This is a genomic window from Streptomyces sp. P6-2-1, from assembly GCF_050613165.1.
In the GTDB taxonomy this organism is placed as follows: Bacteria; Actinomycetota; Actinomycetes; order Streptomycetales; family Streptomycetaceae; genus Streptomyces.
Genome location: NZ_CP192513.1, coordinates 6,930,359 through 6,988,029, shown reverse-complemented (window position 1 = coordinate 6,988,029; position 57,671 = coordinate 6,930,359). Strand labels below are relative to the sequence as shown.

Below are 57,671 nucleotides of genomic sequence, written 5' to 3'. Positions count from 1 at the left end.
GACGGGGCCGCCCGGGGCGGACGTGCTGCCCGAGCGCTCCCGTTCCCGGACGCGCGCGAGGTGAGCGGCGCGCTCGCGCTCGGCGTCGAGGTCCGGCAGAACGAGGAACGGGCCCGAGCGGACGGTCGTTGACGGCCGAGGTGACGGAGATCCCGGCGCGGGGGCCGGAACTCGCCCTCCTCTACTCGGGGAAGGTCCCCACGATCACCGTGAACACGTCGGGGCGGGTCCGGCTGCTCGCCGCAGAGGTACGTCTCACCCTCCAGCCGGACGCAGGTGCTCCGGTGTCGCTCGCCTGCTCCCCCGCACCGGGCGAGGAGCCCCGGGTGGCGGATGTCGCCGTACCGGAGGTCGCGGCCGTACCCGAGGACACCCCGTCCGCCCCACCCGGCACGGACCCCTCGGGGCCGACGGCGCGGGAGGAAGGTCCCGAGGACGACGTCACCGCGGCGCCCCAGGAGGACGAGCCCGCCGTGTCCTGGCCCGACGAGTGCGACGACATGCCCAGCGGCGAGCTGGACACCAGCGTCTCGGAGCCGCCGCCCCCGTCCCACTTCAATCCCATCCCGCTGGACGGCCTGCCCCTGTGCGCCTACGCCGTCGGCATCAGCACCGTGCGCAAGCAGAACGGTTCGATGGTCATCAACGACCCGGCGGGCAAGCCCGCGCTGATGCGGGTCCGGGGTGTGGTCCGCTCCGATCTCGGCGACTGGGGCCCCGAACCGGGCGCGGAGGGCTTCAACCAGATCTGGTCACTGGCGGAGATCCACCTGCCGGACGCCCGCGCCGGTTTCCTCAGCTTCGGCTACCTCCCCGTGTCGGCGAGCGTGTCCTTCGATACGAGCGACGTCACGGTCCTCACCGGGCAGCCCCACATGAACGATCCCACCAGCGCCTTCGCCCGCATCGTCTTCCAGCAGTCACTGCGCCTCCACAACGTCGTGGTCAACGGCACACCACTGGACGTCGGCCCCTCCTGCCGGACGGCGAGGAGCTTCCGGGTGCTGCTCAACGGCCCAGACAGCAAGGAGGCTGCCGTGCAACTGCCGACCCGCACCACCGACGTCGAGGACTCCCCCAGTCCGTTACCGCGCGAGTTCGCGCGGATCATGTGCCCCGAGATCCCCGGCCTGATCAAGGGGATCGGCGTCGAGGTGACGCGCGCCTACCCCCGAGTACGCCGCGCTGCTCGACGGACCGAACGAGGCGGCGATCCGGCAGGGGGTCGAGAAGAGCCTCAGCGGCTTCGTCGACCGTGTCGCCGACCCGCGGGCCTCCACCGCGAGCCGGGACGAGCTGCTCCGCACGTGCGGCAGGGTCGAGGCCTACGAGGGCCGCGACCTCAACACGCTCCAGAGCGCCTACCGCCTCGGCGCCCGGGTCGCGCTGCGCCGCGCGAAGTCCCTGGGCCGCCGCTTCGGCCTCTCGCCCGAACTGCTCCTGCCCTTCGCCGAGTCGCTCTTCTCGTCCATCGGGGAGCTGGAAGCGCTGTCCCTGGAGGGGTACAGGGAGGCGCGGGCGGGCGCCGGGGGCGAGAGGGTACGAAGACGGCTCCTGCACCTGCTCCTGGCGGGCACCCCGCTCCACCACGCCACCATCAGCGACCTGTGCGAGCAGGCGTGCTGGCAGGTGCCGGACGAGGTCACGATGATCGCGCTGCGCGCCCCCGCTCCCGCTCCCGCTCCCGAGCACACGCAAGCGGGTCTCGCCGCCGACGTCCTCTCCGACCGCGGCGCGCCCCAGCCCCACCTCCTCGTCCCCGGCCCGCTCACCCCGGAGCGGCGCACCATGCTGGAGACCGCCGTACTCGAAGGGCGGCTCGTCATCGGGCTCATGGTGCCCACCGCCCACGCGGCCGACTCGCTGCGCTGGGCCCGCCACGTCCTCCAGCTCGTCGACGAGAGCGTCCTGCCGGAGACCCCGTTCCCGCACACCGCCGACCACCTCATGGCGCTGTGGCTGCTCTCCGGCATCCCGCTCGTCCGCCAGGTCGCCCAGCGCGAACTCTCGCCCCTCGCGAAGGTCTCAGGGACCCGCCGCACCCGGCTCGTGGAGACGCTCCACGCGTGGCTCACCACGCGGGGCACCGCGGACCAGGTGGGCGACTCGCTCGGTGTGCACGCCCGGACGGTGCGCTACCGCCGGCGCAATCCGGAGGCGCACTTCGGGCACCGCCTGGAGGACCCGGGGCACCGCTCCGCGATGGAGGCCGCCGCTCCGCGCACTGAACCTCCACCACGCGGGCGGACCGGCGGCCCGCCCGGCCCGGCACGGCACGCCGGCCACCCCGGCGAGCGGCACGACCGCCCCGTGACAGCCCCGCCGACGTCGCGGAACAGGTGCGGCACCGGCGAGGGAACCCACGTGGTGTCACAGGTACCGGCGGTGGACGCTCCCCTCGCCGCACTCCCCCGTGCGGGCGGCCGTCAGCCCGCTTTCGGCGGCTTCCCCACGTCGAAGGCGAAGAGCGTGTTCTTGGCCGCCGCCACGATCAGCGCGCCGCCCGCCACGGTGACGCGCGGGCTCGCGCCCTGCTCGCCGGTGAGCCCGTCGGCGCGCGGGTTCGTCGTCCACAATTGCGTGCCCTTGGACGGCGAGAGGGCGACCACCCGCCCGGTGGCGGAGCTGAAATACAGCGCGCCTCCTCCGGCGACAGGCCCCGAGGCGCCCTCGACGCCCGTCTGCCGCGCCCACTTCCGCCGTCCCGTCGCGGGGTCGATCGCCGTGACGAGACCGGTCCCGCTGCTCACGTACACGGTGCCGTTCGCGATGCCGGGCGTTCCCTCGTACGGCTTCGCGAACGCGGAGTACGTGACCTCGCGTGTGTCCGGGTCGGCCAGCGTCACGCCCTCGTAACCGGCCTGCGCCGGTCCCTCGCGGTGCTCCCTGAGCAGCACGAGCCTGCCGCCGTCTGCGCCCATCGGCACCACGGGGCCCTTGAGCGCGAGCGGCTTGCCGAGTGCCCCCGAGGCGCGGTCGACCGTGTACAGGGCGGGGTGGCGGATCTCCAGCGCGTCCACCTCCTCCGTGCTCGCGCACAGGGCGAGGAGCCGTGCGCCGAGCGGGACGGGAGCGCACTGCGTCCCGGCGGGGAACGGGCTCGTCCAGGCGAGGTCGCCGCTGTGCGCCTCGCGGGCCTCGAAGCGGGAGCCCGAGGCGTCGACCGTGACGACGGCGGAACCGATGACGGCGGCGTCCAGGGAGCGCCCGGCGACGGCCTGCGACTGGGCGCCCGAGCGCACGGACCACAGGGTGCGGCCGGTGTCGGCGTCGACGGCGACGACCTCGCCGTGCGCGCTGTCCGGCGCGCCGAAGCGGTAGCCGAGCACCGTGTCCTTCGTCGCGCCCACGAGGTGCATCCCCTGCCGGGGGACTCCGGGGCTCTTGACCGTCCACACCCGCGAGCCGTCGGAGGCCTTGAGCCGGGCCGCGACCACTCCGCCGCCCCCGCAGAACACCGCCTCTTCGCGGGCGACGCAGCGCAGTTCGTCGGGGATGTCCGCCTGGCCGCCCTTGACGGTCGTGCGCCACGGAGCGAATCCGTCGGGGAGCGTGCCGCCCGGCGCCGCGACGGTGCGGCCGGTGGTGCCGCCGGCCGGGCCGTCGGCACCGCGCGAGGCGAATACGGCGGCCCCGCCGGCGATCGCCACCACAGCGACCGCCACCGCGAGGGCGGGCCTCCAGTGACGGGGCAGCGACCGGCGGCGGGATATCGCGGCCGCCTCCGCCGCCGGAGCCGCGGGGTTCGGGTCCTGGCGCGGGTCCGCGAGGCCCGCGGCAGGGGTGGGGGGTGTCAGGTCGTGCTCGGTGCGCGCGTCGCGGGTACGGGCCGGGCCCTCGCCCTGCCCGGCGGTCGCGCCGAGGTCGGCGGGCAGGTCCCGCAGCAGGACCAGGAGTTCGTCCGCCGAAGGGCGCCGCTCCGGCTCCTTGTCGAGGCACCGCTCGACGACCGCGCGCAGGGGCTGGGGCACCGCGTCGAGCGTGGGCTCCTCGTGCACCACCTGGTACGCCGTCATGTACGGGCTGTCCGCGTCGAAGGGCCCGTGGCCCGTCACCGAGTAGACGAGCAGGGTCCCGAGCGAGAAGACGTCCGAGCGCGGCCCCACCCCGCGCGGAGCCTGCAACTGCTCGGGGGACATGAACGGTGGCGTCCCGATGATCCGGCCCGTCATGGTCAGCGTCTGCTGGTCCGCGGCCCGCGAGATGCCGAAGTCGATGACGCGCGGGCCCTCGGGCGAGAGCACGACGTTGGAGGGCTTGAGGTCACGGTGGACGACGCCGACCCGGTGGATGTCGCGCAGGGCCTCCGCGAGGCCGATGGCGAGCCGGCGCAGGGCGGCGCCACCGAGCGGGCCCTTCGCCGCGATGTGCTGGCTGAGCGTGTCCCCCTCGATGTAGCTCGTCGCCATCCACGGCTGCTCCGCGTCGGGAGCGGCATCGACCACGGCCGCGGTGAAGGCTCCGCTGACCCGCCGTGCCGCCGCCACTTCCTGCCGGAAGCGGGTGCGGAACTCGTCGTCGGCGGCGAATTGCTGGTGGATCAGCTTGATCGCGACGGGCCGCCCCGAGCCCGTGCGCGCCAGGAAGACGGTCCCCATCCCGCCCGAGCCGAGCCGTGCCTCCAGCACATAGCCGCCGATCTCGGCCGGGTCCCCGACACGCAGCGACACTCTTCCCGCCCTCCAGTCCCCCGTGCACCTTCGCCCCACGGGCCCGCTTGCTCTCCGGACCCAAACTAGCGGCAGGGCGGCGCGGAAAGGCAACGCGGGTGACCGGACCGCCCGCCCACCGGGGCACGACCGCGCAGGGCACCGCGTCCCCCGCCCCTTCGCCCCGCTCCCGCGCTCCCCCGGGTCTGCGCACGAGCCCTTCCTCTGGGGCGCATGTCGGCCGTTCGTCTTCTCGTGCTGGGTGCCGTGCGACGGCACGGGCGGGCCCACGGAGACCAGGTGCGCAACGACCAGGAGCACGGGGCGCCCACGAGTGGTCCCGTGCCAAACCCGGGGCGATCCACCACGCCCTGAAGCGGATGGGGAGGCAGGGGCCGCTGCACGCGCACGTGATCGCCCCGTCCACGGCGGGTGGTCCGCCTGGGACCGGGTACGAGATGACGACGCAGGGCACGGAGGAGTATTTGCGGCTGCCGCGCGAGTCGTTGACCGCGTAGGACCGGAAGCCGGACGTGCGCGCGGCCGCGCCCGTTCTCCTCGTGGACCTGGAGCGTGCCGAGGCCCGGACCTGTTGCGCGAGCGGGCGCGGGTCGTCAGGAGGTGGCGGGAGACGGTCACCGCGCGCTGCCTGCCGCAGGACGAGCGCTGAGGCCGCCGGCCCGCGGACGGCGGGACACACCGACCGACCGGTAGTCAAGTTTGCTCAATGCGGGGAACGGGTCTAGCTTGCGCGGAATCCGCCTGAGCGAGAGGCGGGGCCTGGCACACCCGGGCCTGCCGATCGGGCGTCCCCGATCGGCGGCCCCGGGCCTACGGAGCGGGGGACCCATCGTGTGGATCGCGCGGGAGCACGCCGGACGACTGGCACGGTACGCGGCAGCCTTCGCGCCCGCCGACCCGCCGCGCACCGGAAGGCTGGCCTTCTGGGACCCGGAGGGCGGAGCCCCGCCCCCGCTGCCTGGCGCGGACGGGGCGGATGCCGTACTCGTCACGGCCCGTGGGCGGCGCACGGTCCCGGTGCTGTGGCTGTCCGTCGGCGACGCACTGCCCGTCCTGGCGCTGGCGCGGCGCGCGTACGGGCACGAAGCGGTCCACGACGCTGCCGCCTACTGGGGCGCGGCCACCGCTCTCGCGCTCCACCTGACCGCCCGCGAACGGGTCCTGCCGGGCGTGTCCGACGGCGGGTACGACGCCTGGCGGGTCGGCCCGCTCGACCCGGCGGACATGGTGCGGCTGCGCGAACTCGCCGCCGCCGCGCCGCCGGAGGCTCTCGCCGTACCCGCGCGGGGGGCCGCGCTGCTGCCCCCCGCTGACCGCCTGCTGCGCGCCTTCCTGGACGCCGTCGCCGACACCCTGCCGCGCAGCGCGGCCGCCGAAGTGGCCACAGGGCGGGCCGCGTTCGCCGCGGCGGCGCCCCAGCACGTACCGCACCTGCGCTCCTGGGCGGAGGGGATCGCGGTCGGCCTGGACGCGGGCGTGCGGGTCTCCCTCTCCGTGCGGACGGCCGACGCGGCGGGCGCTCCGGCCGTGCGGCTCGTCCCTCTCGTCTCCGATCTCGCCGACCCGACCGTCGAAGTGCCCGCAGCCGACCTCTTCGACGGCGCCGCGCACCCGCTCGGCCCACTCGCCCGGGCCGATACCGTCCGGGCCGTGCGCCGCGCGGCCTCCGTGTGGGAGCCCCTTGCCCGTTTGCTGCCCGTCCCGCGCCATATGGACCTGAGCGACGAGGAGTTCGGCCAGTTTTTGGGCGGCGCCGGAGCACGGCTGCGGGCGCACGGCGTCCCCGTGCGCTGGCCGGAGGGGACGGGCGGGCGGCTGAGCGCGCGAGCCGTCGTGGGCGCGGACCGCACTCCGCCGACCGACATGCGTGCCTTCCTCGGCGACGAGGGGACCGTGGACCTGCGCTGGCAGCTCTGCCTCGACGGCGAGCCGCTGACCGAGGAGGAGGCGGACGTCGCGGGTGCGGGGCTGCCGGTGGTACGGCTGCGCGGCGGGCAGGTGTTCGTGGCACCCGAACTCGCCCGCAGGGCCAGGGATCGCGTACTGCCGCCGCTCACCGCCGTGGAGGCGCTCGCCGTCGCCCTCACCGGGTACGCGGAGATCGGCGGCACGCAGGTGGCCGTCACCGACGGGCCCTGGCTCGATGCTCTGCGCGCCCTGCTGACAGCCGGTGAGGCGCCCGCCGAGCAGCCCGCCGCGCTCGCGGCGACTTTGCGCGCGTACCAGCTGCGCGGGCTGGACTGGCTGGCGCGGATGACCTCGCTCGGGCTCGGCGGCTGCCTCGCCGATGACATGGGTCTCGGCAAGACGGTCCAGCTCATCGCGCTCCACCTCCACCGCCAGGAGCACGAGGCAAGCCGCGGCCCCACCCTCGTGGTGTGCCCGGCCTCGCTGCTCGGCAACTGGGAACGCGAGATCCGCGGGTTCGCCCCCGGCGCCCCCGTGCGCCGCTTCCACGGGCCCGGCCGCAGCGTCGAGGGCGCGGACGGCGGCTTCGTACTGACCACCTACGGCACGATGCGCCTGGACACCGAGCGGCTCGCCGCGCACCGCTGGGGCATGGTCGTCGCCGACGAGGCCCAGCACATGAAGAACGCCTCGTCCGCCACGGCCAGGGCACTGCGCCTGATCCCCGCGAGTGCGCGGGTCGCGCTCACGGGGACCCCCGTGGAGAACGGGCTCTCCGAGCTGTGGGCACTGCTGGACTGGACCTCGCCGGGACTGCTCGGCACGTACAGCCGCTTCCGCCGCCGCTGGATCGCGCCGATCGAGGCCGAGCGGTCCGCCGCGCGCCCCGGCGAAGGCCCCGGCGCCACCGCCGAACGGCTCGCCGGACTCGTCCGCCCCTTCCTCCTGCGCCGCCGCAAGTCCGACCCTGGGGTGGCCCCCGAACTGCCGCCCAAGACCGAGACGGACCACCCGGTGTCGCTGACGGCCGAGCAGAGCGCCCTCTACGAGGAGCAGGTGCGCGGCGCGCTGGCCGAGATCCGGTCCGCCACGGGGATCGCCCGCAGTGGTCTGGTCCTGCGGCTCCTCACGGGGCTCAAACAGATCTGCAACCACCCGGCGCAGTTCCTGAAGGAGGCGGAGCCGGAGCTGTCGGGGCGCTCCGGCAAGCTGGCGCTCCTCGACGAACTGCTCGGCACGATCCTGGCGGCGGACGGTGCCGTGCTGGTCTTCACCCAGTACGTCGCGATGGCGCGGCTCATCGACCGGCACCTGCGGGACCGGGGCATCGCGGCCCAACTGCTCCACGGGGGAACGCCGGTGCGGCGCCGCGAGGAGATGGTCCGCCGTTTCCAGGACGGCGAGGTGCCGGTGTTCCTGCTGTCGCTGAAGGCGGCGGGCACGGGGCTCAATCTGACCCGGGCCGAGCACGTCGTGCACTACGACCGCTGGTGGAACCCGGCCGTCGAGGCCCAGGCGACCGACCGGGCCCACCGCATCGGGCAGACGCGCCCCGTGCAGGTGCACCGGATGATCGCGGAGGGCACGATCGAGGACAGGATCGCGGCGCTGATGGAGTCCAAGCGGGAACTGGCCGACGCGGTACTCGGCAGCGGCGAGGGGGCGCTGAGCCGGCTGGGGAACGACGAGCTGGCGAGCCTGGTGGCGTTGAGGAGCGTGGGATGAGCGGCGGACACGAGCACCGGGCGCGGGGTTTCGCCGCCTTCCCCGCCCGCAGGGGCGGCCGGGCCCGCGGCAGGTCCCGGTGGAGCCAGGCGTGGGCGGATTCCGTGGCGGACGGCTGGCCGCTCGGGGAGTCCCTGCGGAAGGGACAGGCGGTGGCCCGCTCGGGCCGGCTCGGTCCCCTGACGGTCGGTCCCGGGCACCTCTCCGCCCAGGTGTACGAGGGCACGGAGGAGCCGTACACCGTGACGCTCGCTCTTCCCGAACTGGACGAAGCGCGGTGGGAGGCGCTCTGGGAGCGGACCGCCGACCGGCCCGCCGAGACGGACGCGTTGCTCTCCGGGGAGCTGCCGCCGGGACTCCTGGAGGCGGCGGACGACGTCGGCGCCGGGCTGCTCCCGGGGTACGGCGAGCTGGACGCGGAGTGCGGCTGCGACGTACCCGACGATCCGTGCGCGCACGCGGTCGCGCTCGCGTGGCAGTTCTCGTGGCTGCTCGACGACGACCCGGCGCTGCTGCTCCTGGTACGCGGCCGGGATCTGCCGTCGGCCTCGGACGAGCTGAGGTCGGTCCTCTTCCTGCGCGCCATGAGCGAGAGCGATGCCGCGGAACCGGAGCCCGCGGAGCCGAGCGACGCCGCCGCTCCCGAGGGGACGCCTCCCGCCGAGGCCTACGCACGCCCACGCGTCCTCCTCCCGGCGCTCCCTCCCCCGCCCGAGGCCGCGGAGGACGCCACCGAGACGGCCACCGGCGTCGCCGCGGACCCGCTGGAACGGCTGGTCACGGACGCCTCCGCACGCGCGGCCGGTCTCCTCGCGTACGTCCTGGGGACGGCCGCCGAGCCGCCTCGCCCGCTGAGCCTGTGGCAGGACACCGTACGGATCGCCGCGACGCACCCCGATCCCCGGGTGCCCGCGCGGCTGCGCGCGGCGTGCGAGCGCCCGGACGAGCTGGACAGAGCGGCCGAGGCCTGGCGCTGGGGCGGCGCCGAGGGCCTGAAGGCGCTCGAAGAGCCCTGGCACCCGGGGGAACCCGCGGCCGCCCGGGCGGCCGCGGCGCTCGCGACGGGCTGGGATGACGAGGACCTGCCCGAACCCGTCGTGCGCGACAACCACTGGACGCTGCCCGCGCGGGGCCTGCAACTGCGCTATGGCCGCGACAGGCGCTGGTACCCTTACCGGGACCGGTCCGGCACCTGGTGGCCCGCGGGGCCTCCCGCCCAGGACCCCGCGCAGGTACTGGCCGAACTCCTCGAAGGCTGAGGGGAAGGGCGGCCGGTTTCGCCGCCGGCGCGTCTCGGGCGGGGAACGAGGATGCCCGGTCAGGTGCGCGCCGGGTAGTCGGTGTATCCCTCGGCTCCGCCTCCGTAGAAGGTGTCGGGGTCGGCTTCGTTGAGCGGTGCGCCGGTCCTCCATCGCTCGACCAGGTCGGGGTTGGCCAGCAGCGGACGACCGACGGCGACGAGGTCCGCCAGTCCCTCCGCGACGATTGCCGAGGCGGACGCGAGGGTGGTGGTCCGGGCGAAGCCGTCGTTGGCGATCGTGATCCCGCCGAAGCGGGAGGAGAGTTCGCGGATGAGGGACGCACGCGGATCGGCAAGGTAGGAGAGGTAGGCGATGCCGAGCGGGGCGATGGCGTCGACGAGGGCGCGGTAGGTGCGGGCGGTCTGCTCGGGGTCGTCCTCGATCACACCTTGGATGTCGTGCGAGGGCGAGATCCTGATCCCCACCTTCTCCGGGCCGATCTCCTCCGCCACGGCACGCACGATCCCGGCGGCCAGTCGCGCGCGGTTCTCCGGCGTTCCGCCGTAGTCGTCGGTGCGCCGGTTGGAGCTGGGGGCGAGGAACTGGTGGATCAGGTAGCCGTTGGCCGCGTGCACCTCGACCCCGTCGATTCCGGCGGCCACCGCCCGCTTGGCCGAGTGCACGAACTCCTCGACGACCTGCGGTATCTCGGCCTCGTCCAGCGCGTCCGGCACGGGGTGGGCGCGCATCCCGCCACGGGTGAATATCTCGCCGGGCGCGGCGATCGGGCTGGGTGCCACCAGCCGGGGTGTGTGCTTGTTGTCGGGGTGGCCCACACGGCCGGCGTGCATGAGCTGCGCGAAGAGGTGGCCGCCCCGACGGTGCACGGCGTCGGCGACCGTGCGCCAGCCCCGTACGTGCTCGTCGGTGTACAGCCCTGGCGTGTCGAAATAGCCCTGGCCTGTCGCGCTGGGCTGGACCCCCTCGGACACGAGCAGCCCGGCACCTGCACGCTGGGCGTAGTAGTCGGCGGCGAGTGCGGACGGCACGCCGTCGGGGGTGGCCCTGCTGCGTGTCATGGGCGCCAGCACGACGCGGTGGGTAAGGCTGAGCTTGCCGACCTCGATGGGGTCGAACAGGGTGGACATGTCGTGCTTCTCTTTCGGCGGCGAACGTCGGTCCTGCCGCGGGAGGGTCAGCTTTCGCCGACGGTGGTCAGTTCTGGCCCGGGGCGGCCGGCCCGGACAGGGACACCGGCCGCGGTCCCCTTCATCGCTTCGATGCCCACAGGAAACGGTCAACGTCCTGGCCGAGGAAGTCGGGGTCCACGTAGATGTGCATCCGGGAGATCTTGTCGCCCCTGAACTCGAAGGCGTTGCAGTAGCGGCCTTCCAGCTCCGGACGCTCGTCCGGCCACTCCACGCCGGCGGCGTTGCGGCCGCGTTCCAGGCCCTCGACGATCAACCGGTCGCCTTCGTGCGTGAAGGTCATCGAGTCCAGCGAGTGCCAGAAGGCGACCTGCTCGGACATCAGTCCCGAACCGAGCCGAGCGAAGTCCTCGAGGCCCCGGCCGGTGCCGAACTTCGGGAAGAACACCTGCGCGTCCTCCGTGAACATGTCCGTCGGCGGCTCGCCGGCGTCGACCCGCCGGAAGTACTCCAGCGCGAGCGCGATGTGCTTCTCGCGGGCTGTGGCCTTTTCGTCCGTCATATCGATCTCCTCGTGCGCCGTATCGGCCTCTTGGCATGGTCCATGCCTTCCACGAACGTAACACTATTTTTGGTTGAGCAACCAAAAACTGGTTACTGTGTCCTCGGGCTCACCCGCCCGGCTTCGGCGCAAGACGCAAGCGCGCCGGAGCCCTCGCCGCCCTCGCACAATCCACCGGGAGTCACCATGAGCACCAAGATCGCCCTCATCACGGGCGGAAGCCGCGGCATCGGCCGGGCCACAGCGATCGAGCTGCGCCGCCGCGGCTACCAGGTCGCCGTCACCAGCCGCTCGGCCGAGGCGGCCGAGGCGGCCTTCACCCAGGTGGAGCCGGCGTTGCGCCCCTCGCTCGTCATCCAGGCCGACGTCACCGCGGAGAAGGACAGACAGGCCGTCGCGGACCGCGTCCGCGACCACTACGGCGTCCTGGACCTGCTGATCAACAACGCCGGAGTGTGGCTGGAGTCGGAGAACTCCTCCCTGCAAGAACCGAACCGGACCAGCCGGTTGGAGATGTCCGTCCTCCGCGAGACGTTCGAGACGAACTTTTTCGCACCCGTCGCACTCACTCAGCTGCTGCTGCCACTGCTCAAGAAGTCCGGCGCCGGCCGCGTCCTCAACGTCACCAGCATGCACGCCTCCCTCACCCTGCACGCGACCCCCGGCTCGCCCGTGTACGAGCGGAAGGTGTTCGCCTACGCGGCATCGAAGACCGCGCTGAACGCCTTCACCGTCCCGCTGGCCCACGAGATGGCGGGCAGCGCCGTCACCGTCAACTCGCTCGACCCGGGCTGGGTGCGCACCGACATGGGCGGGCCCGAAGCGACGCTGACGCCCGAGGAAAGCGGCGTCGCCGTCGCAGACGTCGTCGCGCGACTCGCTCCGGGCGTCAACGGCCGCTTCCTCACCCTCGACGCGGACACCGACAACCCGTGGTAGACCGCGCCCGCACCTCCGGGATCACCGCGACCAGGGCGGCGCCGGTCCCGTCCCGTCGCGGCGTCCGCCCCGACCCGAACCCACCCGGCCCGCGAGGCGCGCACGCACCCGCGCCCTCAGGCGTCCTTCCGGCTCGCGACAGGCTCCGCGTAGGCGAGGTTCAGGCCGTCCAGGACGCTGGTCTTGGCGCTCCGGAACGTCGCGTCGTCGAGCCCCGACTTGCGCAGGAACTCGATACCCTGCATGGCGGCCAGCAGCGCGAGCGCGACTCGGTCGGGCGCCACGTCGGACCGGACCTCGCCCGCCGCTTGAGCGGCGGAGACCATCTCGCCGAAGATCCCGAGAATCCTCTCGTACGTGCGCCGTGACGCCTTGTGGACGTCCTTGTCCGTACGGGAGAGCATCGCGGTGGACCCGGACAGGTAACACCCGTCGTCCGACAGGCCGAGGCGCCCGCCGTCGTCGAAGGAGACGGCGGAGAGCAGCCACTCCCACGGGGCGTCGCGCGCGGACCTGCGCCCGGCCTCCAGCCCGGCCAGCTGCTCGGCACAGTACTCGTCCAGAGTCCGCACGAACAGGTCGTGCTTGCTGCCGAACGCTCCGTACAGGCTCTGCGAGGCCACGCCGGTCGCGTCACACAGGTCGGACATGCTGGTGCCTTGGTAGCCGCCGCGCCAGAACCGCGAGCGCGCCGCGAGAAGCACCTCGCGCTCATCGAACTTCCTCGGCCGTGCCATGTTCACACCCCAATCCATTTTTGATTGATCAACCAAGAATGGATACGTCGGTGAGAGTCATTCTTGATTGATCGATCATTAATCGTACCGCGCCCCTCTGGCCGGGCGCAGACGGCCGGCCGCACAGCTCCGCCGGCCGCCCCCGCACACTCCACCCCGCCCCGTCCCCGCCCCAAGGAAAGTCTGGCAACCTCGTGACCACCCCCGCCCCCAGACGCGTCTCGCCGGCCGCCCTGCCCGGTCTGCTCCTCGCCGTCTTCATCGTCCCGATCAGTATCGCCGGTGTCGCCACGGCTCTGCCGGCCATCGCCCACGACCTCGGCTCGGCACCGACCCCGCTGCAATGGGTCGTCAACGGCTTCAACGTGGCCTTCGCTGTCTTCACTCTCGTGTGGGGCGTGGTCTCCGACCGCGTCGGCCACAAGGTCACCCTCGTCATCGGCCTCGTCGGCTCCATCTCGTCGCTGGCGCTCTCGGCCCTCGCCCCGACGCTCCTCACGCTCGACCTCGCGCGCGTCCTCTGCGGCCTCTTCGCCGCGGCCATCGGGACCTCCACCCCGGCGATCATCTCCGGCGCCTACGAAGGCCCCTCGCGCACACGCAACTTCGCACTCTTCGGGACCGCGCTCGGCATCGGGCTCGCCGTCGGCCCCACCATCTCCGGCAGCCTCACGGCCGCCTTCGGGTGGCGCGGCGTCTTCGCCGCCTTCGCCGCACTCATGACCGTCTCCCTGGCCCTCAGCTTCTTCGTGCCCAGGACCGGGCACGAACGCCACCCCGGCACCAAGATCCTCGACCTCGGCATCCTGCGCAACGCCCGCTTCATGTCGGCCGTCCTCATGCCCGTCGTCCAGGCATTCGGCTTCATCACACTCCTGACCTACCTGCCGGTCGCGCTCAGCGCCGTCTACGGACTCGGCGCGGGCCGACTCGCCGTGACGATGATCGCACTCACCGGCCCCACGCTCATCGGGCCCGCCCTCGGAGCACGCCTGGTCGCCAGAGTCCGGAAGATCACCGTGCACGGCATGTTCTACACCTCCATCGCTCTCATGCTCCTCGGCAACACCGGCATGCTGCTGATCGCCGGCCCCGCCCCGCTCTGGACGCTGATCATCCCGATGGTGCTGCTCGGGTTCTCCTTCGGCCTCCCCCTCGGCCTCATCGACGGAGCAGCTCTGAACGCCGTACCCGCCGAGAACTCGGGCTCCGCCTCCGGGCTCCTCCAATTCGCACGCCTCGGCAGCGAAGCGGTCGTCATCGCCGTCTACGCGGCCGTCATCACCGCCCTGATCGCCGCGCGCATCGACGACCCTGCCCTGGCCGACGACGTCGCATCAGGCCGGCCCGGCCATGCCGACGACTACATCCCGGCCTTCGTCACCGGGCAGATCGCCCTCCTCACCGCCGTGCTGATCGGCCTCGCGGCGACCGTCCTCCTCCACCGCGCAGTCCGCCGAGCCGACCGGGCGGCGACGGCCGGAACCACCACAGCGGGCGCACCGTGAGGTGACCGGCGGCCCGAGGAGGGCTGGTCGGCCGCGGCCTCGTGGCGCGCGACGGCATCGCTCCCGGAGCCGCTCCGGAGCCGCCTCGGCCGCCGCCCCCGAAGCCGCGCGCCCCCTCTCCGGGCGTGAAGGCGCCCGGGGCCGCCGATGACAAGCGCTCCCGCTCGCGGTGCGGCGGCTTTCGCCGAGGGGCCGCCGGACCGCGAGCGGGGTCTGTCACCAGGAGGACTTGGTCACTCCCGGCAGGAAGCCCGCGTGCGCCTGCTCGCGGACGCGGACGCGCGAGAGGCCGAACTTGCGCAGGTGGCCCCTGGGGCGGCCGTCCACGCTGTCGCGGTTGCGGACGCGGGTCGCGCTCGCGTCGCGCGGCTGACGGCGCAACTCGCGCAGCGCCGCGGCCTTCTCGGCCTCGCTGGAGCCGGGCCGGCGAAGGATCTCCTTCAGCTCGGCCCTGCGGGCGGCGTGGCGCTCGACGGTCTCGCGGCGCTTGTCGTTCTTGGCGATCTTGCTCTTCTTGGCCATCAGACGCGTTCCCCCCTGGCTCGGATACGGGCGACGGCCGCTTCGATGCCGAGGGCGTCGACCGTCTTGATTCCCTTGGCGCTCAGCACCAGCCGGACGTAGCGGCCCTCGCTGGGCAGCCAGTACCTCTTGCGCTGGATGTTCGGGTCGAAGCGGCGTGAGGTGCGCCGGTGCGAGTGGGACACCCGGTTGCCGAAAACCGGCGCGCTTCCGGTGAGTTGGCAGTGTGCGGACATGGACGTGTCTCTCCTTGCAGGGCACGGGACCCCGTTCGGTAATGAAAATCGTTGTCGTATGCTACCTCTCATGGCACGCAACGAACTCCGCCCGATCATCAAGCTCCGGTCCACCGCAGGAACCGGATACACCTACGTCACGCGCAAGAACCGGCGGAACGACCCCGACCGCCTTGTCCTGCGCAAGTACGACCCGCTCCTCGGCCGGCACGTCGACTTCCGCGAGGAACGCTGACCGCCCCTCACCCCCCGCACGGCGCGGTCTCCTCTCCCCGCGGGCACCCGCGGGGGGCCGCGCCGTACGGCCTTCCTGTCCGGCCCGCGCACGCCCCGCGGGCACACCCGCGAGGGGAAGACGACTTCTGTGTACGGAATATCCCGCCGGGAGAGACGCTCCACGCGGCAGCGGGCCGCGGTGCTCGACGCGCTGCGCGCGGCGGAGGGCTTCGTCTCGGCTCCCGCGCTCCACGGCCTTCTCGCGACCGACGGCGCGGAGGTCGGGCTCACCACGGTCTACCGGACGTTGCGGCTCTTCGAGGAGACCGGCCACGCGGACGTGATGCGCGATGAGTCCGGCGGTCGCCTCTACCGCTGGCGGCCCCCCGGGGAACACCGGCACTACCTCGTCTGCCGTGCGTGCGGCACGAGTCTCGCGGTGAACGCCGACGTGGTCGAGCGGTGGGTGGCCACAGTGATGAAGGAGTCCGGCTATCGCGCGGTGGCCCACACGCTGGAGCTGAGCGGGGTCTGCGACATGTGCGCCGAGGACACCGGCACCGAGGCGGCCCGCTGACCGTACGGACGCCGCCGTGGGTACGCGCTCGGGGCGGCCGGACAGGTGTCCGGCCGCCCCGAGCGTCCTTGTCCTGCTCAGCGGTGGGCCGCCAGGAGCCCGCCCTCCGGTGACGGCCGCGGGCCGCCGGGGCGCGCGCGCCGCCTGCGGACACGCAGGCGGGCGCCGACGCGGCAGCAGACGTAGATCGCGAAGGAGAGCGTGGTGACGTAGGGACTGATGGGGATGCTGCTGCCGAGCGCGAGGAGGATGCCGCCCTCGACGGACACGAGGGCGAAGGCGACGCTCAGGAGCGGCAGCAGGAGCGGCGAACTGGTGAGGCGGGCGGCGGCGGCAGCGGGGGTGACGATCAGGGTCAGGACCAGCAGGGCACCCACCACCTGCACCGACAGGGCGACGGCGAGGCCCAGGACCAGCATGAAGGCCAAGGAGAGGGAACGGACCGGCAGTCCGCGCGCCTCGGCGACCTCGGGGTCGGCGCTGGCGAAGGTGAGGGGCCGCCAGATGGCGGCCAGGGCGAGCAGGACGACGACCGAGGTGCCGAGCAGCCAGGCGGTCTGCGGGGTGTCCACCGCGACGATCTGCCCCGTCAGCAGACCGAACTTGTTCGCGGCGCGCCCTTTGTAGAGGGCGAGGAAGAGGACACCGAGGCCGAGGCCGAACGGCATGAGGATGCCGATCGCCGAGTTCCGGTCCCTGGCCCTGGCGCCCAGGACGCCGATGACCGCGGCCGCGACGAGCGAGCCGAGGAGCGAGCCCACGACGACGTTGACGCCGAACAGGAGCGCCGCCGAGGCACCGGCGAAGGACAGCTCGCTGATGCCGTGCACGGCGAAGGGCAGGTCCCGCATGATGACGAAGACGCCCACGAGCCCGCCGATGAGGCCCAGTGCCGCCCCCACGATAAGCGAGTTGCGCACGAGGCCGAGGAGTTCCCCGTAGTTGTCGTAGGCGAAGAGCTGGTGCCAGACGCCGTCGGCGAGGTTCATCGGCGGACTCCGTTGTGCGGGTGAATGTCCTCGGGGTGGTGGGCCGGTTCCTCGTACGCTCCGGCGACCACGACCCGGCCCCCGACGCGCACGACGTCGATGTGCGAGCCGTACAGGCGCGAGAGCGAGGCCGAGGTGAGCACCTCCTCGGGCGTGCCGGTGCGGTGGGCTCCGGGCGCGAGGTAGAGGACGCGGTCCACGAGGTCGAGGACGGGGTTGATCTCGTGGGTGACGAAGACGATCCCGGTGCCGTGCGAGCGGCGGCGGGTGTCGAGGAGTTCGGTGACGGCCCGCTGGTGGTGCGGGTCGAGCGAGACGAGCGGTTCGTCGCAGAGCAGGAGGCGCGGGTCGGTGGCGAGGGCCTGGGCGACCCGCACCCGCTGGCGTTCCCCGCCGGAGAGTTCACCGAGCGGGGCGTCCGCGTAGGCGGAGGCGCCGACGGAGGCGAGGAGTTCGTCCACCCGCTCGCGGTCCGCACGGCGTCGCGGGCGCGGCCCGAAGCGGTGGCCGTCGACGCCGAAGCGGACGAGGTCGCGGGCGCGGACCGGGGTCTGGGCGGAGAGGCTCGCCTGCTGGGGGATGTAGCCGATGTGCCGGTTGGCACGGTGCGCGGGCCTGCCGAGGACGGTCAGGGTGCCCGCGGACAGCGACTGCCTGCCGAGCAGCGCCCGCAGCAGGCTCGTCTTGCCCGCGCCATTGGGACCGAGCACGGCGAGGAACTCGCCTGGGCGGACGTCGAGTGCGAGGTCCTTCCAGATGGTCCGCCCGCCGTGGGCGACGGCGCCGCCGCGCATGCTGAGCAGCGCGGCGGCAGCGTCTTCCCCGGCCTCGGCGTGACGGGTTCCCCGTGCCGGGGCCGCGGGGGTGCCCGCGGCCCCTTCCTTCGCCTCAGCGGCGCGCCGGGGTTGAGGAATCATGGCGGTACCGCTCACTTGCCGAGCGCGTCGGAGAGGGAGTCGATGGTCGCGCCCATCCACGTCAGGTAGTCCTTGCCCTGGGGCAGGGTCTCCGTGACGGGGACCTCGGGCACCCCGGCGGCCTTGGCCGCGTCCGCGACCTTCCGGGTCTGCGGCCCGGAGGTCTGGGAGTTGTAGACGAGCGCCTTGACCTTCTTGTCCTTGTAGAGCGAGAGGGTCTCCTGAAGCACCTTCGGGGAGACGTCGTCGCCCTCCTCGATGGCCTCGCTGAAGTCCTCGGGGGTCTTGTTCACGAGCCCGGCGGCCTCGGTCAGGTAGAGCGGCACGGGTTCGGTGATGCCGATCGCCTCGCCGCCGTGCGCCTTCTTGATGGCCGCCGCCCTGTCCTCCAGCGGCTTCAGGTCCGCCGTGAACTTCTCGGCGTTGGCCTTGAAGGTGTCCGCGTCGGCGGGGGCGGCCTTGCCGAGAGCGGCGGCGATCCGGTCGGCGAGCTTGGCGACGGTCGGCAGGTCGTACCAGACGTGCTCGTTCAGCTCGCCGCCGGGAGGGGCGGTCTTGCCGGAGACCTTCACCGCGTTGAGCACCTCGGCCGAGGAGTTGCCCGCGGTCTTGAGCATGCGGTCCACGAAGTCGTCGTAGCCGCCGCCGTTCTCGACGACGAGCGCGGCCTTGGAGAGCACGAGCTGGTTGCGGGTGTCGGCCTCGTAGGAGTGCGGGTCCTGGTCCGGGTCGGAGATGAAGGAGGTGACCTCGACCTTGTCGCCGCCGACGCTCTTGACGATGTCGCCGTAGACGTTGGTCGAGGCGGCGACCGCCACGGGGGCCGAGGAGCCGCCCGAAGCGGCGGGCTTGGCGTCGTCCTTGGCGTCCGAGGACGCGCCGGAGTCCGAGGAGTTCCCGCAGGCGGCGACGGCGAGGAGGGAGGCGCCGGATATGAGGACGGCGAGGTGGCGGGAGCGGGGGATGCGCACGGGGGTCTCCAGAGCGGGATACGGGAAAAGGGGTCGATGAGCGGCAGCGGCCGCAGGGGCCGGCAACCGCTCATCACGCTATATGAAAATGAATGTCAGTACGACCACTCCACCGCCACGTAATGACTTTCGTTTCCAAAAATTGACCTCGCCGTCCCCGCGCCTCAGGAGAGGGGAAAGCGCAGGTGGGGCGCCACGCTCAGGAGCTTCTCGCGGGTCTCGTCGAACTCCCGGGCCGGAGTGGAGACGCCCATCACCCCGGCTCCGGCCCGCAGCCACGCCCGGTCCCCGCGCACGAGGACGGCGCGCAGGACGAGCGCCGCGTCGAGGGCGCCGGACGTACAGGACCGGAAGACGGCGCCCCCGTACAGGCCGCGCGGGCCCCGCTCGTGGCGGCCCAGGGCATCGAGCGCCGCGGCCTTCGGCACCCCTGTGGCGGTGATCGCGGGGAAGAGGGCGCCGAAGGCCGTCCACGCGTCGCTGCCGCCTTCGAGCCGGCCGGCGACCCGCGAGGCGAGGTGCTGCACGGAGCCGCGCTCCCGTACCGCCATGAACTCGGTGGCCGCCACGCTCCCCCGCACGCACACCCGCGCCAGCTCCTCGCAGGCGAGCCGGACCGAAAGGGCGTGCTCCTGCACCTCCTTGGGGTCGGCGTACAGCTCGGCGCGCAGCCGCGTGTCCTCGGCCGCTTCGCCGGTACGGGCCCGGGTCCCCGCGAGCGGCTGGGTGGATACCTCCCCCTCGGGGCCGACCTCCACGACCGTCTCCGGGCTGAACCCGGCGGCGCGCCAGCCGCCGAGGTCGAGGAGGAAGGAGCGCGCCGGGGTGTTCGCCGCCCGTCCTGTCACGTACGAGGCACCCAGGTCGGGGAGGCGCGGCAGTGGCACGACGCGCGAGACGACGGCCTTGTCCAGCAGCCCGGCGCGGATGTCGGCACTGGTGGCGGCGACGGAGGCGCGGTAGCCGCCGGGGTCGGCCGCGAGCAGGGCGGCTGCCTCGGGGAGCGGGGCGGTGGCAGGGAACGGGGCGGGCTGCGGGGCGGTGGCGGACCGCGCCTCCGCGCCGAGGACGGTGGCCGCGCGCGCCGCCACCGCCGGGTCCCCCGCGCGCACTTCCGCCTTCCCCGGCCGCAGCGTGATCTCGACGGACGGGACGAGGAAGCTGAGCAGGGGCTCGGTACCGGCCCTGGCGGGGTCGCCGTGCAGGAGGTGGGCGAGTTCGAAGGCCGCCCATCCGTGCACGGTACGGTCCCGGGACGAGGCCGCCCGCAGCGCGGCGAGCGCAGCGCGTACCGCGGCGAGGGGACCCTCGGGCGCGGGAACGTGCCAGGACCGCTCCCCGTGCCGGGCCGTCGCCCCGGTGGCGGTGGCATCGAAGGTCGCCGAACCGGCCGCGAAGTGCCACGTACCGCTCTGCTCGTAGACGACGTGGTGGGCGCCCAGTCCCGCCTCCGCCAGGCGGGCCGCCGCGCGGGCCGGCTCCTCGCTGACGCCGAGAACGGCGCGGTGGGGCGGTTCGGGGAGGGTTGCCGCCCAGGCGGCGAGAGGGGTGGTGGTGCTCATCGGGAGGCTCCGTTGTCGGAGGGGAAGGAAAGGGACGCGGCGGGCACGGGGGGCGCGGAAGCCTGCGCGGGCCTCGTACCGGTGTCCGTGGCGGGCTTCGCCGAGGTCAGGCGCCAGCCGTGGGAACGGGTGCGGCTGCGCCAGAAGCCCGCGTACGTGCCGCCCCGCGCGAGCAGTTCCTCGTGGGTGCCGCGCTCGGCGACGCGGCCCCGCTCCAGGACGAGGATCTGGTCGGCGTCGCGGATGGTGCTGAGGCGGTGCGCGATGACCAGTACCGTCTTGCGCCGGGCGAGGGCCCGGACGGTCGCGACGAGGTGGGCCTCGTTCTCCTGGTCGAGCGAGGCCGTGGCCTCGTCCAGGACGAGGACGGGCGCGTCCCGCAGCAGCGCGCGGGCGATCGCGACGCGCTGCCGCTCGCCGCCGGAGAGCGCGGTGCCCTCCGGCCCGACCCGCGTCGCCCAGCCGTCCGGCAGCCGCGTCAGCACCCGGTCGAGCCCGGACAGGCGCGCGCACTCGCCCAGTTCCTCCGTCCCTGCCCCCGGTTTCCCCGCCCGTACGTTCTCCTCGACGGTTCCGTCGAAGAGGTACGTGTCCTGGAAGACCGGGGAGACGGTGGCGGCGAGGACGTCGGGCGCCATCGCGCGCACGTCCACGCCGCCGATCGTGACGCTGCCGCCCGTCACGTCCCAGAAGCGCGCGAGCAGTCGCGCCACGGTGGTCTTCCCCGCACCGGAGGGACCCACGAGCGCGGTCAGGCTCCCCTCCGGCACGGTGAACGAGACGCCGCGCAGGGTGCTCGCCGCGGGGTCGCCGCCGGGGCCCGTGCCCGGCACGTACGAGAAGCCGACGTCGTCGAAGCGCACGGCGAAGTCCTCGGGGGCGCGCGGCTCGGCGGGCACGGGGAAGGGCGGTTCGGCCAGGAGCGCGGCAAGGCGCTCCAGGCTGTGCCGGGCGACGCGCAGCCCGGCCCCGAGATCGGCCGCGGCCGAGACCCCCTCGGTGAGTCGCGCGGTGAGGACGAGCAGCGCGAGGAGCGTCGGCACGTCGAGCGTGTCGTCGAGCGTCCACGAGACGGTGAGGACGAGCACGGCCGCGAGGACGGCGCGGGCGGCGAAGGCGAAGGTCACCAGGCCGGGAACGCCCCGGGTGATCAGGCGCCGGTCGGCACGTGCCTCGCCGGCGAGCGCCTCGTCCAGGGCCCGGTGGTCCTCGGCGGTACGGCCGAAGGCGCGCAGGACCGGCTGGTTCCGGGTGAACTCCATGACCCGCTCGGCCGCCTCCGCGCTCGCCGCGTCGCGGCCCCTGTCGAGGCGGCCCACGACGGTGGTGCTCGCCCAGTGCGCCAGGAGCAGGACGGGCAGGGAGGCGAGGAGGACCCGGCCGACGCGTGCGTCGAAGCAGAAGGAGGCCGCGACGAGCACGGCGGGAGTGGCGACGGCCGAGACGAGCGGGCGCAGCAGGTGGGCGGGCATGTTCATGACCTGCATGACCCCGGGGCCGCTGAGCGTGGCGAGCTGGGCGGCGCGGCCACCGGTGAACCAGCCGACCGGCAGCGTCAGCGCGTGGTCGGCGAGCCGCCTGTGCAGCGCCCTGGAGAGCTTCCCGCCGACGGTGAAACCGCCCGCGAGCGCCGCCGCCTGGGCGAGCGCGAAGACGGCGGTGACCCCCGCGAGCGCGAGCAGCCAGGGCCATACGGAGCGGGGAGAGCCGCCGAGCAGCGCGCGCAGCACGGGCACGAGAAGCGCGAAGGCGAGGCCCTGGAGGACGGCGGCGGCGAGGAGTACCGCGAGGAGGCGGCGCAGGGGACGGAAGCCCTCGGCACCGAGGACGTGACGGAGCAGGCGGATCATGGGCGCGCGACCTTCCGGGGGCCGGTGGGACGGGGAAGCGGGGTGTCCGGGGCGGGCGGTGGTGCGGGCGGGCCCTGTGGGGGCGGGGCGTCCGCGGGGGACGGGGGCTCGTCCGGGGACGGGGGCTCCGGGGCCGACGGGTCCGGCTGTCCGGGGTGCGGCGCCTCCTCCGGCGCCGCTCCGTCAGCGGGCGCCCCTTCCTCGCCCGGCGCCGCCTCTCCCCCCGGCACTCCTTCCTCGGCCCACACTTCTTCCTCGGCCCACACTTCTTCCTCGGCCCGCGCGTGCCACAGCCGTGCGTACCGGCCCCCGGCGGCGAGGAGTTCGGTGTGCCGACCGCTCTCCACGAGGCGGCCCTCGTCGAGGACGGCGATGCGGTCGGCCGCGGTGACCGTCGTCAGGCGGTGCGCCACGACAAGGACGGTGCGTCCTGCGGCGAGTGTCGAGAGCGCGTCCTGGACCAGGGCCTCCGTGTACGGGTCGGCGTACGCGGTCGCCTCGTCGAGCACCAGGACGGGCGCGTCGGCGAGGAGCGCGCGGGCGATCGAGACGCGCTGCGCCTCGCCCCCGGAGAAGCGCGCGACGGTCCCGACCTCGGTGGCGTAGCCGTCGGGGAGCGCCGTGATCATCTCGTGCGCGTGGGCGGCGCGCGCGGCCCGTTCGACCTGCTCGTCCGTCGCGGACGGGCGTCCGAGCCGGATGTTGTCCGCGACGGAGGCGCGCAGGAGCTGTACGTCCTGGAGGACGAAGCCGACCGCGCGGTAGAGCGCTTCCGGCGGGATGTCGCGGACGTCGGCCCCGCCCACCGTCACCGCTCCGCCGGTCACGTCGTGGAAGCGTGCCAGGAGCGCGGCGAGCGTGGACTTCCCCGCCCCCGAGGGGCCCACGAGGGCGGTGACCGTCCCCGGGGCCAGGTCGAGGTCCACGTGCGCGAGCACCTCGCGCTCCCCGTCGTACGAGAACGACACGTCCCGGAAGGAGACGTGCGCGTCCGCCGGGAGCGCCGGGCGGGTCGCTGCGGGGAGGGCGGGCGCGGCGAGCAGTCCGGAGACGCGGGCGGCCGCGGCCTGCCCGCCGCGTATCTGCTGGACGCGCGTGCCGACGACGCCGAGCGGGGCGGCGAGTGCCGGGCCGAGCAGGACGAAGGCGAGCAGCGCGGCGCCGGAGAGGTCACCGGAGACGACGAGCGGGGCGCCCGCGGTGACGAGGAGGAGCAGCACGAGGGCGGGCGAGACGACGAGGAGCGCCGCCGTCGACGGCACGAGCGTGGACCGTACCCAGGAGGTGAAGAAGGCGGCGAAGGCGTCGGTGGCGGTCAGGAAGCGTTCGTGGGCGGTACGGGCGCGGCCGAAGCTCCGTACGACCGCGATGCCCCGGGCGTACTCGGCCGCGGCGGCCGAGACGCGGCCGAGCGCGGCACCGAACTCGGCCATGCGTGCCGTGGCACCCGCCATCGCACGGCGGAAGAGGAGCGCCCCGGCCAGGGGCGGCAGGAGGGCGAGGAGCGCGAGGCGCCAGTCGGCGGCGGCGAGCACCGCGAACGCGAGGAGCGGTGCCACGAGGAGCGCTGTCACGTCGAGCAGGGTGTGGGCGACGAGGGCGTGCAGGGCGTGCACGTCGTCGCGCACGGCGCTCTCGACCTCCTCGCGACGGTGCGTCACCGCGCCGAGCGGCAGGCGGCCGACGTGGGCGGCGAGCCGGCGGCGCAGGGACAGCTGGAGGTCGTTGTCGGCCCGGTGGGCGAGGAGCCCGGCGGCGAAGGACAGCGCGAGCGCGGCGACGCCGGAGCCGCAGGCGAGGCTCACCCACGGCCACACGCCGGCGTCGGCGACGGCGCCCGCCGCGGTGAGCGCGACGGCGAGCCGGGCGATCGCGAGGAGCGGCACGATGCCCGTCGCCGCGGCGCACGCCTGGAGCGCGACGGCCACCAGGAGGCGCCGCCGGACGGGTGCGAGCAGGGCGAACGGGGACGCGGGCGACGGGTTCCCGGGAGGGGAAGCGGGTGTCATGCGACGAGGATTCCGATCTCGGGAACGGGGCGGCCTGCCGCTTCGGTGACGCGTCGGCTGGTCATGCCGGACTCGGCGGCCAGGCGCGCGACGTCGAAGGTGTGCCACAGGTAGCTGTCGGAGACCTCCCGGACGGTGCGGCCTTCGCGCAGCACCTTCCAGGTGGTCGTGAAGCGCATCGCGTCGCCGTCGGCGGGCTCGCCGCCGATCCACCACTCGTACGTCTGGCGGCCGATCCGCTCGCGCAGGGAGAGGGCGGGGGGCAGGAGCCGGGGCGCGGAGACGCCCATCAGCTCCACGACGATCGGGCCGCCCGGCGGCAGCCGCGCGGCGAGGCGGCGCCACAGCAGGACGCGTTCGGGCGCGGTCAGGTGCCCGGCCACGCCGAAGACGACGACGGCGGAGATGCGTTCGGGCAGGCGCAGGTCCTGCGCCGCGCCGTCGCTGACCGTGACCCGGCGCCGCAGGGCGGGATCGCGGGCGATCCGGGAGGTCAGCACGGCGCGCATGGGTGCGGAGGGCTCGGCGGCGAGGATCTCGGCATCCGGCAGGGCCGCGGCGATGACCTCGGTGACGCGCCCGGTGCCCGCGCCGATCTCCACGACGGGACCGTGCGAGACGTCGAGCCCGTCGAGTACACGGGCGAGTGGCGGGCCGCTGCTCGCGGTGTGCCGGGCGGCGACCATGTCGTAGAACTCGGCGGACGGCGAGTAGTAGTCGATCACTGCGGTGCTCCTGGGGCTCGGGGTGACGGACCTGGCGGGGTGTACGGGCGGCGGGGTGGTGGAGGCCGTGGGCCGCGCGGTGGTCACGGGGTGCTCGGCCACCGCCGGCCTCCCGTCGGCAGGGCGGGGTCCAGGCGTCGTACGAGTGCGGCGACGACGTCCGCGCGACGCTGTGTCAGGTAGAAGTGGTCGCCGGGGAAGACGCGGACGCGGGTCGGGCCCCGCGTCAGCGCGGCCCAGCCGCCGTCCGGGTCAGCGGCCGTCGCGGGGAACTCGGGGTCGGTGTCCCCCGTGAAGACCTCGACGGGACAGTTCAGGGGCGGCTTCGGCGTGGGCCGGTAGGTCTCGATGAGCCGGTAGTCGGCCCGTACGCCGCCGAGCACGACGGACCGCAGCCCGGGATCGGCGAGGACCTCCGGGGTCGTCCCGCCGAGCCTGCCCAGCTCCCCGCACAGCGTGTCGTCGTCCTGGAGGTGAAGGGTGCCCGTGACGGCCGTCGCGGGGGAACGGCGGCCCGAGGCGAAGAGGCGGTGCGGCTCGGGCGCCCCTGCCGCGCGCAGCGCGTGGGCCAGCTCCCAGGCGACCGCGGACCCCATACTGTGCCCGAAGAGGGCGTACGGGCGCCGCGCGTGCGGCGCGAGTTCGGCGGCCAGTGCCGTGACGAGCGTGGTCATGTCCGGTGCGAAGGGTTCGGTGAAGCGGTCCTCGCGCCCCGGGTACTGCACGCCCCACAGTTCCACCTCGGGTGGCAGCAGCGCGGCCCAGGCGCGGAAGGACCCGGCGCCGCCGCCCGCGTGCGGCAGGCAGAAGAGCCGCCAGCGCGCGGCCGGCCGGGGCCGCCAGCAGCGCAGTGCCCCGCGCGCGCCGGTCGCCGCGTGGACGCCTCCCGCGTTCACCAGGCCACCATGAGGCGCTCGATGCCGAAGGTGGCCGAGTCGTGCTTGAAGGCGACCTCGGCGTCGGGTTCGGCGAGCCGCAGGGTGGGGACCCGGCGGATCAGGGTTCCCAGCGCGACCTCCAGCTCCAGGCGCGCGAGGTGCTGGCCTATGCACTGGTGCACGCCGTAGCCGAAGGCGACGTGGTGGTTGGAGGGGCGGTGGAAGTCGACGCGCTCGGGGTGGGCGAACTGCTCGGGGTCGTGGTTGGCGCCCGCGAGGAGCGCGATCACGCCTTCGTCGCGCGGCAGCGTGCCGCCGGGGATGTCGATGTCCTCGGCGGCGACCCGCAGCGGGATCGAGTCGGCGATCGACATGACGCGCAGCAGTTCGTCCACGGCGGCGGGCATGAGTGCGGGGTCGGCGCGCAGCTCGGCCACGAGGTCGGGGCGCCTGAGCAGGAGGAGGGTGCTCAGCGCCAGCATGTTCGTGCTGGTCTCGCGGCCCGCGTTGATGGTGATGCCGACGGTCGACAGGAGTTCGGGCAGGGTGAGCGCGCCGGTGCGCAGGTGCTGGACGACGAGCCGGGACAGGAGGTCGTCGCCCGGGTCCTTCTCGCGCGCGCGGATGAGATCGGTGAGGAGCGCGAAGAGCCCGCCGAGGGCTTCGCTCACCTGCTCGGCCGTGCTGTGCCGCGAGCCCGAGATCCGGGTCACGTCGCGGAAGAACTCCAGGTTCTCGCGCGGGATGCCGAGCAGTTCGCAGATGACGGAGGTGGAGACGGCGTTGGCGTAGAACGGGACGAAGTCGGCGGGGGCGCCGCCCGCGAGCATCGTGTCCACCAGTTCGTCCACGAGTGCCTGGACGGCCGGGCGCATCGCCCGCACCCGCCGGACGGTGAACTCGGGCAGGAGCATGCGGCGGTAGCGCGTGTGCTCGGGCGCGTCGGTACGGATGAAGGGCCGCAGCCGCGCCCCCACCTCCTGCTCGCCCTCGCCGAGCGCGGGGAAGGCGGGGCGCCGGATGTCGGCGCTCGCGCGGGGATCGGCGAGCAGTTCGCGTACGTCCTCGTAGCGCGTGACGACCCAGGCGGGGCGGCCGGTCGGGAGGGTCACGGGGGCCACGGGCTGCTCGGCGCGCAGCTCCGCGTACGCGGCGGGCGGGGCGAAGGGGCAGGTGCGGCGCAGGGGGAAGTCCCTGGCCGCGGGGGCCTCGTGGGGCTGCTCGGCGGGGGTGGTCATCGCGGGTCCTCGCTGTCGTGGGTGAAGGGGAGCTGTTCGTGGGCCGGGGCCTTGGTCAGGACCGCGAGCGGGGGCGCTCCCGGCCGGGTGTCGAGGAGGCGGGCGCGCAGGCCGGACTCCTCCTCGACCGTGCGCAGTCCGAAGGGCCACCAGCGGTGGGTGTCGCTGACCTCGCGGACGGGGGCGGCGGAGCCTTCCTCGTGGACCCGCCAGGTGCTGCGCAGGCGCATCGCGCGCGGTTCCCCGGGGTCGGGGCCGCCGGAGAACCACCAGGCGTACGTATGACGGCCGGCGTGGGCCGTCGCCGTCCTGGCCTCGGCCAGCTCCGTCGGCTCCTCCAGGCCCATGAGTTCGACGACGACGGGGCTCGCCGGGCCGAGCCTGGGCAGCAACTCCCGCCACAGCCGGGCGCGTTCCTCCGGGGTCAGGTGGCCGAGCACCCCGCACAGCAGGACGGCGCCGAGCCGGTCGGGCAGGTCGACGTCGGGCGCCCGGTCGGCGGTGACGGTGACGCGGGCACGCAGGTCGGGATCGCCGAAGACACGGCTGGTGAGCACGGCGCGCATGCCGGTGGCGGGTTCGCACGCGAAGACCTCGGTGTCCGGGCGGGCGCGGGCCACGGCCTGCGTGAGCAGTCCCGTGCCCGCGCCGATGTCGGCCACCGGGCCGTGCGAGAGGTCGGCGCCGGAGAGGAGCGCGGCGACGGCCGGGGCGCTCGCTGTCGCCGTGTGCGTGGCGGCGACGAGGTCGAAGAACTCGGCGGAGGCGTCGTAGGGGGCGCCGTCGGCCGTTCCGGTAGGGGGCCTGACGGACGCGGGGGCGGGTTCCCGGGGCCCGTCCTGGTCCGTGCCCGCGTCCCCTGGGCGGGGGTGCTCCGGGAACAGCGCCTCGACCGGCAGGGGGCTCGGGGGTCCGGGGCGGACGAGTTCGGGCGGGCCGAGGCGCGCGGCGAGTGCCGACCAGATCCGGCACACGGTCAGGTCGTACTGCGCTCCGGCGAGCGGATCGGCGTGCTCCGCCACGGCCGTGCGCATCCCGTCCAGGGCGAGCCCGATGGCGTCCGGCCAGAGCCGGGTGAACACGTCGCGGAAGGAACCCGTCTCGCCCAGCACCGAGGTGGTCGCCCGTTCCAGCGCTTCCGTGCCCGGCCCTTCGATGACGAAGCGGTGCCCCGGGTCGCGGGCGACGTGGAGCCGGGGGCTCCACAGGACGGGTCCGTGGGTGTCGGCGAGGGTGAGGACGCCGCCCTCGGTGCCGAGCGAGATCCGGTGCCAGTGCAGGGCGTGGTTGTCCCTGTCGCCGGGGTCGAGCTGGTTCTGCACGCGCAGCGTGAGCGGGATGCCCGCGAGGGTGCCGCTCACCGTCTGGAACGGTTGTCCCGGGCGTGTGGGGCCCTCGTCGAAGCGCCACGGCCGCACGGCGCCGAGCGCGCGCCCGAGCACGTCCACGAGCGGGTGCATGAGGTGGACCGGGCTCGCCGCGTCCACGAAGAGCGGCCGCTGCCGCTCCCGCAGTCGTCGCGCCGCCGCGAGGAAGCGGCGCACCGGCGCGACGTACGGGTAGTGCGTATGGACCCGGTACCGCACCCCGCGGGCGCGGGCCAGGCGCAGACAGCGCGTCATGTCGTCCAGGTGCACCGGGTGTTCCTGGAGTACGTGCACGCCCCGGTCGAGCAGCGCGAGCGCCAGCTCCGTGCCCGCGCCGCCGGAGATCGCCGAGCCCACCGCGACGCAGGCGAGGTCGATGCCGTCCGGCAGCGCGCTCACCTCGGTGTGGTGCGGGACGCCGTGGCGTTCCGCGAGCGCGCGCGAGGCGGCCGAGCCCCTGCTGAGCACGCCCGCGAGGACGAAGCCGGGCCGATCGCGCACCGCCTCCGCGTAGAAACGCCCGAAGTTCGTGCCGCAGACGAGGACGCGCAGCGGGGCGGCGGTGACGGTGGCGGTGGCGGTGGCGGCGCTCCCGCCGGGTCCGTGGCCGATGCCGGTGCCGGTGCCGGCGGCGCTGCCGTGGCCGGTGTCGGGGCCGTGGCCGGTGTCGGGGCCGTTCACAGTTCCCCCTCCTCTTCCGTGTCCGTGTCGGCCCCCGCCGCCGGGTCCCGCGCGTCCCGTACGAGGACTTCGGCCGCCCCGAGCTTCGTGAGGCCGCTGACGACTTCCTCCGGATCGAGTACGTCGCACGCGAAACGCGTCCCGGGCGCTACGGCGCCACGCGCGACGGCGTCCGCCGTGAGGGCTCCCACGGCACCGGTGAGCCGGTAGCTGCTGGTGGTGCGCAGCCGCAGCCCACGCGCCGCGGGAACCCCGCGCACGCTGCCGGTGATCCGGAACTCCATCGCGTAGTACGGGGAGCGCCCCGCGAGGTCCACGGTCGCCGCGCGGCGCAGTCGCTCCTCCAGGAGCCGGGGCTCCTCACCCGCGGCGAGCGCGGCGGGCAGCGCGGTGAGCAGCGCGTGGACCCGGGTGCCGGGGTGCACGTTCCACCAGTCGGCGCGCTCCAGGCCGAGCGCGGTGGCGAGCCGTACCGTCTCCTCGCCGAGGAAGGGCACCAGGGCGACCCGGCCGGGGAAGCCGGGCGCCGTCGCGTCGGGGTCGGCCCGCAGCACCCGGGGGGCGCGGCGTCCACCGCGTACCGCGGCGAGCGCATCGCCGTAGGCGGAGCCGCCGGGGCCGCCCGCGGTGAGCGAGAGGAGGAGGTCGGCCGCGACCGTGGGCGAGCAGGGTTCGAGGCCGCCGCAGTACGCCTCCAGCGCGAGGGCCGTGTCCAGCCCGCGTGCCAGGAGGCGCGGCAGCAGGCCCGACAGTCCCGGCAGCGTTCCCGCCGACAGCACCACGGCGCGCCGGGCGAGTTCGGGCAGCGGGCGGGCGTGCAGGTCCTCGGCCGCGGGGTCGTCGCCCGCGACGTCCACGCAGTGGGCCCCGGCGGCGAGCGCGGCGCGGGCCGCCCTCGCGCCGAACCTGTAGCTCGGGCCCGCGCAGTTGAGCACCAGGTCGCAGCCCGTCACGAAGGCGGCGAGCGAGCCGGCGTCGTCCATGTCGGCCGGTACGACGTGCCCCCGCCCGTCCAGTTCGCCCGCGAGCACGTCCCGCAGCGGCTCCTCGGCGCGTCCCCCGAGACGCAGCCCGGTGTGCCCGAGGTCGCGCAGCGCGCGCACGGCGGCGCGGCCGACGGCTCCGGAGGCGCCGAGCACGCCGATCGTCCCCTCGCCGTTCACCGGGTCACCGCCCCGGAGGTCAGCTCGTCGATGAGCTTGAGGACGGCCGGGGCGTGTTCGGGCGCGAGGCAGCTGAAGTGGTCGCCGCCGATGTCCACGATGGTCAGGTCGCCGAGCGTCAGTTCCTCCCAGTAGGTGTTGACCGCCGCCTTGCTCCCCGGGAAGGGGTAGGCGCCGTCGTGACGCAGGAAGGTGATGTCCCCGGCGTACGGTTCGGCCGCGTACCGGGTGATCGCGAAGACGCTCTGCCGGAAGGCCGAGAACAGGCGGGTCATGTGGTCCGGCGCGTAGTTGCCCGCGCCGGCGGGGACCGCCTCGCACATCCGTACGATGCGGGTCTCGCGCGGGACGGCGGCGAGCGCCGCGAAACAGGCGCCGACGTCGGCGAACTCGCCCTCCAGCGCGGCGAGTCCGCCGTCGCGCAGGACCCCGGGGCTCTGCGCGAGTACGGCGTCGGCCGCCGCGGCGACCCGGTTCTCGTCGGCGGGGAAGCCGAGGTCGGCCGGGTCGATGCCCATCATCACGGCGAAGGCGTACTCGGAGAGCAGTTCGTCGTCGAGCCGGAAGCGCGGGCTGTGGCTGCTGATGACCGTCAGGCTCTCGACCACGGCGCCGGACTCGGCGAGGGAGCGGGCGACCTCGGTGGCGACGAGGCCGCCGAGGCAGTAGCCGACGACGTGGAAGCGCCGGGCGCCCTCGCGGGTCAGCGCCTGGGCGTACTCGGCGGCGAGCTGCTCGATCAGCCCCTCCGGCGGTGCGGCGAGGTAACGGTCGAGACCGGGCACCTCCAGTCCCACCACGGTGGCGAGGCCGGGCGAGCGCCGCCGGATCTCGGTGACGAGTGCCCGGTAGGGCATGACCGTGCCGGTGCCCGCGTGGACGAGGACGGTGACGGGTTCCTCGGCGGACCGTGAGCCGTGCAGGTGCACGAGGGGGTCGGCGGGCGCCGCGGGGTCCGGGGCCTCCTCACCCGCGCGATCGCGCAGGAAGGCGGCGAGTCCGGCGACGGTGGGCCGCCGCAGGAGGTGCCGCAGGACCGCCTCCCACTCCAGGTCCTCCGCGTACGGCACCCGCTCGCGCAGCCTGCCGACCATGCGTGCGACGAGCAGCGAGTCCCCGCCGAGGTCGAAGAAGTCCTCGTGCGCGCCGACCCGCGGCACGGCGAGCAATTCCGCCCACAGGGCGGCGAGTTCCTGCTCCAGGGCGTCCATCGGGCGCTCCGCCGGCTCGTCCGCGCGCGGCGGCGCGGCCTCGCGCGGCAGCCAGGAGCGCAGCGCCGCACGGTCGGTCTTGCCGTTGGCGGTGCGCGGCAGCGCGTCCACGAGCTGCCACACCGCGGGGACCATGTACGCGGGCAGCCGGTTGGCCGCGTCGCGTACGAGTTCGCCCTCCGTGACCGGTACCCGGTCGTCCTTGAGCACCGCGAGGAAGAGTTCCTGACCGGTCAGGGCGAGGGGTTCCCCCGCGCCGGGCAGCGCGACGACGTCCGTCGCCCCGTGCCGCGCGAGCAGGGCGTGCCACTGCGGCCCGGTGAGGAAGGACTGCCCGAGCGCGGGCCGTTGGTCCGTCCACTCGGCCCCCGCCAGCTCCAGGAACTCCATCGACACCAGGAGCGGCGGGTGCAGGTCCCTGGTGTTCTCCACGAAGACCAGCCGCCCGCCCGGCACGAGGAGCGCGCGCAGGCGTTCCAGCGCCGCGTCCGTGTCCGAGGCGGCGTGCAGCGTGTTGGCGCACACCACGACGTCGAAGGAGTTCGGCACGAGGCCCTGTGCGCGCGGGTCCTGGTCGAGGTCGAAGCGGGCGCTCCGCACCCACGGCTGCTCGGCGAAACGCTCGCGGGCCTCGTCGACGAAGAACGGCGAGGCGTCGGTGAAGAGGTAGTCGACGCCGTAGCGGTCGAGTGCGGGGACGAGTTCGGCGGTCGTGCCGCCGACTCCCCCGCCCACCTCCAGGACGCGCAGCCGCTCCTCGCCCGTGTGCGCCGCGGCGACGCGGGTGAGGGCGGCGACGACGCCCCGGTTGAGGTGGCGGATCGCCAGGTTGTCGCGGTACGCGGCGTCGGCTGCCCCTGTCGCCGCGCCGGGGAAGAGCAGCGCGGCCACCTCCACCTCCCCGGCGAGCAGTTCCGGCAGCCGGTCGGCGCACGTGCGCATGACGCCGAGCAGTTCGGTCGACCAGCCGACCTCCGCCTCCAGCGCGGCGGTGGTGCGCCACGCGGTGTCCAGCGCGGCGCCGTCCACGGGGGTCAGCCGCGCGTAGGTGCCGCTCTCCGTGTCGTGCGCCAGGCGCCCGTGGGCGGTGAGCGCGCGCAGCCAGCGCCGTACCAGGTGCCGGTGGCGGGGGGTCGCCCGCAGTCCCGCGCACACCTGGTCGGCGGTGTGGCCCTCGGGTCCCGTGCAGAGCCCGGCCGAGCCGATGAGGTGGGCCATGACGTCCAGGGCGGTGGCGTCCAGGGCCTCGATGAAGGCACCGAGCCGCGCCCCGTCCACCGCGGCGCCCGCCTCGGTGATGGCCTCGCGGGCCGCCTCGGCGGCCTCGTGCGAGAGCGCCGACGCGGCGCCCGGTGCCCTGCGTCCGCTCTCCACGAAGGCGGCGAGCCTGCGCCCACCGCTCGCCCCGTCGTCCACGACGACCGCGCCCGCCCCGACCGAGGGGTGCGCCCGCACCGCGGCCTCCACCTCGGCCAGCTCGACCCGGTACCCCCTGATCTTGACCTGGGTGTCCTCGCGGCCGAGGAACTCCACGGTGCCGTCCGGCAGTTGGCGCCCCAGGTCGCCCGTCCGGTAGAGCCGCTCGCCGGTCAGCGGATGGCGTACGAAGCGCTCCGCCGTACGCTCCTCGTCGCCCAGGTAGCCGAGCGCGAGTCCCGCGCCCGCGAGGTACAGCTCACCGGGCACCCACTCGGGGCAGGGGCGCAGCGTGTGGTCGAGGACGTGTACGCGCTGGTTGGTGAGCGGCCGTCCGTACGGGATGCTGGGGCGCTCCGTGTCCACGTCGCCGGCCGGGTGGGCGATCGACCAGATGGCCGCCTCGGTCGCGCCGCCGAGCGCGACGACCTCCAGGGACGGCCAGAGCGACCGCGCCTCTTCGGGCAGGGCGACGGGTATCCAGTCGCCCGACAGGAGCGCGAGCCTGAGCGGGGCCTGCCGCGCCCCCGGCGCCGAGCGCACCCAGTCGCAGAGCATCTGGAGCTGCCCGGGGACCGAGTTCCACACCGTCACGCCGCGCTCGTGGAGCAGTTCGGCCCAGTGCGAGGGATCGCCCCTGCGCTCCTCCTCGGGCAGCACGAGCGTCCCACCCGCGGAGAGCGGCCCGAACAGGTCGTACACCGACAGGTCGAAGCCGAGGCCCGCGACGCCGAGCACCTTGTCCCCGGCGCCGATCCGGTACCGCCGGTTCATGTCCGTGATCGTGTTGAGGGCGGCGCGGTGGCTGATCATGACGCCCTTGGGCGTCCCCGTCGAGCCGGAGGTGTAGATGACGTAGGCGAGGTCGTCGGGGGCCGGACCGGGCGTGGGCAGCGGGTCGGCGGGCGCCTCGGGGAGGGTGTCGACGGCGATGACCGCGAGGTTGCCCGGCAGGTCGGCGAGTTCGGCGAGCCACGACTGCGTCAGGACGTGGCGCACGGCGGCGTCCCGCAGGATCGTGTCGCGGCGCCTGACCGGCTGCGCGGTGTCGACCGGCAGGTAGGCACCGCCCGCGAGCAGGGTGCCGAGCACGGCGACCGTCTGTTCCCAGCCCTTGTCCATCCACACCGCGACCCGCTCGCCCGGCTCCAGGCCGAGCGCGCGCAGCCGCGCGGCCACCTCGCCCGCGCGCCGGGCGAGCGCCCGGTACGTGAGGGCGCGCCCCGGTGCCTCGACGGCGAGCGCGTCCGGGCGGGCGGCGGCCCTGGCCAGGAACGCCTCGTGCAGCAGCCCGGTGGGCAGCGGTCCCTCGCTCGCGTGGTACGCGGCGCGCCGTTCGCCCTGCGCGGGGGGCAGCGGGAGGTCGGCCGGGCGCTCCCACGCGGCGTCGGCGGCGTCCCCCGGCGCGGCGAGCGCCTCCACGAGCGCGGTGTAGCCCGCGAACATGTCCTCGGCCACGCCTTCGGGCAGTACGCCCTCGCGTACGTCCCAGGAGAGCGCGAGCGCGTCTCCGCGTTCCATCGCCTGGCAGTCGAGCCACACCTGCGGTGTACGCGTCGCGGCGTAGGCGACCGGCAGGTCCGCCGTCCCGCGCCCGCCGAGCGCGCTCGTGAAGACGACCGGCATCAGGACGGGCGCGCCCGCACGGCGCGACAGTTCGGCCAGCACCTCGGTCCCTCCGTACCGCGTGTGCTCCAGGTCCTCCAGGAGGCGCCCCGTGAGCGTCCGGGTGCGCTCGGCGAAGGACTCCGGAACGGTGAGGTCCACGGCGAGCAGTTCGAGCGAGGTGAAGTCCCCGACGACCCGGCCGATGTCCGGATGCAGCGGCGGCCGGTCCGCCGTCGGCACGTTGAGCGTGAAGCGGGGGCCGCGCGACCAGCGGCCGACGGCCTCCGCGTAGGCGGTGAGGAGCACGCCCGACAGGGTCAGCCCGCGGCGCGCGGCGCGCTCCCCGAGCCGCCCCGCCGCGTCCGGGCCGAGCAGCCGTTCGAGCCGCCGGAAGGTGACCGGGGGTGTCGCGGGAGAGGCGGAGGAGTCCGCGACGGTGTCACGTGCCGCGGCCCACCGTTCCGCGAGCGGCAGTTCGGGGGCGGGCGGCAGTTCGTCGACGCGGGCCGCCCAGTAGGCGCGGTCGCGCTCGTACGCGGGTGTTCCCGCCTGTGCACGCCGCGCGAGCACGCAGTCGCGGAAGCTCAGCCCGAGTGGCGGGTGCTCCGGCGCCGTGCTCCGGTAGGCGGCGTCGAACTCGGCGAGGAGCAGGCGCAGTCCCGCGTGGTCCACGACGAGCATGTCGCAGCCGACGTGGAGCCGGTCCCCGTCGGGGGCGCGCGTGATCGCCAGGTCGAAGAGCGGCCAGCGGTCGGCGGGGGAACGGCGCGTCGTCATGCGCGCCCTGACCCCGGCCCTGGTCCGCTCCTCCTGCCCGGGGGCCGCATCGGCCACCAGGACCTCGGGGGCGGGCACCTGGGGCAGCACCTGCTGGTAGCCGTCCTCGTGGACGACGGCGCGCAGCATGTCGTGGCGTTCCGTCAGCTCCCGCCACACCCGCGTGACCCGCTCGGCGTCCAGCTCCGGGTAGCCGAGTTCGACGTACGCCTGGCAGGCGACGCCCCCGTAGGGGTGGCCGTCGGCGCGGCCCAGGAGGTAGGCGGACTGCACCGGCGTGAGCGGGAAGGGTTCGTGCCGAGCCGCCGGGTCCGGGCGCAGGACGGGCCCCTCGGCGGCGGCGAGGTGGCGCAGGATCTCCTCCTTGTGCGCGAGGAGCCGCTCGCGGCGCTCCCCGGTGAGCAGGCCCCGTGGGGCGCGGAAGCGCAGGCGCCCTTCCTCCTCCCAGAGTTCGATGCCTTCGGCCGCGTACTCGGCCAGCAGTTCGGTGGTGTTCACAGCGCTCCGCTCTCGGTGTCGGTCGCCTGTTCGGCGACGGTCCTGCTGATGTCGGCCGCGAGGGCGGCGAGGTCCGGGGCCGCGAGGAGGCGGCGCACGGGGAAGGGGATGCCGAAGCGGCGGCCCACGGCGGCGACGAGGCGCATCGCGGCAAGGCTGTCGCCGCCCGCGGCGAAGAAGTTGGCGTGCCGGTCGCGCGCGGTGCCGGGCAGGCACGTCTCCCACAGCGCGGCGAGTTCCGCCTCGGTGCCGGGACGGGGTGGTGCGCCCGCCCGGCCCTGATCGGGCTCGTACTCCTCGGCCCGTGCGAGGAGCGCGGCCCGGTCCACTTTGCCGTTTCCGGTGAGCGGCAGCGCGTCGACGAAGTGGAGGCGTCCGGGCACGGCGTACGCGGCGAGCCGGACGCGCAGGCGGGTGAGGACCTGCGCGGCGAGGGGGTCCTCACCGGCCGCGGCACGTACGGAGTCGTCCCCGGCGTCCCCGGCGTCCGCGCCGTTCCCGGCGTCCCCGGCGTCCCGTACGGCGAAGGCCACGAGCCGGCGCGCCGTGCGCGGTCCCGCGCCGACGACGGCGGCCCGCGCGATGCCCGGCTGGGCCTCCAGCGCGGCCTCGATCTCGCCCGCCTCGACGCGGTGTCCCGAGATCTTCAGCTGGGAGTCGCGCCTGCCCAGGAACTCGATGAGCCCGCCCGGCCTGAACCGGCCCATGTCCCCGGTGCGGTACCAGCGCCGCCCGTCGCGCACGGGGAACTTCCGCGCCGTCAGCTCCGGGTCGCCGAGGTAGCCCTCGGCGAGCCCGAGTCCGCCGATCCACAGCTCGCCCGCCGTCCAGTCGGGGCAGTCGCGTCCCTCCGCGTCGACGACGCGGTACTCCTGCCCGGTCAGCGGCCTGCCGTACGGGATCGACGGCCACCCGGGAGGCGGCTCGGTGACGGTGTACGTGTTGGACCACACGGCGGCCTCCGTGGCACCGCCCAGGGCGACGAAGCGGCAGCCTTCCGCCGTGCGCGCCCGCAGGCGCCCGGGCAGGTCGAGGCCGATCCAGTCGCCCGAGACGAGCGCCGTGCGCAGACCGAGCAGGTCGGCGGGCGGGCCGCCACCGTGCTCGTCGGCGTCGATGAGCAGCCCGAGCAGCGCGGGCACCGTGTTCCACACCGTCACGCCGAAGCGGCGCACGAGGCCGGGCCAGCCGCCGGGGTCGCGCCGGACCTCCTCGGTCGGCAGCAGCAGCGAGCCGCCCGCCGACAGGAGCCCGAAGAGGTCGTACACGGCGAGGTCGAAGTCGAGCGCGGACAGGGCGAACACCCGGTCTCGCGCGCGGACGCGGTGGCGCCTGGTGACATCGGCGACGGTGTTCCACGCGGCGGCGTGCGAGACGCACACGCCCTTCGGCTCGCCCGTCGAGCCGGAGGTGAAGACGACGTACGCGGGCGCCCCCGGGGTGGGCAGGACGGGCGCGCCGAGCGGTGCGTGGGCGAGCGCGTCGGCCGGGGTGAGGACGCCGGGCCCGGCGTCCTCGGCGAGGGTGACGCGGATGCCCGCGAGCGCGTGCACGCGCTCGCGGCGGTGGGGCGGCTGCTCGACACCCACGGGCACGAGCACGGCCCCCGCGGCGAGCACCCCGAGGACGGCGGCCACTTGCGCCGGGCCCTTCGGCAGCCGTACGGCGACCCTGTCGCCCTCGCTGACCCCGCGCGCCCGCAGCGCGGCGGCCGTGCGGAGCGCCTCGTCCGCGAGGCGCAGGTAGCTCGTGCGCGTGCCGTCGGGCGTGACGAGCGCGGTGCGGCCCGGCGCGGCTGCGGCCTGCGTGAAGAACGACTCGTGCAGGGTGCGCGGGGCGAGGGCCGGCCCGGCGGACTCGGCTGCCGCCCGCGCGCGTGCCTCGCGCTGTTCCTCCGGCACGACACACGGCACGGGCGCGTCCCAGTCGCTCGCGGCGAGATGGTCCAGGAGCCGGGTGTGCGCCGCGAACATGGCGTCCAGGACGCCCGCGCGGAACAGGTCGTCGACCGCGTCCCACGTCACGACGAGGGCCCCGTCCTCCTCGGTGACCTGGTTGTCCAGGCACACCTGCGGCGACTGCGAGAGTCCCCAGACCTTCGGCGGGAAGCCCGTCGCCGGCCCGGAGAGCGAGGCGTCCCCGACGCCGAGCGCACCGGTGAACACGACGGCCGCGCCGGGTCCCGAGCGGCGCGCCGTCTCGCGCAGCAGCCAGGCGACGGGCACGTCCTGGTGGTCCAGGTCGGCGGCCTGCCTGGCCTGGGTCTCGCGCAGCCGCTCCAGCCAGCTCGCCCCGGCGCGCCGGTAGGCGGCGGGCGCGAGCGAGGTGAAGTCCCCGAGCACGCGGTGGACGTGCGGGTGCACCTCGCGGCGGTTGAAGAGGGTGAGGGTGACCGCGACGGCGTCCGCTCCGCTCCACGCCGCGAGTACTTCGCCGTACACGGCGAACAGCACGGTGGCGGGGGTGAGTCCGTGCCGGGCGGCGCGCTCCTTGACGGCGCGCCAGCGGTCCGGGGCGATGCGGAGGCGGCGCCGGGTGAAGCGCGGCGCGGTGAGGAGTTCGGGCTCCGTGGCGAGCGGCAAGGCGGGCGGCGGGGGCAGTTCGGCGAGCCTGCCGCTCCAGTGCTCCCTGGCCCCGGCGACCGTCTCGGGGGCGGGGGCCGTGCTCGTCAGGTAGTCGCGGAAGGTGAGGGCGAGCGGCGGCAGGGGGGCGTCGGGGTCGTCGTAGAGGGTGTTCAGCTCCTCGTAGAGCGTCGTGAGCGAGAGCGCGTCGAGCACGAGGTAGTCGAGACCCACGGCGAGCCGGGTCCTGGTCCTGCCGTCCTCCCCCGGGTAGCGGAGCGCGGCGAGGTCGAAGAGCGGCCAGGAGCCGGGATCGCGCACCTGCCGCGACATGCGCTCCCGCAGCGCGGCGAGCGCGGCGGCGGCGCCCTCGGCGTCCGTCTCGTCGACGGGGACGCGTATCTCCGGCACCGAGGCGCGCACGCGCTGGGTGCCGTCCTCGTCGACGACGGCGCGCAGCATGCCGTGGCGGCGCACGAGGCGGTTCCAGGCGCGGGCGAGGCGGTCGACGTCCACGTCGGTGCCGTCGAACTCGCTGTAGTGCCAGGTGCCGACCCCGCCGAGCGTGAAGCCGGAGTCACGGCCCCTCAGGTAAGCGGCCTGGACGTCGGTGAGCGGGAAGGGCTCGTGCGCGTGCGCGGGATCGGCGAGGGGGGCCGACGGCGCGGGTGCGCCTGTCGCCGTGCGGGGCGCGAGGCGCGCGGCGAAGGCGCGCAGCGCGGGCGCGGCGAAGAGCGCGGCGACCGCGGCGTCGGTGAAACCCGCGGCGCGCAGCCGTCCCACGACGCGCGTGGCGAGGAGGGAGTCCCCGCCGAGCGCGAAGAAGCTGTCGTCCCTGCCGATCGCGCGGACGCCGAGGAGTTCCGCCCACACGGCGGCCACCGCTTCCTCGGTGGGGCCGGCGGGCGCGTCGCCCGCCGGCCGTTCGTCGCGGGCGTGGGCCGTGAGGAGACGGGTGATCGCGGTGCGGTCCGGTTTGCCGTGGGGGGTCAGCGGCAGCGCGTCGTTGACGAGGACGGTGTCGGGCACCATGTAGCCGACGAGCCGCCCGGCGGCCCGCGCGCGCACCTCGTCCGGTACGGGGGCGGCGCCGCCCGGTGCCGGGGTGACGAGTGCGGCGAGCCTGCGGGTCGGTTCGCCGACGACGACGGCGACCGCGCGCAGCACCGCGGGGTCCGCCTCCAGCGCCGTCTCGACCTCGCCGAGTTCGATCCGGTGCCCGCCGATCTTCACCTGGTGGTCCGCGCGTCCCAGGAACTCGATGACGCCGTCCGTGCGGTAGCGCGCGAGGTCTCCGCTGCGGTACCAGCGCTCGCCGTCGTGCTCCACGAACCGTGCGGCGGTGCGTTCGGGATCGCCCCGGTAGCCGGTGGCGACGCCGGGGCCGCCGATCCACAGCTCGCCGGGCACGTGGTCGGGGCAGTCGTGCCCGTGGGCGTCCACGATCCTGGCACGCATGTTGCGCAGCGGGGTCCCGTAGGGCACCGAGGCCCAGTCCCGCTCCACCTCGTCCACCTCGAAGACGGTCGAGTGCACGGCCGCCTCCGTCATCCCGCCGAGCGCCACGAAGCGACAGCCGGGTACGAGGGCGCGCAGCCGCGCGGGCTGGTCGAGCCCGATCCAGTCGCCGCCGAGCAGGGCGAGCCGCGGGGTGCTGCCGAGCCCGGTGTCCGCGCCGGCCGCGAGAAGGAGGTCGAGGACGGCGGGCACGCACTGGAGGAGCGTGACCCCGTGGCCGCGTACGAGAGCGGTCCAGTGGTGCGGGTCCTTGCGGTGCTCCTCCCCCACGACCACGACGGCGCCGCCCGCCGAGAGCGGCGCGAACAGGTCGAAGGCCGCGAGGTCGAAGTCGAGCGCGGAGAGGACGAGGCTGCGGTCCCGCGGCCCGATGGCGAACCGGTCGCCGAGCGCTTCGAGCGTGTTGACGACCGCCCGGTGCGAGACCTCGACGCCCTTCGGGGTCCCGGTCGAGCCCGAGGTGAACAGGAGGTACGCGGGGCTCCCGGGTCCCGGCTCGCCGACCTCGGCCGCCGGGGGCCGCGCGGTGGCCTCGTCGAGGGTGAGGACGGTGAGCCCCTGGACCGCCCGGCACAGCTCCGCGTGCTGCGGATCGGTCAGGACGAGCCGGGCCCCCGCGGTGTCGTGGACGCGGCGCCGCCGCGCGGCGGGCTGCCCGGTCCCCACGGGCGCGTAGCAGGCCCCGGCGGCGAGCACCCCGAGCACGGCGACGACTTGGGCGGCTCCCTTGGGCAGGGTGATCGCCACCGTGTCGCCCTCGCCGACCCCGTGCTCACGCAGCAGCGTGGTCACCCGGCGGGCGGCTTCGGCCAGTTCGCCGTAGCTGAGCCGGGTGCCGTCCTCGCGCACGAGCGCGAGGCGCCCGGGGTGCTCGGCCGCGTGCCGGAAGAAGGGCACGTGCAGCGGCTCGCCCGACGCGGGCACGCGGGCCGGGGTCGCCGCCTCGCGGGCGGCGAGTTGCGCGGCGGGCACGAGCGGGCCGACCGGCCGCTCCCAGGCGCTCTCGTCCTCGATGAGCGAGGTGAGCAGCGCGCGGTACGCGGCGAAGGCGGCGTCCGGGACGCCGGGCGCGAGGACTCCGTCGCGTACGTCCCAGTTGAGCAGCAGCCCGTCGTCCAGTTCGGTCACCTGGGCGTCGAGGACGACCTGCGGTCCCTGCGAGATGATCCACACGGGGCGCCCGAAGACCTCCTGGACCTCGGGCGTGAAGATCTCGCCGAGCCCGAGGGCGCTCGTGTAGACGACGGGCGCGAGGACGGGTGAGCCCTCGGCGCGCGTCAGATCGCGCAGGACCTCGACACCGCCGTACGCGCCGTGCGCGACGCCCGCGCGGATGCCGTCCTGCACCCGGCGGGCGTGCGCGAGGAACGGCAGCGGTTCGGTCAGGTCCGCGTCGAGCAGGAGCGAGGAGCTGAAGTCGCCGACGAGGGAGGCGACTTCGGGGGCGTACGGCTCGCGGTCGAAGAGCGGGAGGTTGAGCAGGAAGCGGCGGTTGCCGCTCCAGGCCGCGAGGACCTCGGCGAAGGCGGTGGCGAGCGCGGCGGCCGGGGTCAGGCCGTGGCTCCTGGCCCGCGCGGCGAAGGCGTCCTTCTCGGCCGGGCCGATCCAGTGGTGCAGCCGTCGCACGTGCGTGAGCGCCGTGTCGGTGGCGGCGACGGGCCGCTCCAGGGCGACGGTCGTGGGCGGCCGGGGGGACCGGGGCAGCCCGGCAAGGCGCTCGTGCCACCACGCGCGGTCGGCCGCCCGCTTCGCCGCCGCGCCGGGGTCGGCGGCGCGTGCGGCGAGGTAGTCGCGGTAGGTCAGCGGGAGCGGCGGCAGCGGCTCCTCGGGGCGGGCGTACAGGTGGCGCAGGTCGGCGAGGAGCACGCGCAGGCTGAGGGCGTCCCCGGCCATCATGTCGAGGCCGATCTGGAGGCGGGTGCGGCCACCGGGCAGCAGGCACAGGGCGGTACGGAACAGCTCCCCGGCCGCGGGGTCGGGGCGCGCGTGCGTGTGCCGCTCGCGCAGCTCCGCGAGGCGGGCGCGCACCTCGTCGCCCGGCAGCGCGCGCAGGTCGTGCACGGTGAAGTGCGCGGGCCCGTCGCCGTACCGCTGCCTGCCGTCCGCGTCGACGTGCGCGCGCAGCATGCCGTGCCGGTCCACGAGGCGGTCGAGCGCGGGGCGCAGCCGCTCGGGCACGAGGCCGGTGCCGTCGAGTTCCACGGCGAAGTGCGGGGCGACGCCACCGAGCGGCTGTCCGTCCTGCCTGCCGATCCAGTACGCGTGCTGCATGGCCGAGAGGGCGAAGGGTGCCCCGTCATCGGCGCCGCGCGTGGGCGGTGGCGCCGCGGGCGCCTCGGGGACGGCCCCGGCCCGTTCGCGCAGGATCGTGTACCAGGCGCTGAGGACGGGTTTGTCCACGAGGTCCTGGAAGGTCACGGAGCTGCCCGCGCGCCGCCAGGCGCCCACGAGCCGCATCAGCGCGAGCGAGTCGAGGCCGAGCGCGAAGAGGTCGCGGTCCTCGTCGAGTTCCCCGGCCCCCAGGGCCTCGGACACCGCCGCGCGGACGGCCTCGGGCGAGGGGCCGCCGCCCGGCGGGTTCGGTGTCTCGGTCCCGGCGTACGGGCCGCGGGGGTGCTCATTCACAGCGGGGTCGACCTCCGGTCGGGGCAAGGGGACGCAGCGCGTGGACGGGACCCGGTGCGTTCGCGGACGAGGGCCGCGAGGGGGTCACCCACGTTCATGAAAATGATTATCATTAGAATCAAGCACGTTTCAAGGGGCCCTCCTCACCCGCGCCCCCCGACCCGACCCCCAGGAGCACGTCATGGATCACCCCCCGCCGACGAACGCCCGCCGCGCACACGAGAAGGAGCACACGCACCCCGCCTGGCCCCCGGCAGCGGCCGAGCGCTACCGGCGCGCCGGCTACTGGCGCGGGCTCACCTTCGGCCAGGAGGTGCGCGCCTGGGCCCGCGAACGCCCCGGCCGCACCGCCCTCGTGGACGGCGCGCGCCGGTGGACGTACGCGGAACTCGCGGCGGAGACCGGGGGGCTCGCCCGCGGGCTGCGCGACCTCGGCATCCGGCGCGGGGACCGCGTCGTCGTCCAGCTCCCCAACGTCGCCGAGTTCGTCCTGCTGTGGTTCGCCCTGCAACGCCTGGGCGCCGTACCTGTCCACGCCATGCCGGGGCACCGGCGCGCCGAACTGACGCACCTCGTGCGGCTCTCGGGAGCGGCCGCCTGCGTCGTACCCGAGCGGCACGCCCGCCAGGACCACCGCGCGCTCATGCGGGAGGTCCTCGCCGGGCTGCCCGACGACAGCCGGTGCCGCGTGATCGTCGTCGGCGAGGCGGGCCCGTACGAGGACTTCGTGCCGTACGCGGAGCTGCGCGGCGCGCCCGATGACGCGCCCGACGACGACCCGCCGGAATCCGGTGACCTGGCGCTGCTGCTGCTCTCCGGCGGCACCACGGGCTTGCCGAAGCTCATCCCGCGCACGCACGACGACTACGCCTACAACGCCCGTGCCGCCGCCGGGGTGTGCGGACTCGACGAGGACTCCGTCTACCTCGCCGTGCTCCCCGTCGCCTTCAACTTCACGCTCGCCTGCCCGGGCGTCCTCGGCACGCTCAGCGCGGGCGGCACCGTCGTCCTGGCCCCGGACCCGAGCCCGCAGACCGGCCTCGCGCTCATCGCCCGCGAGGGCGTCACGCTCACCGCGCTCAGCCCGCCGCTCGTCCCGCACTGGATGGAAGAGGCCCGCGCGGACCCGGAGTCCGTGCGCTCGCTGCGCCTCGTCCAGGTCGGTGGCGCCCGCCTGCCCGACGCGCTCGCCGCCCGGCTCGGCCCGGCGCTCGGGGCGACGGTCCAGCAGGTGTACGGCATGGCCGAGGGCCTGCTCAACCTCACCCGCGTCGACGACCCCGACGAGCTGATCCGCACGACGCAGGGACGTCCGCTCTCGCCCGACGACGAGATCCTCGTCATCGGGCCCGACGGCACGCCTGTCCCCGACGGGGAACCGGGCGAACTCCTCACGCGCGGCCCGTACACCCTGCGCGGCTACTACCGTGCCGCGGCGCACAACGCCCGCGCCTTCACGCCGGAGGGCCACTACCGCACCGGGGACCTCGTACGGCGGCTCCCCTCGGGCCACCTCGTCGTGGTGGGCAGGGTCAAGGACCAGATCAACAGGGGCGGTGAGAAGATCGCGGCGACCGAGGTCGAGGAACACCTCCTCACGCACCCCCGGATCAGCGCGGCCGCGCTCGTCGGCGTCCCGGACCCGCACCGGGGCGAACGCGCCGTCGCCTTCGTCACCTGCGAGGGCGACCCGGCCCCGGACGTCCACGACCTCTCCGGCTACCTGCGCGAGGACCGGGGCCTCGCGGCCTACAAGGTCCCCGATCAGGTGGTCGTCCTGCCCGCGCTGCCGCTGACGCCGGTCGGCAAGGTGGACAAGAAGGCGCTGGCAGCCGGTCTCCTGCCGGAGGCCGGAGTGACAGGGCAGGGCGGGTAAGGGCCAGGGGGATACGGGGGCGTGGCACGCCGCCTGACGGGGCGCAGCCGGTACGGCACGGGAACGCAGCCGGTACGGCACGGGAACGCAGCCGGTACGGCACGGGAACGCAGCCGGTACGGCACGGGGAAGCGCCCGGTACGGCACGGGAACGCGCCCGGACCGGCGAAGGCCGCGCCTCCCGTACGGGCCGTGAAACGCCCCCGGACGCGCCGCGGACGGCATGACGCGGCATCCTTCCTCCACCACGGGCGTCTTGACGCGGTGGAGGGTGCCGCGCGGTGGCGGGACCCACGCGGCGGCCCGCGCCTCACTTCCGCCCCGTACCCCGTTCCCTGGCCCCCACGAGTGCCGCCGTCACCGGGTGGGACGGGCGCGCGAGCACCTCGTGCGCGGGACCGGCCTCCACGACCCGCCCCGCGTCCAGGACGACGACACGGTCCGCGCGGCGCGCGACGGCCGCGAGGTCGTGCGAGACCAGGACCAGGGTCAGTCCGTCCACCCGCCGCAGCTCGTCGAGCAGGTCCACGATCTCGCGTGCGGTGTCCGGGTCGAGCGCGGAGGTCACCTCGTCGCACACCAGCACCCTCGGCCCCGCGGCGAGGGCCCGCGCGAGCGCCACGCGCTGCCGCTCCCCGCCCGAGAGGGCCCCCGGGCGCCGCGCGAGGACACCGGCCCCCAGACCGACCCGGGCGAGCAGCGCCCGCGCCTCGGCCGCCGCCCGGTCGGGGGCGAGTCCGCGCAGCCCGGTCAGAGGGCGGGTCAGGGCGCGTTCAGCGGACTCGCGCGGATTGAGCGCCCCGTGCGCGTCCTGCGCCACCAACTGCACGGGAGCCGCGCGTTCTTGCCGCGTCCCGCCCGGTTCCTCCCACGCCACGGTCCCCGCCGCAGGGCGCAGCAGCCCCGCGAGGCAGCGCGCCAGGGTCGTCTTGCCCGCCCCGGAGGCCCCGAGCACGGCGGTGCACGTCCCCGGGGCCACCGTCAGGCCGACATCACGCAGCACGGGCGCGCCCCGCCCGGGCCCAGCGAAGAGCCCCGACACGCGCAGCCCGCCGACCCGCGCGGCACCGGACGCGCTCCGCCTTCGCCGGGGCTCCGGCCCTGCGGCCAGGACGGTGCGGGGTGTGCCGCGTGTCGCGATCCGTCCCGCCTCCAGCCGCACGACCTCGTCGGCGAGGGACCCCACCCACTGCGGATCATGGCTCACGAGCACGACGGACCGCCGCGCCTCCCGTGCCGTCTCCTCGATCAACTCCCGCAGTTCCCAGGCGAGTCCGTCGTCCAGGCCGGCTGTCGGCTCGTCCAGCACGAGCAGCCGCGGCGCGCTCGCGAGTGCCGCCGCAAGTACCACCCGCCGCGCCTGACCCCCGGACACCTCGTGCGGCCTGCGCCGCAGGAAGGCCCGCTCCTGCGGCAGCCGTACGCGGTCGAGGAGCACCGCCACGCGCTCCGCGGCCGCTCCGGGCGGCACATCGGCGCGCCGCACCGCGTCCGCGAGGTGCGCGCCGATCCTGCGCGCCGGGTTGAGCGACGCCGCCGGGTCCTGTCCCACGTACGCGGCGAGCCGCCCCCGTACCCGGCGCGCGCCCTCGGGCGTGAAGGGGTCGGCGCCCGCGACGCGCACGCTGCCCGCGCGCAGGCCGAGCCCGGGGCGTACGTGCCCGAGCAGCGCGAGCGCCAGGCTGCTCTTGCCCGAGCCCGAGCGGCCCACGATCCCCAGGACCCGGCCGGCCCCGAGCACGAGGCCCGCGTCCGCGAGGACGGGCGCGCCGCCCCCGGCCGGGCCGAGCGTGAGCCCCTCCACGCGTACCGGCTCCGTGCCCGTCGGTCCCGCACTCGCGCGCACCGCCTGCCCGCCCTTCACGCCGTCACCCCCGCGTACCGCCTGCCCGTCCCTCACCGCGTCGTCCCCGCGCCCGCGTGCCGGTCGGCGAGCAGTCCCACGCACACCGACAGGGCCACGAGCAGGAGGGCCGGCACGAGGAACGGCGCCACGGCGAGCGAGGCGCCGGGCAGGTTCTCGCTCACCATGCGCCCCCAGTCCGGCTCCGCGCCGCTCCCGCCGAGCCCCAGGAAACCCGCCGTCGCCGCGAGGTGGAGCGAGGCGACGAACCGCAGTCCCGCCTCCGTGAGCGCCGTCCCCGCGAGTTGCGGCAGCACGTCGTGGCGTGCCACGCGCAGCACTCCGTCGCCGCGCGCCCGCGCCGTCTCCACGTATCCGGTGGTCACGACCCGCGCCGTCGCCGCGCGCAGCACTCGCACCGAGAAGGGTGCGGTGGCCAGCGCGACCGCGAGGACCGTGGCCAAATCGCTGCCGGGCAGACCGGCGGAGAGCACGAGAAGGAGCAGCAGCGGCGGGACCACGGCGAGCACGTCGACCAGCCGTTGCACCGCCTCCCCCACACGCACCGGCAGCAGCCCGGCGAGCACGCCCGCCGCGCCGCCCACCACGCTCGTGAGCAGCGTGGCGCCACCCGCGGTCAGCACCATCCCGCGCCCGCCGCACAGCACCCGGCTCAGCACGTCGCGCCCCAGCACGTCCGTGCCGAGCGGCAGCCCGGGTGCGGGTCCTCCGTACGCCGCTCCCACCTGCGCCCGCGCGTCGTGGGGCGCGAGAAGGGGGCCCAGGAGCGCGAGGCCGAGCACGAGGGCGGCGCCCGCCCCGGCGAGCCACGGCAGCACGGCGGGCCGCGCGGCACGTACCGCCACCGTCCCGCTCACCGCCGCGTCCTTCCCACCGGGTCGAGCAGCCGGGCGAGGACGTCGCCCGCCAGGAGGACGAGCAGGACGACGGCGGCGAGCGCCGTCGCGATGCCGAGCACCATCGGGGTGTCCCGTGCCGCCACCGCCCGCTGGAGTTCGCGGCCGATGCCGGGATAGTCGAAGACGCTCTCGACCACGACGGCCCCGCCCACGAGTCCCCCGGCCGTCAGCGCGAGGCCCTGCACCGCAGGACCCAGCGCGTTCGGCAGGACGTGCCGCAGCGCGAGCCGCGCCCCGCGCACGCCGTCGAGCCGCGCCGCCTCGACGTACGCGGCGCTGTCCACCTCGACGACGGCCGCCCGCACGAGCCGCGTCGCCGTCGCGAGCCCTGCCCCGGCGAGGGCGAGCACCGGCAGTACGAGCCCGCCGGGCGCCTGGAGCGGGGAGCCTCCGATGGGCACGAGGACGACCCGGGGCAGCAGCCCGAGGCCCGCCGAGAAGACCGCGATCAGGAGCGCCGCCGTCACGAACTCGGGGACGCTCGCGGCCGCCAGGGCCCCGAGCGAGACGAGCCGGTCCGCGGCACGACCGCGCCGCAGCCCGGCCCACAGCCCGAGCGCGGTGGCGCAGGGCACGACGAGGAGCAGGGTGAGCCCGGCGAGGAGGAGACTCGCGGGCAGCCGGTCCCCGAGCACCTGCCCCACCGGCCGGTGCCCCACGAGCCCGGTGCCGAGATCACCCCGTACGGCCCTCCCCGCCCACCGCGCGTACCGCTCGGCCACCGGCAGGTCGAGCCCCATCCCGTGGCGCACCGCCGCGCGCTCGGCGGGCGTGGCGTCCGCGCCCGCGACCGCGCTGACCGCGTCCCCCGGCAGCACCGACGTGGCGGCGAAGACGAGACCGGTGACGAGGACGAGCATGACGGCGGCCCAGGCCGCGCGACGGGCCAGGAAGACCGGCCAGCTCACCGCAGTGCCGCGCGAGAGAAGCCGGGGAACTGCTCGAAGAGGTCGTCGGCGATCCCGCCGACCCCGGCCGCCTGCGCGTTGAGGTACGGCTTGAAGACGGGCAGGACCGTGTTGCCCTCCTCCCACAGCTTCCGCTGCGCCGAGCTTCCCTGCTTCGTGGCCTCCGCTCCTGTACCGGCCCGCGCCCGCGCCACGAGCGCGTCCACGTCCGGGCGGTTCCAGCCGAGCGCCGAGGGCGAGCCGCCCGCCGTGTTCATCTGGTACGTCGGCAGCGCGGGCACCGGCACCTGGAAGGCGGCGACGAAGGGCAGCCGGCTGTAGGCGGCGAAGTCGGCGAAGAGCTGTCCCGCGGGCAGCTCGCGCACGCTCGCGCGCACCCCCACCGCGCGCAGGTCCTCGACGTAGAGCGTCGCCGCCTCGACCATGCCCGGGGTCTCGGGCCCGGTCGTCAGCCGTATCTCCATGCCGTCGGCCCCCGCCCGCTTGAGCAACCGCCTGGCGCCCTCGGGGTCGTGGGCGCGCTGCGGGAGAGCGCGCGCGTAGTCGGGGAAGCCGAGCGAGGGCAGGTCGTTGCCCACGGTCGCCTGTCCGTGGAACACCGTGCGGACGAGCGCCTCGCGGTCCACGGCGAGCTTGAACGCCTCCCTGACCCTGACGTCGTCGAAGGGCTTGCCGCGCATGTTCATCCGGAAGGACAGCGCGACGAGGTACGGGCTCTTGGAGGGCGCGAGCCTGACGCGCTCGTTCGTGCCGAGGGTGCGCGCGGCGACCGGCGCGAGGTCGTGCGCGAAGTCGACCTGGCCGCTCGTCAGCGCGTTGAGCCGGGCCTGCGCGTCGGCGATCGAGCGCAGTTCGAGGCCGTCGAGCAGCGGCCCCTCGTCGTAGTAGCCGTCGTGGCGGCGGAAGGCGGCGCCCTGCCCGGGCACGAACTCGGTGAGCCGGAACGGGCCGCAGCTCGGCGTCCGCTCGGTGAACTCCCGCGTGCCGTCCTTGACGACGAGGAAGTTGCCCTGGCACAGGATCAGGCGCCCGTCGGCGATGGGCCGCAGGGTCGGCAGGCGCACCGCGTGGGCGCCGTGCGCACTGGCCCGCTTCAGATCGAAGTCGAGCGCGATGAGCTTGAAGGCGGGCAGGGTGCTGGCGGCAGCGAGCCGCAGGGAGTGCAGGACGTCGGCGGGGGTGAGCCGCGAGCCGTCCGTGAAGCGCACGTCCTCGCGCAGCCGCAGCGTGTACGTGCCGAGGTCCGCCGAGATGTCGATGCCCTTGAGCACGCCGTACCGCACCCCGTCCTCGGCCTTCGGGTCCAGGTTGCCGAGGGTGCCGTGCCAGGCGCGGGCCCGCACCATGTCGAGCGCGGAGGGCCCCCGGAAGAAGTCGAGGGTCTCGGAGGCGCCGCCGCCGACGAACGCGGCCCGCAGGGTGCCGCCGGAGCGGCCCTTGCCGGAATCCGTGCCTTTGGCGGGCTTCTCCTCGTCGGAGGAGCAGGCGGCGAGCAGAGCGGCGCCCCCGCCGAGTGCGAGCGCGGCACCCGCGCCCGACGCGAGGAAGCGCCGTCTGCCGACGGGCGGGGGCAGGGAGGACGAGGACATGGACAACTCCATTCGTGAGCAAGGGAATCGGGAGCGGGAGAAGCGGAGGCGCGTACGCGGTGCGGCGGGCTTCTCAGTGGCCCTCGTCGTGGAGGGTGATCGCCCCGGAGGGGCAGCGATGGCGTGCCTCGCGGACGGAGGGGAGCAGCGCGGGCGCGGGGTGCGGGTCGACGAGGCGTACGAGGCCGTCGTCCTCGCCCTGGTCGAAGACCTCGGCGGCGGCGAGTACGCACTGCCCCGCGCCGACGCACACCTCGGTGCGCACGGTGACCCGCGGCCCCGGGGCGCTCATCGCGGCCGTCCGGGGCGCGCGCGGCGGACCACCGCGCTCACTCCCCGGGGCGCAGCAGGCCGCGCCGGCAGGCCGCCACGAGGTGCTGGGGGACGCGGTGGGCGACCCCGTCCACCGTCACGGTCACGAGCGTCGGGGGGCTCGCCTTCCACTGCGCCCTGCGGTGACGGGTGTTGGCGCGGGAGGTCTTGCGCTTGGGGACGGCCATGTGGACTGCCTTTCGGGTGAGGGAAGGGGGGCGGCTGCGGGGAGCCTCGTGGGTTGCGCGCGAGCGGCGGCCGACGGCCGCGGTCCTGCGGCCCCGCGATCGGGGCGCGGTGGCCGCGGCGGGCGGCGCGCGGCTCAGCGGCTCCGGTAAGGGAGCAGCGCCATCTCGCGGGCGTTCTTGATCGCGGTGGCGAGCTGCCGCTGCTGCTGGGCGCTCACCCGGGTGACACGGCGGCTGCGGATCTTGCCGCGGTCGGAGAGGAACTTCCGCAGCAGGTCGGTGTCCTTGTAGTCGATGTACGTGATCCCCGCGGCGTCCAGCGGATTGGGACGCGGGGCACGGGTGTCACGGCGGCGGGCGGGGGTGCGGGGCACGAGAGGGCTCCTGGTGGTGTGGCCGGTGGTGGCCGGTCGGGGCCGGTCGGGGCCGGTGGAAAGCGGTGGAGGTCAGTGGACGGGGTCGAGGAACTGGTCGAACGGGGCGGGGAAGTCCTTCCACGCCTCCGTGCCGCCCGCCATCTCGGCGTCCGTCAGCAGGCAGGAGGTGAGGACGTCGGCGATGCCCTCGCGGTCGAGGTCGGGCGAGGTGAAGACGAGGTGCTGTTCGCGGTCCCCGTGCTCGGGGTCCCAGTCGAGCGCGGCGGCGGCCCGGCGCAGCGGTGGTACCAACTCCCAGGCGGCGTCCGGGAGTCCGCGCAGCCACGGCCCTGCCGCCTCGACGCAGAGTGCGCCTCCTGCCGCGTCCCAGTGCAGGAGCGTGTCGGGCCGGTCGGCGAGCCAGAAGCGGCCCCGGCTGCGTACCGCGGCGCAGCACAGCTCCTCCAGCGCGTCGTAGAGACGGCCGGGGTGGAAGGGCCGCCGGTGGCGCCAGACGAGGGTGCCGACGCCTTCCTCCTCGGCCTCCTGCGGGAGGAGGGCCATCGCCGGGTGCTGCGCGGCCGCGGCCGCTTCGGTGTCGAAGCCCGCCCGGAGCAGTCCGGGCAGTTCGGGGGAACCGAGCGGCAGACGCCGTGCGGTGGGGTGGAGCTGGGCGAGCAGGGCGAGGTCGTCGGGGGCGTACTCGCCGTCCTGTCCCGCGAGCACGAGGACACCCGGGTACTCCAGCTGACGGGCGAAGGTGTCGCCCACGGTGCGCTCGTCCGTCGGCGCGGCCGCGAGACCGGCCTCGGCGAGATCGTCGCCGTTGCCGAGGCAGGCCAGGACGAGAGCGGGGTCCACCGCGGTCAGCACGTTGCCGAGCCGCAGCGACTCGCCCGCGTGCGCGACGACGACCTCGGCCATCGCGCGCGGCTCGACGGAGTCCCACAGCTCGACGAGGGCGAGGCGCGTCGCACCGTCGCCGGCGAGGCGCCGCAGCTCGGGGACCAGGTCCTCGCGCAACGCGCAGCAGGCGCAGTCGTTGACGAGCGGCGTCTCCCCGGTGGCGAGCGTGCCCGTGGCGTCGCGCACCTCGCGGACGACGGCGCCCGACGGCGCGTCGCGCAGGTCGTGGTGGAGCGCGACGCTGCCGGGCACCACACGCAGCAGGTGGGCGACGGTCCTCGCCCGGGCCTCGGCGTGGATTCCCGCCACGAGCACGACGGGCAGCGGGGAGTTCTCCGGCCTCATCGGCCGGCCCCGCGCCCGTACCGCCGCTCGAAGCGCTCGACCCGCCCGGCGGCGTCCACGACGCGCGCGGTCCCGGTGTAGAAGGGGTGGCTCGCGGAGGAGATCTCGACGTCGACCACCGGGTAGGTCCGGCCGTCCTCCCACTCGACGGTCCGTTCACTCGTCATGGTCGAACGGGTCAGAAAGGCGAACCCCGCCGCCCGGTCGCGGAAGACGACGGGGCCGTACGGGGGGTGGATACCGGTTTTCATCGCTGTCCTTCGTGCGTGCTCACGCCCCTGAGGGCCGCCGCGAGTCCAGGTGTGGCGCGGCGCGGGGGCCAGCATACGACAATGGTTTTCATTACCGAAAGCCGCCCGCGCGACACGGCGGAGCGAACACGGCCCGCGACACGGCAGAGCCAGCGCGGCACGCGGGCGGCTGAGCGACCCGAGCCGCCGGGGCGGTCTCGTATCACGTGCCGGGTCACGTAGCCCACGGGACCGCCCGGCAGTTCACGGGCGGCTCCCGCGAGCGACGGCACCCACCGAGGCCCCGAAGGACCCGACTTGAGCGAGGCCGCCCCGCGCGGCTCCGCCCAGGGACATCAGCCGGCCCAGGAACCCCTCCGCCCCACGCCCCGCTCATCACGCGGAGTCGTCTCGATGGGCCCCGGAGCAGCCCGCACCCCGCCGTCCAGCGTCCCCATCCGCTCCCCGAACGCGACCGCGACGGTGCGCCATTCGACCGCGGGAGCGCTGAGAGGCTCCACATACCGGGCGGCCCCGGCGAGACGCGCACTCACGGGGGCGTTCGCCCGGTTCAGGTCGAACCTCTCGGCGCCGGGCCGCTCGGCGAGCACCGCGATGGCCCCGACCGCCTTCGCGAACGCGTCGGGTGCGGGGCGGCGCGACGTGATGGTTCTGAGCCCAGTGGCCACGCCCAACACACCGCCCAGGGCCGGTTATCGGGTGGCGAGCCAGGTCAACTCGCGGAATGTGGCGGTAGCCCGGGCCACGTCGCACCTGCTCACCGTGGGCGCACGGGCGTTCCGGCAGGGACGGAGTGGTCCGCCCGCGCCGCTCGCACAGCGCTCGGCCCTTCTGCGCAGTGCGGGGGACGAGGCCGCCGGGACCGTCGTACCGCCCACCTCCGCAAGGAGCGAAGGAGTGTCCGGGAGGGGCCGCACGGTACGGGTTCCGGCGTGGCGAATCGTGGCGGGTCGTGGCGGAACGAGGAGGCACTCGCCCCGCTGTGCGGCCGAGGCGGAAGGGGCGCGTCTTCCGGGCCGTCAGGTGCCGGGCAGGGAACGGACGACGTAGGTCATGTGCTGCGCCTCACCCGCCAGGAGCCACTGGGCAGGGGTGCCGGTGCCCTGGCCGGTCGTCACCGGCCCTTGGGCGCAGTCGCGCAACCAGGACTCCCCGACGCTTGCGGCCGCCGTCCGGAAGCCGGGAAGATCCCGAATCCGGCCGGCCGCGGCCCGGATGCCCGCGGCACGGTCCGGCCCCTTGTTCAGCACTCTGCACAGCACGAACGAGCTGCCCGTGGTGTAGCGGAGGACCCCCCAGGGCGGCCCCCCTCCCCCGGGCTTCGTCGCCAGAGCCGCGGGGGGCTGCACTCCGTAGTCGCCGTACCTCAGCTGCGCGTGCGGCCGCGTAGCCGTTGCCGGTACCCTTCACGGGGAGAAGAGCGATCCGTGCGCCCGTGAAGGAGAACGTGGCGGTGGTACCCGCCCGGTCGCTGAAGTGGCCGTCGCCCCAGAAGTACTGCGTGCGCAACCGTGCCGGAGTTCCATGTACCGGCGTACCTAACCTGATCCACCGCTTGTCCGCCGTGCCTGCCTCCGGTTTGCTGGCCCGGCGCCGGTCCGACCTCCCGGACGACGGCCCTGAGAGGCATGGGTACGCGGATGCCGACGAGGGCGGCTCCGGCAGCCGGGGCCTCGCTGAGGTCTGGGAAGTGTACTCAGGGGGATGCGGGGTGTTCCTGCCAACGGTCACCGGCCCCGCGTATCGGCTGAGGCCGGTGACCCAGGGGCAGTTGTCAGGCCGTGGTTCTCGGGCGGGTGGCGGCGAGGTCGTTGAGGGCTCCGTTCACCACATGCCAGGAGACGTTGAACGTGTCGCGGTCGGGCCGATAGGCCTCGCGGTACTCGCGGTGGGGGTGGACGAAGTTGCGGTAGTCGCGCAGGGCATGGCTGAAGGAAGTCACGTCCGCGTCGATCCAGCCAGCTTTCCGGCAAATGTCGATCAGCTCTTGGAGGCTGATGCTGCGGGGGCTCTTGTTGCCGAGCAGGGTGGCGTCCCGTTCCTGGACGGCGGAGAGGAGGACACCTTCGAGGAGGCTGCCGAGCATGATGGTGGCCGCGACATGGGCACCGTTGGCGAAGCAGGTGCGGGCCTCGTCCAGACGGTGTTCGAGTAGGGCGGCCATGCGCTCGTCGCCGATGATGTCGGACATGGTTGCTTTGAGTTCGAGGGGTGCGTGCTGGCCGGGGTGGGCGAGTGCGGGGTCGCATGGCACGAGACGTGGGCGGCCTCCCGGGTTCTCCAGGCGCAGGCCCTCATGGACGAGGAAGGTGTTGACGGCCGAGAGGACCCTGGGAAGCTGCTCGGGTTCTTCGTAGTACTCACGGGCGTCCGCGAGCCGGAGCAGGACGTCCTCCAGGGCGCTGGGGTCCGTGCGGCGCTCCATGAGACGTTCGAGAGTCCACTCCGCGCGGGACTCTCCGTCGATTTCGGGTAGGTTGCGCCAGCCGGCGTTCCCGAGGAACTCGGAGATCTTGTAGGCGGGGCGGTAGAGGAGATGGTCGTCGCCGCACAGGACGCGGACAAGCTCCTTGAGGGTGTTGGTGTCCAGCGGAGCCGTGATGACGGCCGCGTGCGTCTGTGTCATACGGGGTCCTTGATGGCGTGAAGGGTTTCGGTAGCCGCACTGACCAAGTCCGCAGCGTCCGGGGGCGATACTTCGGGGTCGGCGCCGTCGTCGGCGGTGTCGTTCTCCGGGCCGGCTGGGAGGTCGAGCGGCGTCCAGGGGGCGGAGTCGGTAGGGGCAGTGACAGGGCTGGAGTAGTCGGCCGGGCGGATGTTCAGCCGGTCGAGCTCGTCCCACAGCCCGCTCAGCGCTCCGTCTGGGTCGAAGCGGAACTCGCTCTCCCTCACCCGCCAGAACCGCCAGCCGACGCGGCGAAGTTCACGGTCGCGCCGGTGGTCGCGCTCGATCTGTTCGCGTGTGGTGTGGTGGAAGAAGTCCCCATCACATTCCACTGCCAATCGTCCACGGGCGCCGACGACAACCAGATCAATGCTCTTCGTCCCCGCCGGGTACTGCGGCAGGACGTGATAACCGCGCTCCTTGACCTCCAGATATACCTGCTGCTCGAACAGGGACTGGAACGGCGGCCTGTGCACATCCGGGCGGACCGGGCCGATGTCGTCATTCGCGGCGAGTGCCGCGGGCGGGTTCTCCATGTAAGTGAGGAGGTTGAGCCGTAGGTCGTTCGGGCGGAGACGGTCGGGCGGTACCGAGTGGAAGAGCCACATCTGATCCTGGGCGCGACTGGCTGCGACGTTGTACGCCTGCTGCTCGCTGCGGGCGCCGCCGACAGCGCGTTGCGGGTCGGTGACGACCATCGACAGGAGGATGACGTGGCGTTCATCGCCTTGAAAGGAGGCGGCGTTGCCAGCCCGGATGCGGTGGTGCTCGCGAACGGGGCCGGGGATGCGTTTCTTGATCAGGTTTTCCAGCAGTCTGATCTGCCCGAAGCCTTGCAGCACGATCACACCGATCGTCTTGTCACGGTATGCCTCGTCCGAGGTCAGCCGCTCCAAGGTGTCAACAATCGCCTCCGCTTCCTTGGGATTGTGGATGCGCCCTTCCCGGCCCACGGTCGCGGCGTCTTCGACGAAGGTGGTGCGCAGCGGGTCGAGACGTTCGCCGCCGTACTGGCGCAGTGGCAGGAGCTTGTTGTCGTAGAAGGTGCTGGACGACCAGTTGATGATCTCCGGAACGCAGCGGAAGTGCTCGTCCAGCCGGATGACTTCGGGGAAGAACGTAGTGAGCAGGCCGTAGAGGTTGGTGTGCGGCATATACAGCTCGCGCAGGCCTGCGGGCATCTCGGGGAGGTGGGCCGCGAGCTTGTCGCGGATCGCCTGATGGCGGCCCTTGCCACTGACCGGGGGCGCGCACTGTTTATCGTCACCGACGACGATGACGCGGGGTGCGAGCCACAGCAGGAACAACGCGTCCATGCCGGCCTGACTGGCCTCGTCGACGATGACGACGTCGAACGTGTTGTGCTGGGCCTGGATCATTTCGGCGACCTGGGCGATCGGCATGACCCAGGCCGGTACAGCCCCCTGCGCCACAGCCATCCGCTCGCGAGCGGCAGCCCGGAAATGCCCGGCGCTGCGGCCCTTGCCCCGTCCGACGGACGCCATGTGGGTGCGGTACGCCTGCAGGGCGGACTTCTGCTCCTGCGTCATGTTCTGCCGACAGTGCAGCCGTCCCCAGGCGGCAGCGAGTTCGCCGGTCACTTCCTCCAGGCGTTTCTCCTGTTCGGTCAGTTCAGTGTCCAGCCGGCGTTCGAGTCCGGGCGCGCGGCGCACCCTGACGAACTGCTCCGCCTTGCCCCATGCCCACGCCCGGTCCAGTGCCGCCAGACGTGATTCCCACGCGGGGTCGTTCGCCTCCTCGCGGAGACGACCCGCAAGCAGCGGATGCGCGGCCCGTAGATCGTCGAGAAGCCGACCGCACCGCGTTCGGCGGGTATCGCGAACATGGGCGTGCTCCAGCGCCTCGACGGCCTTGGCGTAGGCATCGACATCCTGGTCGCGCAGGGCCGAGACCAGTGACCTGGCCTCCTCACACATGTGCTCGCCCTCCCGGGTGGCGCTCAGCTCCTTGTCCCAGGCGGCAAGCCGTGCGACTGCCTCGTCGGCCGCGCGGCGTCCGCCGAGCGCGGTGACCGCGACGGCAAGGTCTTGCCACGCCTCGGGGGTAGTGAGCAGCATGCGTACGCCGTGCCGCACCAGGATGTCGTCTGCACGCTCACGAGCCTGGGCGAAGCCGTCGATATGCCCCAACTGGTTCCTGCGGTTGTCTAGTTCGGCCAGTTGCACCTCAAGGTCACCGGGAGGAAGGGGTGCGCCCGCCTGCTTCCAGCGCAAGGCCACCGCGTCCAGAGCGATGCGAGCGCGCAGCCGAGCCAGGATGTGGTCGAGGTCGGCCGCGGTGCGAGGCGCATGGCCGTCGATGGTGCATGAGGTCAGGATCTCGCGGGCATCCTTCTGCGCCCGGGAGGCCAAGCGCGGCAGCCGTTCGCGCACGGTGCGGCCCTCTTTGGCCGCGAGGTGGTCACGCAATGCCTGCCCCGTGGTGACCATGCGCCCGGCCCGGTCTGCGTCCAGGTGTTCCGGGAGGCGGACGGGGCGCAGGCCCGACGCATCCAGGGCCTCACGCGCCCCGGCGATGTCCGCACCCGTGGTGGTGACACGCTCCCACAGCCCGAGACCGCCACGCGACAGCCGCAACGTGAGCGCGCGCGTGACCCAGGAACCGGTATCCCAGCCGGTGGCGTCGGAAGATACACCGAGATGGTGCAGGGCCGAGGCCGCTTCCTCCAGCCGCGACGCCAACTCGTCGGTGACCGCCGGATCGAGCGAGGCCAGCAGACTGCGCAACTCCACCGTGCGCGACGTCAGCCCGTCGTTGGTGACACGACTCGCACCGAATGTGGCCGCGACCTCGCTCACCGGCGGCACCTGTTCGAGCAGAGGCAGGGCGCCTCCGGAGCGTGGTTCGCCCGCGCCTTCGCGCAACAGAAGGAGCAGTTCCTGGGCCTGCTCCGCAGTGATCGGAGGCGTGGTTCCGGCTCCTTCGGGCAGAGCCCCGA

The 57,671-nt window shown here is 74.5% G+C and carries 40 protein-coding genes and 2 pseudogenes (1 of these 42 cut by a window edge); 9 read left to right on the top strand and 33 right to left on the bottom strand.

The window, feature by feature from the left end; all coding sequences use genetic code 11:
• Positions 1-805 precede the first annotated feature (805 nt).
• Entirely contained in the window at positions 806-1,012 is a 207-nt protein-coding gene (locus ACQYWQ_RS29350) for a hypothetical protein (RefSeq protein WP_431039422.1), read from the bottom strand.
• Positions 1,013-1,037: 25 nt separating this feature from the next.
• Here ACQYWQ_RS29350 and ACQYWQ_RS29345 point away from each other — a divergent pair.
• Positions 1,038-2,314 (top strand): annotated as a pseudogene (locus ACQYWQ_RS29345) (helix-turn-helix domain-containing protein).
• Positions 2,315-2,426: 112 nt separating this feature from the next.
• Here ACQYWQ_RS29345 and ACQYWQ_RS29340 read toward each other — a convergent pair.
• Complete coding sequence (locus ACQYWQ_RS29340; RefSeq protein WP_431038829.1) at positions 2,427-4,670, bottom strand: protein kinase domain-containing protein; 2,244 nt, start codon at positions 4,668-4,670, stop codon at positions 2,427-2,429.
• A 213-nt stretch (positions 4,671-4,883) separates the two neighbouring features.
• Between ACQYWQ_RS29340 and ACQYWQ_RS29335 the strand changes: the two are divergent.
• From ACQYWQ_RS29335 to ACQYWQ_RS29325, 3 genes and pseudogenes are all read left to right on the top strand, one after another.
• Positions 4,884-5,310, top strand: a pseudogene (locus tag ACQYWQ_RS29335) (PadR family transcriptional regulator); the annotation flags it as partial.
• Between the two features lie 191 nt (positions 5,311-5,501).
• On the top strand, positions 5,502-8,303 hold the full coding sequence (locus ACQYWQ_RS29330; RefSeq protein ID WP_431038828.1) for a DEAD/DEAH box helicase: 2,802 nt from the start codon (positions 5,502-5,504) through the stop codon (positions 8,301-8,303).
• A complete protein-coding gene (locus ACQYWQ_RS29325; protein ID WP_431038827.1) occupies positions 8,300-9,562 on the top strand; it encodes a hypothetical protein in 1,263 nt (420 codons plus the stop codon). The genes ACQYWQ_RS29330 and ACQYWQ_RS29325 overlap by 4 nt, the downstream gene beginning before the upstream one ends.
• Before the next feature lie 59 nt (positions 9,563-9,621).
• Here the strand turns inward: ACQYWQ_RS29325 and ACQYWQ_RS29320 are convergent, their stop codons facing one another.
• A complete protein-coding gene (locus tag ACQYWQ_RS29320; protein WP_431038826.1) occupies positions 9,622-10,692 on the bottom strand; it encodes an alkene reductase in 1,071 nt (356 codons plus the stop codon).
• Positions 10,693-10,813: 121 nt separating this feature from the next.
• Entirely contained in the window at positions 10,814-11,254 is a 441-nt protein-coding gene (locus ACQYWQ_RS29315; protein ID WP_431038825.1) for a nuclear transport factor 2 family protein, read from the bottom strand.
• Positions 11,255-11,440: 186 nt separating this feature from the next.
• Here ACQYWQ_RS29315 and ACQYWQ_RS29310 point away from each other — a divergent pair, with 186 nt between their 5' ends.
• Positions 11,441-12,193, top strand: coding sequence for an SDR family NAD(P)-dependent oxidoreductase (locus ACQYWQ_RS29310; protein ID WP_431038824.1), 753 nt, complete (start codon positions 11,441-11,443; stop codon positions 12,191-12,193).
• A 116-nt stretch (positions 12,194-12,309) separates the two neighbouring features.
• On the opposite strand, the gene ACQYWQ_RS29305 is transcribed toward ACQYWQ_RS29310, so the two are convergent.
• The gene (locus ACQYWQ_RS29305; RefSeq protein ID WP_431038823.1) at positions 12,310-12,930 is read right to left on the bottom strand and encodes a TetR/AcrR family transcriptional regulator; all 621 of its coding nucleotides are present in this window, start codon (positions 12,928-12,930) and stop codon (positions 12,310-12,312) included.
• A gap of 194 nt (positions 12,931-13,124) precedes the next feature.
• Between ACQYWQ_RS29305 and ACQYWQ_RS29300 the strand changes: the two genes are divergently transcribed.
• The gene (locus ACQYWQ_RS29300; protein ID WP_431038822.1) at positions 13,125-14,438 is read left to right on the top strand and encodes an MFS transporter; all 1,314 of its coding nucleotides are present in this window, start codon (positions 13,125-13,127) and stop codon (positions 14,436-14,438) included.
• Positions 14,439-14,654: 216 nt separating this feature from the next.
• Here ACQYWQ_RS29300 and rpsN read toward each other — a convergent pair whose 3' ends face one another.
• Positions 14,655-14,960 carry a 30S ribosomal protein S14 gene (gene rpsN, locus ACQYWQ_RS29295; RefSeq protein WP_431038821.1) on the bottom strand — a complete coding sequence of 102 codons (306 nt, stop codon included), beginning with the start codon at positions 14,958-14,960 and terminating at the stop codon, positions 14,655-14,657.
• Positions 14,960-15,196, bottom strand: a complete 237-nt coding sequence (rpmB, locus tag ACQYWQ_RS29290; protein ID WP_431038820.1) for a 50S ribosomal protein L28 — start codon at positions 15,194-15,196, stop codon at positions 14,960-14,962. The genes rpsN and rpmB overlap by 1 nt, the downstream gene beginning before the upstream one ends.
• A gap of 70 nt (positions 15,197-15,266) precedes the next feature.
• On the opposite strand from rpmB, the gene rpmG reads away from it, so the two are divergent.
• Together rpmG and ACQYWQ_RS29280 are read left to right on the top strand one after the other, a co-directional pair.
• Positions 15,267-15,431: a 50S ribosomal protein L33 gene (gene rpmG / locus ACQYWQ_RS29285; RefSeq protein ID WP_431038819.1), complete on the top strand. Its 165-nt coding sequence runs from the start codon at positions 15,267-15,269 to the stop codon at positions 15,429-15,431.
• A gap of 129 nt (positions 15,432-15,560) precedes the next feature.
• Complete coding sequence (locus tag ACQYWQ_RS29280) at positions 15,561-15,989, top strand: Fur family transcriptional regulator (RefSeq protein ID WP_431038818.1); 429 nt, start codon at positions 15,561-15,563, stop codon at positions 15,987-15,989.
• A 77-nt stretch (positions 15,990-16,066) separates the two neighbouring features.
• Here the strand turns inward: ACQYWQ_RS29280 and ACQYWQ_RS29275 are convergent, their stop codons facing one another.
• The 13 genes from ACQYWQ_RS29275 to ACQYWQ_RS29215 form a co-directional block, all read right to left on the bottom strand.
• On the bottom strand, positions 16,067-16,978 hold the full coding sequence (locus tag ACQYWQ_RS29275) for a metal ABC transporter permease (protein WP_431038817.1): 912 nt from the start codon (positions 16,976-16,978) through the stop codon (positions 16,067-16,069).
• Positions 16,975-17,895, bottom strand: a complete 921-nt coding sequence (locus ACQYWQ_RS29270; RefSeq protein WP_431038816.1) for a metal ABC transporter ATP-binding protein — start codon at positions 17,893-17,895, stop codon at positions 16,975-16,977. The genes ACQYWQ_RS29275 and ACQYWQ_RS29270 overlap by 4 nt, the downstream gene beginning before the upstream one ends.
• 11 nt (positions 17,896-17,906) lie before the next feature.
• On the bottom strand, positions 17,907-18,866 hold the full coding sequence (locus tag ACQYWQ_RS29265) for a metal ABC transporter solute-binding protein, Zn/Mn family (protein ID WP_431038815.1): 960 nt from the start codon (positions 18,864-18,866) through the stop codon (positions 17,907-17,909).
• A 164-nt stretch (positions 18,867-19,030) separates the two neighbouring features.
• Positions 19,031-20,428: a salicylate synthase gene (locus ACQYWQ_RS29260; RefSeq protein ID WP_431038814.1), complete on the bottom strand. Its 1,398-nt coding sequence runs from the start codon at positions 20,426-20,428 to the stop codon at positions 19,031-19,033.
• Positions 20,425-22,278, bottom strand: coding sequence for an ABC transporter ATP-binding protein (locus tag ACQYWQ_RS29255; RefSeq protein WP_431038813.1), 1,854 nt, complete (start codon positions 22,276-22,278; stop codon positions 20,425-20,427). Before ACQYWQ_RS29255 ends, ACQYWQ_RS29260 begins: the two co-directional genes overlap by 4 nt.
• Entirely contained in the window at positions 22,275-24,287 is a 2,013-nt protein-coding gene (locus ACQYWQ_RS29250) for an ABC transporter ATP-binding protein (protein ID WP_431038812.1), read from the bottom strand. Before ACQYWQ_RS29250 ends, ACQYWQ_RS29255 begins: the two co-directional genes overlap by 4 nt.
• Positions 24,284-25,012: a class I SAM-dependent methyltransferase gene (locus ACQYWQ_RS29245; protein ID WP_431038811.1), complete on the bottom strand. Its 729-nt coding sequence runs from the start codon at positions 25,010-25,012 to the stop codon at positions 24,284-24,286. Before ACQYWQ_RS29245 ends, ACQYWQ_RS29250 begins: the two co-directional genes overlap by 4 nt.
• 83 nt (positions 25,013-25,095) lie before the next feature.
• On the bottom strand, positions 25,096-25,908 hold the full coding sequence (locus ACQYWQ_RS29240; RefSeq protein ID WP_431038810.1) for a thioesterase II family protein: 813 nt from the start codon (positions 25,906-25,908) through the stop codon (positions 25,096-25,098).
• Positions 25,905-27,128 carry a cytochrome P450 gene (locus ACQYWQ_RS29235; protein ID WP_431038809.1) on the bottom strand — a complete coding sequence of 408 codons (1,224 nt, stop codon included), beginning with the start codon at positions 27,126-27,128 and terminating at the stop codon, positions 25,905-25,907. The genes ACQYWQ_RS29240 and ACQYWQ_RS29235 overlap by 4 nt, the downstream gene beginning before the upstream one ends.
• Positions 27,125-29,176, bottom strand: a complete 2,052-nt coding sequence (locus ACQYWQ_RS29230) for a Gfo/Idh/MocA family oxidoreductase (RefSeq protein ID WP_431038808.1) — start codon at positions 29,174-29,176, stop codon at positions 27,125-27,127. Before ACQYWQ_RS29230 ends, ACQYWQ_RS29235 begins: the two co-directional genes overlap by 4 nt.
• Positions 29,173-30,339: a saccharopine dehydrogenase NADP-binding domain-containing protein gene (locus ACQYWQ_RS29225; RefSeq protein ID WP_431038807.1), complete on the bottom strand. Its 1,167-nt coding sequence runs from the start codon at positions 30,337-30,339 to the stop codon at positions 29,173-29,175. The genes ACQYWQ_RS29230 and ACQYWQ_RS29225 overlap by 4 nt, the downstream gene beginning before the upstream one ends.
• Positions 30,336-35,849, bottom strand: coding sequence for an amino acid adenylation domain-containing protein (locus ACQYWQ_RS29220; RefSeq protein ID WP_431038806.1), 5,514 nt, complete (start codon positions 35,847-35,849; stop codon positions 30,336-30,338). Before ACQYWQ_RS29220 ends, ACQYWQ_RS29225 begins: the two co-directional genes overlap by 4 nt.
• Entirely contained in the window at positions 35,846-42,553 is a 6,708-nt protein-coding gene (locus tag ACQYWQ_RS29215) for an amino acid adenylation domain-containing protein (protein ID WP_431038805.1), read from the bottom strand. The genes ACQYWQ_RS29220 and ACQYWQ_RS29215 overlap by 4 nt, the downstream gene beginning before the upstream one ends.
• A gap of 181 nt (positions 42,554-42,734) precedes the next feature.
• Here ACQYWQ_RS29215 and ACQYWQ_RS29210 point away from each other — a divergent pair, with 181 nt between their 5' ends.
• Positions 42,735-44,429 (top strand): (2,3-dihydroxybenzoyl)adenylate synthase, encoded by a 1,695-nt coding sequence (locus ACQYWQ_RS29210; RefSeq protein WP_431038804.1) that lies wholly within the window; start codon positions 42,735-42,737, stop codon positions 44,427-44,429.
• Between the two features lie 310 nt (positions 44,430-44,739).
• Here ACQYWQ_RS29210 and ACQYWQ_RS29205 read toward each other — a convergent pair whose 3' ends face one another.
• The 13 genes from ACQYWQ_RS29205 to ACQYWQ_RS29145 form a co-directional block, all read right to left on the bottom strand.
• Positions 44,740-46,329: an ABC transporter ATP-binding protein gene (locus ACQYWQ_RS29205; RefSeq protein ID WP_431038803.1), complete on the bottom strand. Its 1,590-nt coding sequence runs from the start codon at positions 46,327-46,329 to the stop codon at positions 44,740-44,742.
• On the bottom strand, positions 46,326-47,150 hold the full coding sequence (locus tag ACQYWQ_RS29200; RefSeq protein WP_431038802.1) for an ABC transporter permease: 825 nt from the start codon (positions 47,148-47,150) through the stop codon (positions 46,326-46,328). The genes ACQYWQ_RS29205 and ACQYWQ_RS29200 overlap by 4 nt, the downstream gene beginning before the upstream one ends.
• On the bottom strand, positions 47,147-48,100 hold the full coding sequence (locus ACQYWQ_RS29195; protein ID WP_431038801.1) for an ABC transporter permease: 954 nt from the start codon (positions 48,098-48,100) through the stop codon (positions 47,147-47,149). Before ACQYWQ_RS29195 ends, ACQYWQ_RS29200 begins: the two co-directional genes overlap by 4 nt.
• Positions 48,097-49,689 carry an ABC transporter substrate-binding protein gene (locus ACQYWQ_RS29190; RefSeq protein ID WP_431038800.1) on the bottom strand — a complete coding sequence of 531 codons (1,593 nt, stop codon included), beginning with the start codon at positions 49,687-49,689 and terminating at the stop codon, positions 48,097-48,099. The genes ACQYWQ_RS29195 and ACQYWQ_RS29190 overlap by 4 nt, the downstream gene beginning before the upstream one ends.
• 73 nt (positions 49,690-49,762) lie before the next feature.
• The gene (locus ACQYWQ_RS29185) at positions 49,763-49,981 is read right to left on the bottom strand and encodes a ferredoxin (protein ID WP_431038799.1); all 219 of its coding nucleotides are present in this window, start codon (positions 49,979-49,981) and stop codon (positions 49,763-49,765) included.
• A gap of 37 nt (positions 49,982-50,018) precedes the next feature.
• Entirely contained in the window at positions 50,019-50,189 is a 171-nt protein-coding gene (gene rpmF / locus ACQYWQ_RS29180) for a 50S ribosomal protein L32 (protein WP_431038798.1), read from the bottom strand.
• Between the two features lie 134 nt (positions 50,190-50,323).
• Positions 50,324-50,563, bottom strand: a complete 240-nt coding sequence (rpsR, locus tag ACQYWQ_RS29175; RefSeq protein ID WP_431038797.1) for a 30S ribosomal protein S18 — start codon at positions 50,561-50,563, stop codon at positions 50,324-50,326.
• Between the two features lie 72 nt (positions 50,564-50,635).
• On the bottom strand, positions 50,636-51,796 hold the full coding sequence (locus ACQYWQ_RS29170; protein ID WP_431038796.1) for a CobW family GTP-binding protein: 1,161 nt from the start codon (positions 51,794-51,796) through the stop codon (positions 50,636-50,638).
• On the bottom strand, positions 51,793-52,047 hold the full coding sequence (locus ACQYWQ_RS29165; protein WP_431038795.1) for a type B 50S ribosomal protein L31: 255 nt from the start codon (positions 52,045-52,047) through the stop codon (positions 51,793-51,795). The genes ACQYWQ_RS29170 and ACQYWQ_RS29165 overlap by 4 nt, the downstream gene beginning before the upstream one ends.
• Before the next feature lie 335 nt (positions 52,048-52,382).
• Positions 52,383-52,715, bottom strand: a complete 333-nt coding sequence (locus ACQYWQ_RS29160; RefSeq protein WP_431038794.1) for a hypothetical protein — start codon at positions 52,713-52,715, stop codon at positions 52,383-52,385.
• Between the two features lie 351 nt (positions 52,716-53,066).
• Entirely contained in the window at positions 53,067-53,396 is a 330-nt protein-coding gene (locus ACQYWQ_RS29155) for a beta family protein (protein WP_431038793.1), read from the bottom strand.
• Positions 53,397-53,821: 425 nt separating this feature from the next.
• Positions 53,822-54,673: a hypothetical protein gene (locus ACQYWQ_RS29150; RefSeq protein WP_431038792.1), complete on the bottom strand. Its 852-nt coding sequence runs from the start codon at positions 54,671-54,673 to the stop codon at positions 53,822-53,824.
• Positions 54,670-57,671: the 3' portion of an AAA domain-containing protein gene (locus tag ACQYWQ_RS29145; protein WP_431038791.1), read on the bottom strand. 1,621 nt of this gene lie beyond the right edge of the window; the window shows 3,002 of its 4,623 coding nt (coding positions 1,622-4,623); the start codon falls outside the window, past its right edge; its stop codon occupies positions 54,670-54,672. Before ACQYWQ_RS29145 ends, ACQYWQ_RS29150 begins: the two co-directional genes overlap by 4 nt.

Coding starts and splice junctions, on each gene's coding strand:
- ACQYWQ_RS29150 (WP_431038792.1), bottom strand. CDS start 54,673: ATGACACAGACGCACGCGGCCGTCATCACGGCTCCGCTGGACACCAAC.
- ACQYWQ_RS29165 (WP_431038795.1), bottom strand. CDS start 52,047: ATGAAAACCGGTATCCACCCCCCGTACGGCCCCGTCGTCTTCCGCGAC.
- ACQYWQ_RS29255 (WP_431038813.1), bottom strand. CDS start 22,278: ATGATCCGCCTGCTCCGTCACGTCCTCGGTGCCGAGGGCTTCCGTCCC.
- ACQYWQ_RS29190 (WP_431038800.1), bottom strand. CDS start 49,689: ATGTCCTCGTCCTCCCTGCCCCCGCCCGTCGGCAGACGGCGCTTCCTC.
- ACQYWQ_RS29250 (WP_431038812.1), bottom strand. CDS start 24,287: ATGACACCCGCTTCCCCTCCCGGGAACCCGTCGCCCGCGTCCCCGTTC.
- ACQYWQ_RS29310 (WP_431038824.1), top strand. CDS start 11,441: ATGAGCACCAAGATCGCCCTCATCACGGGCGGAAGCCGCGGCATCGGC.
- ACQYWQ_RS29185 (WP_431038799.1), bottom strand. CDS start 49,981: ATGAGCGCCCCGGGGCCGCGGGTCACCGTGCGCACCGAGGTGTGCGTC.
- rpmF (WP_431038798.1), bottom strand. CDS start 50,189: ATGGCCGTCCCCAAGCGCAAGACCTCCCGCGCCAACACCCGTCACCGC.
- ACQYWQ_RS29315 (WP_431038825.1), bottom strand. CDS start 11,254: ATGACGGACGAAAAGGCCACAGCCCGCGAGAAGCACATCGCGCTCGCG.
- rpmG (WP_431038819.1), top strand. CDS start 15,267: ATGGCACGCAACGAACTCCGCCCGATCATCAAGCTCCGGTCCACCGCA.
- rpmB (WP_431038820.1), bottom strand. CDS start 15,196: ATGTCCGCACACTGCCAACTCACCGGAAGCGCGCCGGTTTTCGGCAAC.
- ACQYWQ_RS29305 (WP_431038823.1), bottom strand. CDS start 12,930: ATGGCACGGCCGAGGAAGTTCGATGAGCGCGAGGTGCTTCTCGCGGCG.
- ACQYWQ_RS29170 (WP_431038796.1), bottom strand. CDS start 51,796: ATGAGGCCGGAGAACTCCCCGCTGCCCGTCGTGCTCGTGGCGGGAATC.
- ACQYWQ_RS29260 (WP_431038814.1), bottom strand. CDS start 20,428: ATGAGCACCACCACCCCTCTCGCCGCCTGGGCGGCAACCCTCCCCGAA.
- rpsN (WP_431038821.1), bottom strand. CDS start 14,960: ATGGCCAAGAAGAGCAAGATCGCCAAGAACGACAAGCGCCGCGAGACC.
- ACQYWQ_RS29320 (WP_431038826.1), bottom strand. CDS start 10,692: ATGTCCACCCTGTTCGACCCCATCGAGGTCGGCAAGCTCAGCCTTACC.
- ACQYWQ_RS29325 (WP_431038827.1), top strand. CDS start 8,300: ATGAGCGGCGGACACGAGCACCGGGCGCGGGGTTTCGCCGCCTTCCCC.
- ACQYWQ_RS29235 (WP_431038809.1), bottom strand. CDS start 27,128: ATGACCACCCCCGCCGAGCAGCCCCACGAGGCCCCCGCGGCCAGGGAC.
- ACQYWQ_RS29210 (WP_431038804.1), top strand. CDS start 42,735: ATGGATCACCCCCCGCCGACGAACGCCCGCCGCGCACACGAGAAGGAG.
- ACQYWQ_RS29270 (WP_431038816.1), bottom strand. CDS start 17,895: ATGATTCCTCAACCCCGGCGCGCCGCTGAGGCGAAGGAAGGGGCCGCG.
- ACQYWQ_RS29275 (WP_431038817.1), bottom strand. CDS start 16,978: ATGAACCTCGCCGACGGCGTCTGGCACCAGCTCTTCGCCTACGACAAC.